This window comes from Propioniciclava sp. (genome assembly GCF_036744435.1).
GTDB lineage: Bacteria > Actinomycetota > Actinomycetes > Propionibacteriales > Propionibacteriaceae > Propioniciclava.
Window position 1 is genome coordinate 1 of record NZ_DAIOIA010000002.1, and the last position, 57,671, is coordinate 57,671.

Annotated in this window: 50 protein-coding genes, 1 tRNA gene and 2 pseudogenes (1 of these 53 running past the window's edge); 14 read left to right on the forward strand and 39 right to left on the reverse strand. The window is 70.2% G+C overall.

Going from position 1 to position 57,671, the window contains the following annotated elements:
* The 4 genes from whiA to uvrC form a co-directional block, all read right to left on the reverse strand.
* Positions 1-287 (reverse strand): DNA-binding protein WhiA (gene whiA / locus V7E09_RS00425; protein WP_324522901.1); only part of this gene is annotated, 287 nt, incomplete at its 3' end.
* A gap of 10 nt (positions 288-297) precedes the next feature.
* Entirely contained in the window at positions 298-1,251 is a 954-nt protein-coding gene (locus tag V7E09_RS00430) for a gluconeogenesis factor YvcK family protein (RefSeq protein ID WP_324522902.1), read from the reverse strand.
* Complete coding sequence (gene rapZ / locus V7E09_RS00435) at positions 1,248-2,111, reverse strand: RNase adapter RapZ (protein ID WP_324512091.1); 864 nt, start codon at positions 2,109-2,111, stop codon at positions 1,248-1,250. The genes V7E09_RS00430 and rapZ overlap by 4 nt, the downstream gene beginning before the upstream one ends.
* 55 nt (positions 2,112-2,166) lie before the next feature.
* The gene (gene uvrC / locus V7E09_RS00440; RefSeq protein WP_324512092.1) at positions 2,167-4,125 is read right to left on the reverse strand and encodes an excinuclease ABC subunit UvrC; all 1,959 of its coding nucleotides are present in this window, start codon (positions 4,123-4,125) and stop codon (positions 2,167-2,169) included.
* 32 nt (positions 4,126-4,157) lie between these two features.
* Here uvrC and V7E09_RS00445 point away from each other — a divergent pair, with 32 nt between their 5' ends.
* Positions 4,158-4,577, forward strand: a complete 420-nt coding sequence (locus V7E09_RS00445) for a Rieske (2Fe-2S) protein (RefSeq protein ID WP_324512093.1) — start codon at positions 4,158-4,160, stop codon at positions 4,575-4,577.
* 111 nt (positions 4,578-4,688) lie between these two features.
* Here V7E09_RS00445 and uvrA read toward each other — a convergent pair.
* Positions 4,689-7,520, reverse strand: a pseudogene (gene uvrA / locus V7E09_RS00450) (excinuclease ABC subunit UvrA); the annotation flags it as partial.
* Positions 7,521-7,601: 81 nt separating this feature from the next.
* Here uvrA and V7E09_RS00455 point away from each other — a divergent pair.
* From V7E09_RS00455 to V7E09_RS00470, 4 genes are all read left to right on the forward strand, one after another.
* On the forward strand, positions 7,602-8,342 hold the full coding sequence (locus tag V7E09_RS00455) for a maleylpyruvate isomerase family mycothiol-dependent enzyme (RefSeq protein ID WP_324512094.1): 741 nt from the start codon (positions 7,602-7,604) through the stop codon (positions 8,340-8,342).
* 43 nt (positions 8,343-8,385) lie between these two features.
* On the forward strand, positions 8,386-8,985 hold the full coding sequence (locus V7E09_RS00460; protein WP_324522903.1) for an MBL fold metallo-hydrolase: 600 nt from the start codon (positions 8,386-8,388) through the stop codon (positions 8,983-8,985).
* The gene (locus V7E09_RS00465; protein ID WP_324522904.1) at positions 8,982-9,338 is read left to right on the forward strand and encodes a hypothetical protein; all 357 of its coding nucleotides are present in this window, start codon (positions 8,982-8,984) and stop codon (positions 9,336-9,338) included. Before V7E09_RS00460 ends, V7E09_RS00465 begins: the two co-directional genes overlap by 4 nt.
* Before the next feature lie 150 nt (positions 9,339-9,488).
* Positions 9,489-9,809 (forward strand): hypothetical protein, encoded by a 321-nt coding sequence (locus V7E09_RS00470; protein WP_324512097.1) that lies wholly within the window; start codon positions 9,489-9,491, stop codon positions 9,807-9,809.
* A 67-nt stretch (positions 9,810-9,876) separates the two neighbouring features.
* Here the strand turns inward: V7E09_RS00470 and uvrB are convergent, their stop codons facing one another.
* Positions 9,877-11,949, reverse strand: a complete 2,073-nt coding sequence (uvrB, locus tag V7E09_RS00475; RefSeq protein WP_324512098.1) for an excinuclease ABC subunit UvrB — start codon at positions 11,947-11,949, stop codon at positions 9,877-9,879.
* Between the two features lie 58 nt (positions 11,950-12,007).
* Complete coding sequence (gene coaE / locus V7E09_RS00480; RefSeq protein ID WP_324512099.1) at positions 12,008-12,607, reverse strand: dephospho-CoA kinase; 600 nt, start codon at positions 12,605-12,607, stop codon at positions 12,008-12,010.
* A gap of 65 nt (positions 12,608-12,672) precedes the next feature.
* Here coaE and V7E09_RS00485 point away from each other — a divergent pair, with 65 nt between their 5' ends.
* The gene (locus tag V7E09_RS00485) at positions 12,673-13,932 is read left to right on the forward strand and encodes a hypothetical protein (RefSeq protein WP_324512100.1); all 1,260 of its coding nucleotides are present in this window, start codon (positions 12,673-12,675) and stop codon (positions 13,930-13,932) included.
* 78 nt (positions 13,933-14,010) lie between these two features.
* Here V7E09_RS00485 and rpsA read toward each other — a convergent pair whose 3' ends face one another.
* Positions 14,011-15,468, reverse strand: a complete 1,458-nt coding sequence (rpsA, locus tag V7E09_RS00490) for a 30S ribosomal protein S1 (protein ID WP_129458615.1) — start codon at positions 15,466-15,468, stop codon at positions 14,011-14,013.
* Between the two features lie 157 nt (positions 15,469-15,625).
* Positions 15,626-16,975, reverse strand: a complete 1,350-nt coding sequence (locus V7E09_RS00495) for a dicarboxylate/amino acid:cation symporter (protein ID WP_324510546.1) — start codon at positions 16,973-16,975, stop codon at positions 15,626-15,628.
* A 339-nt stretch (positions 16,976-17,314) separates the two neighbouring features.
* On the opposite strand from V7E09_RS00495, the gene V7E09_RS00500 reads away from it, so the two are divergent.
* Entirely contained in the window at positions 17,315-17,893 is a 579-nt protein-coding gene (locus V7E09_RS00500) for a maltokinase N-terminal cap-like domain-containing protein (RefSeq protein WP_324510547.1), read from the forward strand.
* Between the two features lie 15 nt (positions 17,894-17,908).
* Here the strand turns inward: V7E09_RS00500 and V7E09_RS00505 are convergent, their stop codons facing one another.
* Positions 17,909-18,469 (reverse strand): 4-amino-4-deoxy-L-arabinose transferase, encoded by a 561-nt coding sequence (locus V7E09_RS00505; RefSeq protein ID WP_324510548.1) that lies wholly within the window; start codon positions 18,467-18,469, stop codon positions 17,909-17,911.
* A 58-nt stretch (positions 18,470-18,527) separates the two neighbouring features.
* Positions 18,528-21,215, reverse strand: a complete 2,688-nt coding sequence (gene polA / locus V7E09_RS00510) for a DNA polymerase I (protein ID WP_324522905.1) — start codon at positions 21,213-21,215, stop codon at positions 18,528-18,530.
* A gap of 72 nt (positions 21,216-21,287) precedes the next feature.
* On the opposite strand from polA, the gene V7E09_RS00515 reads away from it, so the two are divergent.
* Entirely contained in the window at positions 21,288-21,722 is a 435-nt protein-coding gene (locus V7E09_RS00515) for a PaaI family thioesterase (protein ID WP_324510550.1), read from the forward strand.
* On the opposite strand, the gene V7E09_RS00520 is transcribed toward V7E09_RS00515, so the two are convergent.
* Positions 21,719-22,360, reverse strand: coding sequence for an ANTAR domain-containing response regulator (locus V7E09_RS00520; RefSeq protein WP_324510551.1), 642 nt, complete (start codon positions 22,358-22,360; stop codon positions 21,719-21,721). The genes V7E09_RS00515 and V7E09_RS00520 overlap by 4 nt on opposite strands.
* Before the next feature lie 107 nt (positions 22,361-22,467).
* On the opposite strand from V7E09_RS00520, the gene V7E09_RS00525 reads away from it, so the two are divergent.
* Positions 22,468-22,550: transfer RNA gene (locus tag V7E09_RS00525), tRNA-Leu, on the forward strand.
* A gap of 9 nt (positions 22,551-22,559) precedes the next feature.
* Here V7E09_RS00525 and pyk read toward each other — a convergent pair.
* The 20 genes and pseudogenes from pyk to mraZ all read right to left on the reverse strand — a co-directional run bounded on the left by pyk (position 22,560) and on the right by mraZ (position 44,180).
* Positions 22,560-23,999 (reverse strand): pyruvate kinase, encoded by a 1,440-nt coding sequence (gene pyk / locus V7E09_RS00530; RefSeq protein ID WP_324510552.1) that lies wholly within the window; start codon positions 23,997-23,999, stop codon positions 22,560-22,562.
* 99 nt (positions 24,000-24,098) lie between these two features.
* Entirely contained in the window at positions 24,099-25,013 is a 915-nt protein-coding gene (locus V7E09_RS00535) for an RluA family pseudouridine synthase (RefSeq protein WP_324510553.1), read from the reverse strand.
* Positions 25,010-25,552 (reverse strand): signal peptidase II, encoded by a 543-nt coding sequence (locus tag V7E09_RS00540; protein ID WP_324510601.1) that lies wholly within the window; start codon positions 25,550-25,552, stop codon positions 25,010-25,012. Before V7E09_RS00540 ends, V7E09_RS00535 begins: the two co-directional genes overlap by 4 nt.
* Positions 25,549-25,968: a TraR/DksA family transcriptional regulator gene (locus V7E09_RS00545; RefSeq protein WP_324510554.1), complete on the reverse strand. Its 420-nt coding sequence runs from the start codon at positions 25,966-25,968 to the stop codon at positions 25,549-25,551. The genes V7E09_RS00540 and V7E09_RS00545 overlap by 4 nt, the downstream gene beginning before the upstream one ends.
* Before the next feature lie 144 nt (positions 25,969-26,112).
* On the reverse strand, positions 26,113-27,414 hold the full coding sequence (locus tag V7E09_RS00550; RefSeq protein WP_324510555.1) for a DivIVA domain-containing protein: 1,302 nt from the start codon (positions 27,412-27,414) through the stop codon (positions 26,113-26,115).
* A gap of 117 nt (positions 27,415-27,531) precedes the next feature.
* The gene (locus tag V7E09_RS00555; protein WP_324510556.1) at positions 27,532-28,032 is read right to left on the reverse strand and encodes a cell division protein SepF; all 501 of its coding nucleotides are present in this window, start codon (positions 28,030-28,032) and stop codon (positions 27,532-27,534) included.
* A gap of 79 nt (positions 28,033-28,111) precedes the next feature.
* The gene (locus V7E09_RS00560; RefSeq protein WP_324510557.1) at positions 28,112-28,816 is read right to left on the reverse strand and encodes a polyphenol oxidase family protein; all 705 of its coding nucleotides are present in this window, start codon (positions 28,814-28,816) and stop codon (positions 28,112-28,114) included.
* Positions 28,817-29,040: 224 nt separating this feature from the next.
* A pseudogene (gene ftsZ, locus V7E09_RS00565) lies at positions 29,041-29,988 on the reverse strand (cell division protein FtsZ); the annotation flags it as partial.
* Between the two features lie 171 nt (positions 29,989-30,159).
* Positions 30,160-30,882 (reverse strand): cell division protein FtsQ/DivIB, encoded by a 723-nt coding sequence (locus tag V7E09_RS00570; RefSeq protein WP_324510559.1) that lies wholly within the window; start codon positions 30,880-30,882, stop codon positions 30,160-30,162.
* Positions 30,879-32,294 carry a UDP-N-acetylmuramate--L-alanine ligase gene (murC, locus tag V7E09_RS00575; protein WP_324510560.1) on the reverse strand — a complete coding sequence of 472 codons (1,416 nt, stop codon included), beginning with the start codon at positions 32,292-32,294 and terminating at the stop codon, positions 30,879-30,881. The genes V7E09_RS00570 and murC overlap by 4 nt, the downstream gene beginning before the upstream one ends.
* A gap of 2 nt (positions 32,295-32,296) precedes the next feature.
* Complete coding sequence (gene murG / locus V7E09_RS00580; protein ID WP_324510561.1) at positions 32,297-33,394, reverse strand: undecaprenyldiphospho-muramoylpentapeptide beta-N-acetylglucosaminyltransferase; 1,098 nt, start codon at positions 33,392-33,394, stop codon at positions 32,297-32,299.
* Between the two features lie 12 nt (positions 33,395-33,406).
* Positions 33,407-34,702 carry a putative lipid II flippase FtsW gene (ftsW, locus tag V7E09_RS00585; protein WP_324510562.1) on the reverse strand — a complete coding sequence of 432 codons (1,296 nt, stop codon included), beginning with the start codon at positions 34,700-34,702 and terminating at the stop codon, positions 33,407-33,409.
* Positions 34,703-34,724: 22 nt separating this feature from the next.
* Positions 34,725-36,197 (reverse strand): UDP-N-acetylmuramoyl-L-alanine--D-glutamate ligase, encoded by a 1,473-nt coding sequence (gene murD / locus V7E09_RS00590; protein WP_324510563.1) that lies wholly within the window; start codon positions 36,195-36,197, stop codon positions 34,725-34,727.
* Complete coding sequence (mraY, locus tag V7E09_RS00595) at positions 36,179-37,249, reverse strand: phospho-N-acetylmuramoyl-pentapeptide-transferase (protein ID WP_324510564.1); 1,071 nt, start codon at positions 37,247-37,249, stop codon at positions 36,179-36,181. The genes murD and mraY overlap by 19 nt, the downstream gene beginning before the upstream one ends.
* Positions 37,246-38,679, reverse strand: coding sequence for a UDP-N-acetylmuramoyl-tripeptide--D-alanyl-D-alanine ligase (locus V7E09_RS00600; protein ID WP_324510565.1), 1,434 nt, complete (start codon positions 38,677-38,679; stop codon positions 37,246-37,248). Before V7E09_RS00600 ends, mraY begins: the two co-directional genes overlap by 4 nt.
* Positions 38,680-38,681: 2 nt before the next feature.
* Entirely contained in the window at positions 38,682-40,124 is a 1,443-nt protein-coding gene (locus V7E09_RS00605; protein ID WP_442956812.1) for a UDP-N-acetylmuramoyl-L-alanyl-D-glutamate--2,6-diaminopimelate ligase, read from the reverse strand.
* Between the two features lie 38 nt (positions 40,125-40,162).
* Positions 40,163-41,938: a peptidoglycan D,D-transpeptidase FtsI family protein gene (locus tag V7E09_RS00610; RefSeq protein WP_324510567.1), complete on the reverse strand. Its 1,776-nt coding sequence runs from the start codon at positions 41,936-41,938 to the stop codon at positions 40,163-40,165.
* A gap of 128 nt (positions 41,939-42,066) precedes the next feature.
* A complete protein-coding gene (locus V7E09_RS00615; RefSeq protein WP_324510568.1) occupies positions 42,067-42,663 on the reverse strand; it encodes a hypothetical protein in 597 nt (198 codons plus the stop codon).
* Positions 42,660-43,619, reverse strand: a complete 960-nt coding sequence (rsmH, locus tag V7E09_RS00620; protein ID WP_324510569.1) for a 16S rRNA (cytosine(1402)-N(4))-methyltransferase RsmH — start codon at positions 43,617-43,619, stop codon at positions 42,660-42,662. The genes V7E09_RS00615 and rsmH overlap by 4 nt, the downstream gene beginning before the upstream one ends.
* A 123-nt stretch (positions 43,620-43,742) precedes the next feature.
* Positions 43,743-44,180 (reverse strand): division/cell wall cluster transcriptional repressor MraZ, encoded by a 438-nt coding sequence (gene mraZ, locus V7E09_RS00625; protein ID WP_324510570.1) that lies wholly within the window; start codon positions 44,178-44,180, stop codon positions 43,743-43,745.
* 228 nt (positions 44,181-44,408) lie between these two features.
* On the opposite strand from mraZ, the gene V7E09_RS00630 reads away from it, so the two are divergent.
* The 3 genes from V7E09_RS00630 to V7E09_RS00640 are packed head-to-tail and all read left to right on the forward strand — an operon-like array spanning position 44,409 to position 48,710.
* Complete coding sequence (locus V7E09_RS00630; protein WP_324510571.1) at positions 44,409-45,374, forward strand: AAA family ATPase; 966 nt, start codon at positions 44,409-44,411, stop codon at positions 45,372-45,374.
* A 7-nt stretch (positions 45,375-45,381) separates the two neighbouring features.
* Positions 45,382-46,602 carry a DUF58 domain-containing protein gene (locus V7E09_RS00635; protein ID WP_324510572.1) on the forward strand — a complete coding sequence of 407 codons (1,221 nt, stop codon included), beginning with the start codon at positions 45,382-45,384 and terminating at the stop codon, positions 46,600-46,602.
* Complete coding sequence (locus V7E09_RS00640) at positions 46,599-48,710, forward strand: transglutaminase family protein (protein ID WP_324510573.1); 2,112 nt, start codon at positions 46,599-46,601, stop codon at positions 48,708-48,710. Before V7E09_RS00635 ends, V7E09_RS00640 begins: the two co-directional genes overlap by 4 nt.
* Positions 48,711-48,791: 81 nt before the next feature.
* On the opposite strand, the gene V7E09_RS00645 is transcribed toward V7E09_RS00640, so the two are convergent.
* The 7 genes from V7E09_RS00645 to V7E09_RS00675 all read right to left on the reverse strand — a co-directional run bounded on the left by V7E09_RS00645 (position 48,792) and on the right by V7E09_RS00675 (position 56,767).
* On the reverse strand, positions 48,792-49,142 hold the full coding sequence (locus V7E09_RS00645) for a DUF3040 domain-containing protein (RefSeq protein WP_324510574.1): 351 nt from the start codon (positions 49,140-49,142) through the stop codon (positions 48,792-48,794).
* An 85-nt stretch (positions 49,143-49,227) separates the two neighbouring features.
* Positions 49,228-50,400 carry a DNA polymerase IV gene (gene dinB, locus V7E09_RS00650; RefSeq protein WP_324510575.1) on the reverse strand — a complete coding sequence of 391 codons (1,173 nt, stop codon included), beginning with the start codon at positions 50,398-50,400 and terminating at the stop codon, positions 49,228-49,230.
* 3 nt (positions 50,401-50,403) lie between these two features.
* Positions 50,404-54,111 (reverse strand): DNA polymerase III subunit alpha, encoded by a 3,708-nt coding sequence (locus V7E09_RS00655; RefSeq protein WP_324510576.1) that lies wholly within the window; start codon positions 54,109-54,111, stop codon positions 50,404-50,406.
* The gene (locus tag V7E09_RS00660; RefSeq protein ID WP_324510577.1) at positions 54,104-54,487 is read right to left on the reverse strand and encodes an SAV_6107 family HEPN domain-containing protein; all 384 of its coding nucleotides are present in this window, start codon (positions 54,485-54,487) and stop codon (positions 54,104-54,106) included. Before V7E09_RS00660 ends, V7E09_RS00655 begins: the two co-directional genes overlap by 8 nt.
* A complete protein-coding gene (locus V7E09_RS00665) occupies positions 54,487-54,771 on the reverse strand; it encodes a DUF6504 family protein (protein ID WP_324510602.1) in 285 nt (94 codons plus the stop codon). Before V7E09_RS00665 ends, V7E09_RS00660 begins: the two co-directional genes overlap by 1 nt.
* Positions 54,772-54,881: 110 nt before the next feature.
* Positions 54,882-55,763, reverse strand: coding sequence for a hypothetical protein (locus tag V7E09_RS00670; RefSeq protein ID WP_324510578.1), 882 nt, complete (start codon positions 55,761-55,763; stop codon positions 54,882-54,884).
* On the reverse strand, positions 55,760-56,767 hold the full coding sequence (locus V7E09_RS00675) for an SPFH domain-containing protein (RefSeq protein WP_324510579.1): 1,008 nt from the start codon (positions 56,765-56,767) through the stop codon (positions 55,760-55,762). The genes V7E09_RS00670 and V7E09_RS00675 overlap by 4 nt, the downstream gene beginning before the upstream one ends.
* 90 nt (positions 56,768-56,857) lie before the next feature.
* Between V7E09_RS00675 and V7E09_RS00680 the strand changes: the two genes are divergently transcribed.
* Positions 56,858-57,556: an NUDIX hydrolase gene (locus tag V7E09_RS00680; protein WP_324510580.1), complete on the forward strand. Its 699-nt coding sequence runs from the start codon at positions 56,858-56,860 to the stop codon at positions 57,554-57,556.
* Positions 57,557-57,667: 111 nt separating this feature from the next.
* On the forward strand, positions 57,668-57,671 hold the 5' end (the start) of the coding sequence (locus tag V7E09_RS00685) for a GNAT family N-acetyltransferase (RefSeq protein ID WP_324510581.1). 1,082 nt of this gene lie beyond the right edge of the window; 4 of the gene's 1,086 nt are visible here — the first part of the coding sequence; it begins with the start codon at positions 57,668-57,670; its stop codon lies off the right edge, out of view.

The window sequence follows — 57,671 nt, forward strand, 5'->3', positions numbered from 1 at the left end:
GAGTCACCATCACGGATGAGGCGAACCACGTAGCGGGTGCTGCGCCGCAGCCCGGTGGGGGTCACGACGACGAACTCGCATGTGAGGCCGAACAGGTCCGCGATCGCGGTGCGCAGTCGCCGGGCCGCGGCCCCCGTGTCGAGATCCACCTCGACCATGATCTTGCCGCCCGCGATGTGCAGGCTCCCGGCGAACCGCAGCAGGGCGGCCACCTCGGCTTTGCGGCACGCGGGCTTCGTCACGGGAACGGCCGCGAGCTCCGCCTTCACCTCGGGTGTCAACGCCATGGCCCGGAGTTTAGTGGCCGATGACGTCGGAGTAGACCGACGCGAGCCGGTTCACGTCGTGACTGGGGCTTCCGTCCAGGACGCGCAGCGGCGCCGACACCACCTCCGCGCCCAGGGAGGCGGCCCGGCGCCGAAACTGCGGATCCTGGTCGACGTAGGCCGCGTCGCACACGATGGTGTCCAACCGCAGTCCGGGCGCATGGTCGGCGAGGACCTCCAGGTGGTGCGACGGCGAGAACCCCTGCGTCTCATCGGCCGGGGCCACGTTCATGGTGAGGATGCGGCGCGCCGGCGTGGTGAGGATCGCCTCGGCCATCTCGGGAACCAGCAGATGGACCAGGACCGAGGTGAACCAGGATCCCGGCCCCAGCACGATGTGATCGGCGTGCCGGACCGCCTCCACGGACTCGGGACAGGCGGGCGGCGCCGCGGGCACCAGCCGCACCTCCTGCACGCCGGGTGTCTTGGCGACGTTCGCCTGGCCCCGGACGACGCTCACCCCGTCAGGGTGGGCAGGATCGAGACCGATCACGTCCGCCTCGATCAGCAACGGCACCGACGCCATCGGCAGGACGCGGCCCTGCACGTCGAGCAGGCGGGCGACCATGTCCAGCCCGGACACCGCATCCCCGAGCCGCTGCCAGATCCCGGCGATGAGGAGATTGCCGATCGCGTGTCCGGCCAGCGGCCCGTCCCCGCCGAACCGGGACTGCAGCACGTCGGCCCACAGTCGGCCGTCTCGGTCGTCCCCGCACAACGCCGCCAGCGCCATCCGCAGGTCGCCGGGCGGGAGGATGTCGAACTGCTCGCGGAGCCGGCCCGAGGACCCCCCGTCGTCGGCCACCGTCACGATGGCGGTCAGGTCGCCGGTGACGCGACGCAGCGCGCGCAGCGATGCGGCCAGCCCGTGACCGCCGCCGAGGGCGACGACCGCGGGGAACCGTTCCGCGAGCGGCCCGCTCACTCCAGCCCCAGGTCGCGATGGTCGACGTGCACCGACAGGCCTTCCTCCCGGAGCCGTCGCGCGAGTTCCTCCGTCATGGCGGTGGACCGGTGCTTGCCGCCCGTGCAGCCGATGGCCACCGTGGCCACCCTCTTGCCCTCCCGCTGATACCCCGGAAGAACGGTGTCCAGGACCCCGCCGACGCCCTCCAGCCACGCCTGCGCCGCGTCCTGTCCCAGCACATAGGAGGACACCGCGTGCGACAACCCCGTCTGCGGGCGGAGCTCGGGCACCCAGTGCGGGTTCGGCAGGAAGCGCACATCGAGCACCATGTCGGCGTCGATCGGGATGCCGTTCTTGAACCCGAACGACATCAGCGTCAGTTTGAAGGCCCGGTCATCGGAGCTGCTGAACGCGTAGGCGACACGGTCGGAGAGTTGATGGACGTTGATGTCGGAGGTGTCGATGACGATGTCGGCGGCAGCCCGCAAGGTGGCCAGCATGGCGCGCTCGCGCCGGATGCCATCCAGCAGCGCTCCGTCACCCTGCAGCGGATGCGGACGACGGACGGATTCTTGCCGCCGCACGATCACGGCGTCGGACGCCTCGACGAAGATGATCTGCGGAAGGATGCCCTTCTCCTGCAGCGCCTCGAAGGCGGCCGGGATGTCGTCGAACTCGATCCGGGTGCGGACGTCCAGCACGACGGCCACCCGGTCGTAGCCGGCCGCGGCGGCCACATCCACGAAGGTGGGCAGCATCGTGGGCGGGAGGTTGTCGGCGACGTACCAGCCAAGATCCTCCAACGTGTGGGCGACGCTACGGCGGCCCGCACCCGACATTCCGGTGATGGCGAGGAACCTGATGGCTGGCTCGGTCATGGCGCCATTATGGCGGCTGCGCGCAACGCGGTGGTGGTGGCGCTCCGGCTACGGCTCAGCCGGGCAGCACCTCGCCGGTCGCCGTGTTGATGGCCTCGCCTGCGGGCTCTGCGTCCAACGCCAGCTTGATCGCCAGCGCCGTCTTCGGACCGATGCCCGGCACGGCCGCGATGTCGTCGAGGTGGGCGGCCCGCAGCTTGCGCAGGGAACCGAAGTGCTTGAGCACCGCTTTGCGCCGCAGTTCCCCCAACCCGGGCACCTGGTCCAGCAGCGAGTCGACCATGGACTTGCTCCGGCGTCCCCGGTGGTGGGTGATGGCGAACCGGTGGGCCTCATCACGGGCCCGCTGCAGCAGATAGAGGCCCTCGGAGGTGCGGGGCAGGATCAGAGGGAACTCCTCCTGCGGGATCCACACCTCCTCCAGACGCTTGGCCAGCCCCACCACGGGCACATCGGTGATGCCGAGCTCACTCATGGCCGCCTGCGCCGCAGCGACCTGCGGGGCGCCGCCGTCGACGATCAGCAGGGAGGGCTTGTAGGCGAACTTGCGCGCCACGCCGGTGGTGGCGTCTTTGAGCACGGCGTCCTCCCCGGTCAGGGACGCTTGGTCCTCCAGGTAGCGACGGAACCGGCGCGTGATGACCTCGTGCATGGCACCGACGTCGTTGCTGCCCTCCACGGTCTTGATGACGAACCGGCGGTACTCGGATTTGCGCGGCAGCCCGTCCTCGAAGACGACCATCGAGGCGACGACCTCGGTTCCCTGCAGGTGGGAGATGTCGTAGCACTCGATGCGCAGGGGTGGGGTGTCGAGGCCCAGCGCCTCGCCGATCTCCTCCAGGGCCCGGTTCCGGGTGGACAGGTCGGACGCGCGCCGGGTCTTGTGCAGCATCAGCGCCTCGGCGGCGTTGCGGGCCACCGTGTCCAGCAGCACGCGCTTGTCACCCCGCTGCGGCACGTGAACGCGGACGCGGGAGCCCCGCGCCTCGCTGAGAAGGTCCTCCAACGCTACCCCGGACGCGGGCGCGACGGGCAGCAGGACTTCGCGTGGAACCGCACCGGACGTGACCGACCCATCGGGGCCGGCGTACAGCTGCAGGCAGAACGTCTCGATGAGCTCCTCCAGGCTGGAGTCGTCGGAGCGGTCCGCGACCCAGCCGCGCTCCCCCCGCACCCGCCCTCCCCGGACGTGGAACACCTGGATCGCCACCTCGAGATCGTCGCAGGACACGGCGATGACGTCGGCGTCGGTGCCGTCCGGCAGCACGATGGCGTTCTTCTCGGTGGCCGATTCCAGTGCACCGAGCTGGTCGCGCAGCATCGCCGCCCTCTCGAACTCCAAGTTGTCGGAGGCCACCTCCATGGCGCGGCGCATCCGCCGGACGATGCGGTTGGTGTTGCCGGCGAGGAAGTCGCTCATCTCCTCCACGATCGCCCGGTGGGCGTCGGCGTCGATGCGGCCCACGCAGGGGGCGGAGCACTTGCCGATGTAGCCGAGCAGGCAGGGCCGTCCGCTGGATGCGGCGCTGCGGAAGACGCCGTTGGTGCAGGACCGCATCGGGAAGATCCGCAGGAGCGAGTCGACGGTGTCGCGGATCGCCCACGCCTGGGCATAGGGCCCGAAGTAGCGGTAGCCCTTCTTGTGCGCGCCGCGTCCCACGAACACGCGCGGGAACTCGTCGGAGGCGGTGATGCACACCCACGGATAGGTCTTGTCGTCGCGGTACTTGATGTTGAACCGCGGGTCGTACTGCTTGATCCACGTGTATTCGAGTTGCAGCGACTCGAGCTCGTTCTGCACCACCGTCCACTCAACCTTGGCTGCGGTGCGGACCATGGTCTGGGTGCGGAAGTGCAGGTTAGCGGGGTCGGCGAAGTACGAGTTCAGCCGCTGCCGGAGGTTCTTCGCCTTGCCGACGTAGATGACAGTCCCGGCAGGGTCGCTGAAGCGGTAGACACCAGGCTGCGTGGGGATCGTCCCGGGTGCGGGACGGTAGCTCGCCGGGTCAGCCATGGGGCCAGTTTAGGCGGGCTAGGGTGGGGTCCATGACTCCGGACCGGCGTACCTTTCTCACCTCCGCGGGCCTGGCGGCGCTCGCCGTCGGCACCGCAGCCGTGACGTCGGGGTGCACCAGTTCGGGTTCGGGTGGTTCCGCCGCGCCGGGCACGTCGGCGTCGCTGTCGGTGCCGGTCGACTCGATCCCCGTGGGCGGTGGCGTCATCCTCGACAACGCGTCATTCGTCGTCACGCAGCCCACCGCGGGCGAGTTCAGGGCCTTCAACAAGATGTGCACCCACCAGGGCTGCCCGGTCTCCTCCATCGAGGGCGCCACCATCGTGTGCCGCTGCCACGGCGCCCACTTCTCCATCACGGACGGGTCGGTCACCCAGGGCCCCGCCACCAAACCGCTGCGGGCCGCCACAGCAGTCCTGGACGGCGCCGAGGTCAGGGTGTCCGCGACGTAGTCGACCGAGCCGCCCCACCACGGCGGCGATCAACGTGCCGACGCCGTCGTTTCCACGCCACAGCGCTACCCTTACCAACCTCGCGACAGCCGGTCAGGCGGGCACCAGATTCAGCAGCGGAGCCAGGAAGGCGCCGGTGTGGCTGGCGGGGTTCGCCGCCACCGCCTCGGGGGTCCCGACGGCCACGACCTCACCGCCCCGGGAACCGCCTTCGGGCCCCATGTCGATGACCCAGTCGGCCGACTTGATCACGTCGAGGTTGTGCTCGATCACCAGGACGGTGTTGCCCTGGTCGGCCAAGCGGTTCAAGACCCCGAGCAGCTTGTTGATGTCCTCGAAGTGGAGGCCGGTGGTGGGCTCGTCGAGGATGTAGATGGTGCGCCCGGTGGAGCGCCGCTGCAGTTCCGTGGCGAGCTTGACGCGCTGCGCCTCACCGCCCGACAGCGTGGTCGCCGGCTGCCCGAGCCGGACGTAGCCCAGCCCGACGTCGACCAGCGTCGCCAGGTAGCGCTTGATGGCGTTGATGGGGGCGAAGAACTCCACCGCCTCCTCGATCGGCATGTCGAGCACCTCGGCGATGGTCTTGGCCTTGTAGCGGATCTCGAGGGTTTCCCGGTTGTAGCGGGCCCCGTGGCACACCTCGCACGGCACGTACACGTCGGGGAGGAAGTTCATCTCGATCTTGATCGTGCCGTCCCCCGAGCAGTTCTCGCAGCGACCGCCCTTGACGTTGAAGCTGAACCGTCCGGGCTGATAGCCGCGGGCCTTCGCCTCGGGTGTCTCGGCGAACAGCTTGCGGATCCGGTCGAACACTCCGGTGTAGGTGGCCGGGTTGGACCGCGGCGTCCGGCCGATCGGCGACTGATCCACATGGATGGCCTTGTCGATCTCGTCCAGGCCGATGATCCGCTTGTGCCTGCCGGGCACGTCCTTGGCGTTGTACAGGTGCCGGGCCAGGGCCTTGGAGAGGATCTGGTTGATGAGCGAGGACTTCCCCGAGCCGGAGACCCCGGTCACGGCGACCAGTTGCTGCAAGGGGATGTCCACGGTGACGTCACGCAGGTTGTTCTCGGTGGCTCCGACGATCGTGATCTTCTTACCGGACCCGGGACGCCGCACCGCAGGTACGGCGATGACGCGGCGGCCGGACAGGTAGGCGCCGGTGAGGGATTCCGGGCTGGCCAGCAGGTCGTCCACCGAGCCCGCCACCACGACCTTGCCGCCGTGCTCACCCGCGCCCGGGCCGATGTCGACCACGTAGTCGGCCGTGCGGATGGTGTCCTCGTCGTGCTCGACGACGATGAGGGTGTTGCCGAGGTTCCGCAACCGGACCAGCGTCTCGATGAGTCGCCGGTTGTCGCGCTGGTGCAGTCCGATGGACGGCTCGTCGAGGACGTACAGGACGCCGACCAGGCCGGACCCGATCTGGGTGGCGAGCCGGATGCGCTGCGCCTCCCCGCCGGACAGGGTCGCCGCCGGGCGGGACAGCGACAGATAGTCCAAGCCCACGTCGAGCAGGAACCTCAGCCGCTCGTTGATCTCCTTGACGACCCGGTGGGCGATGGACGCCTCCCGCTCGGTGAGCTGCAGCCCGCGCATGAAGTCCTGGGCTTTATCGATGGAGAGCCGGGACACCTCGGCGATGTTGAGATCCCCGATGGTGACCGCAAGCGAGGTGGGTTTGAGCCGGGCGCCCCCGCAGGCCTCGCAGGGAACCTCGCGCATGTATCCGGCGAACCGCTCACGGCTGTTGTCGGTCTCCGCTTCGGCGAACCGTCGCCGCACGTACGGGACCGCTCCCTCGAACGAGGCGTTGTAGGTCGTGGAACGCCCGTGACGGTTGACGTGGGTGACCTTGATCTTGCCCTTGATCCCGTTGAGGATCAGGTTCTTGACCGCCGGGGTGAGTTCCTCCCAGGGGGTGTTGACGCTGAAGCCGCGCTCGGCCGCCAGGGTCGCGAAGATGGTCTGGAAGTAGCCGGATACGTACACGGTGCTCCACGGCGAGATCGCGTTCTCGGCCAGGCTGCGGGAGGTGTCGGGGACGATGAGGTCGGCGTCCACCTCCATCTTGGTGCCGAGCCCAGAACACACGGGGCACGCGCCCCAGGGGGCGTTGAACGAGAACTGCCGCGGCTCCAACTCCTCCAGCGAGATGTCGTGCCCGTTGGGGCAGGCCAGCTTCTCGGAGTAGCGCCGGACGCGTTGCGGATCCTCGGCGGGCAGGTCGACGAACTCGACCTCGATGACGCCCTCCGCGAGGCCGAGCGCCGTCTCCACCGAGTCGGTCAGGCGCTGCTTGATCGTCGGCTTCACCGCCAGGCGGTCGACGACCACCTCGATGTTGTGACGCTTCTGCTTGTCGAGTTCGGGGAGCGCGGAGAGCTGATGGATCTCACCGTCGATCTGCACGCGGGTGAAACCCTGAGTCACGTAGGAGCGCAGCAGTTCGGTGTGCTCGCCCTTGCGCCCGCGCACCACCGGAGCAAGGACCATGAAGCGGGTCCCCTCGGGCAGTTCCAGCAAACGATCCACGATCTGCTGGGGCGACTGCCGGGCGATCGTCGCCCCGCAGATCGGGCAGTGCGGATGCCCGATCCGGGCATAAAGCAGGCGCAGGTAGTCGTAGATCTCGGTGATCGTCCCGACCGTGGAGCGCGGGTTCTTGCTGGTGGACTTCTGGTCGATCGCCACGGCCGGGGAGAGCCCCTCGATGAAGTCGACGTCGGGCTTGTCCATCTGGCCCAGGAACTGCCGGGCGTAGGCCGACAGGGATTCCACGTAGCGGCGCTGACCTTCAGCGAAGATCGTGTCGAAGGCCAACGAGGACTTCCCGGATCCGGACAGACCCGTGAACACGATCAGGGCGTCTCGGGGGAGCTCCAAGCTGACGTTGCGCAGGTTGTGTTCGCGCGCGCCGGCCACGATCAGTCGTTCAGTCACCCGGCCATCGTAGGTGTTCCCTCAGACAATTCTTGGGACGGCTTCACCCGGGTGGACCACCCTCCCCGCTAGGGTGACACCATGCTCGCGATCCTCAACCGGGGCCAGGTGGATCCGGCCCTCAAGCGGATCGCCCTCGCCACACAGTCGCTGCTGCGCGACACCATCGACCTCGACGAGGAGCAGTGGCACGCGCCCTCCCTGCTGCCGGGCTGGAGTCGCGCCCACGTCGCCACGCACATCGCCCGCAACGCCGACGCGCTGCGCCGAGTGCTGTCGGCGACGCTGATGGGCGATCCGGCACCGCTGTACCCCTCCGAGTTGTTGAAGTTCAACGACATCGAGCGGGGGGCCGAGCGGACCGGCCTCGAACTCCACGTCGACCTGGACACCGCGGCCGGCGAGTTGGCCCGGCTCATGGAACGCGTCGACGACTGGCAGGTCCCGGTCCGGCTGCCGGCCGGGGAGTTCCCGCTCTCGGTCATCACCTTGATCCGGCTGCAGGAACTCACCCTCCACCACCTCGACCTGGATGCGGGCTTCCGCTGGCAGGAGGTGGATCCGATCCCCGGCGGATGGCTGCTGCAGTGGACGCTGCTGCTGATGCGCGATGATCCTATGTTGCCCGCCGTCGACGTCACCTCCGACAGTGGCGTAACCGCATCCCTGGGCGGTTTCGGCGAACGGGTGACGTTCTCCGGCCCGGATCCTGCGCTGTGGGCCTGGCTGACGGGTCGCACCGCCGGGGACGGCCTGGCGTGGACGCCCGCCACCCACGCCGACGACTCCCGCGCCCCGGTGGTCTTCCCGCTAGCGGGCTGATGCCCGTGCCCCCGGCGGTGAGCGGCGGTGGCACCATGGGGACATGGACATCGTCAGCATCCTGGTGGGCAGCATGGCCAACAACTCCTACCTCCTCACCGATGACGGGGCCGGCCTGCTGATCGACGCCGCGGCCGAGCCGGACACCCTCGCCGCCCTCATCGGCGACACTCCCCTGCGCGCGATCGTCACCACGCATCGGCACCCGGATCACATCGAGGCGCTCGCCGCGCTCGCCGCCACCACAGGCGCACGACTGATCGCCGGAACCCCCGACGCCGACGCCATCGAAACCGAGACCGGTGTCACGATCGACGAACGGGTCTGGGACGGCGACACGATTCGCGTCGGCGGGGCGACGCTGGAGGTGATCGGCCTGGTGGGCCACACCCCCGGCTCCCTCGCGCTGGCCTATGCCCCCGGCGAGGCTGCGGTGCAGTTGTTCACCGGGGACTCGCTGTTCCCCGGCGGGCCGGGAAGGACGACCAACCCGGTCGACTTCGGCTCCCTGATGGACGACCTGGAAGCCAAGGTGTTCGCCCGCTTCGGCGACGACACGGTCGTGTGGCCAGGCCACGGCGCACCCACGACGCTGGGCGCCGAGCGTGAGCACCTGGGCGAGTGGCGCGCCCGGGGTTGGTGAGCGACAGCCCCGATTCGCTGCCCGTCGAGCAGGTGCTGAGGGCTCGACGCGCACGCCAGCTTCTCCTGGCCGGCCATGCGACGTGGGTAGGCGCCATCACGGCGATCCTTCGGGCTTACGATCCCGCAGGCGTCGGCCTGAGCCGCGACCCCCATGAATACGCCCCCGAAGCAGAGTCCATCGCCGAGAGGCTGGGCGATGCGGCGTCCGCGGGGGACGCCGAGCGCATCTGCGTCAATGTGTTCCGCTTCTGGTTCGGACCTGTCACCGGCCGGATGCACGCCCGCCTCACCCGGGCATCCCAGGCGATCTGGGCCACCGCGACCGCCGACGACAAGACCATTCCTCGGTGATCCGCCCAACGACCGTGGCGGCAGAACACCAGCACCGTGCGTTCATGTTGCTGTCCTAGAGTCCGCGTCAGGACAGGACAGACGCGCCCCGGGAGCGTCGGCGACTCACCGGTTCGCACCACGTCTTCGGGGCCGAGCAGGGGAGTCGCAGTGATCAAAGCCAGCACCGGGTGGATCATCGGGGGAGTCACGTCGCTGTCGGTGCTCATCGGTGCGGGCGCCTATCTGTGGTCCGTGCGACCTCTGCCCGACGGCTCCTACACCTGTACCTACCATGGAGTCCGCCTCCCCTACCCGCCCGACGTGGCCGTGGTGGGTGGAGTCGTGGTGGTCACCCCGAACCCCCACCCGGAGGGTGCCTTCACCGACGCTGCGGGCATCGAGCGCACCGACACCGACGTGTTCAAGGCCACCTTCCGCACCGACACCTCGATCCGCGGGACGCAGCTGACCTGCACCCTCGCGCGCTGAGACGCGCCGCCACGCGGGACCCACCCGTGGGGATCCTGGACCGGTTCACACCGCGTCCAGAAGACCCCTACTTGGTGGCCTCGACCACCTGGCGGATGGTCTTCTTCAGGTCGGCCACCTCGTCGCGCAGCCGTGCGGCCGTCTCGAACTGCAACTCTCGCGCAGCCGCGTGCATCTGATCGGTGAGTTCGTGCACCAGCGAGGCCAACTCGGAGGTCGGCAACGCCGACAGGTCGCGATCCCCCTTCGCGGGCACCGGCGAGGTCGGCTTATCGCCGAAGGTTCCCACCACCGACCGGGTGTCCGCGTCCTCACGGGCCAACATCTCGGTGATGTCGGCGATCTTCTTGCGCAGCGGCTGCGGATCGATCCCATGTGCGGTGTTGTAGGCGACCTGCTTGTCGCGCCGCCGGTTCGTCTCGTCGATCGCCGCCTCCATCGACGGCGTCATCTTGTCGGCGTACATGTGCACCTGCCCGCCGACGTTACGGGCGGCGCGCCCGATGGTCTGGATCAACGACCGCTCCGAACGCAGGAATCCCTCCTTGTCGGCGTCCAGGATCGCCACCAGCGACACTTCTGGCAGGTCGAGCCCCTCCCGGAGCAGGTTGATGCCGACCAGGACGTCGTAGCTACCCAGGCGCAGATCCCGCAGCAGTTCGATGCGCTTGAGCGTGTCCACCTCGGAGTGGAGGTACCGCGTCCGGATGCCGTTCTCGACGAGATAGTCGGTCAGATCTTCGGCCATCTTCTTGGTCAACGTCGTGACGAGGACACGCTCGTTGCGCTCCACCCGCGGCCGGATCTCCGCCATGAGGTCGTCGATCTGGCCCTTCGTGGGCTTGACGATGATCTCCGGGTCGATCAGCCCCGTGGGGCGAATGACCTGCTCGACGTAGCCGTCGCCCTTGGCCAGTTCGTAAGGCCCGGGCGTGGCCGACAGGTAGACGGCCTGCCCGATCCGCTCGGTGAACTCCTCGAACCGTAGCGGCCGGTTGTCCATCGCGCTGGGCAGCCGGAAGCCGAAGTCGACGAGGGTGCGCTTGCGCGACATGTCCCCCTCGTACATGCCGCCGATCTGCGGAATGGTGACGTGGGACTCATCCACCACGAGAACGAAGTCCTCGGGGAAGTAATCCAGCAGACAGTTCGGCGGGGTCCCCGGGCCACGGCCGTCGATATGGCGGGAGTAGTTCTCAATGCCCGAGCACGTGCCGATCTGGCGCATCATCTCGATGTCGTAGCCGGTGCGCATCCGCAGCCGCTGGGCCTCCAGCAGTTTGCTCTCACCCTCCAGCGTGGTCAGGCGCTCCCCCAGTTCCGCCTCGATGCCGGTGAGGGCGCGCTCCATCCGCTCCGGGCCGGCCACATAGTGCGAGGCCGGGAACACATAGACCTCTTCGTCCTCGCTGAGCACCTCCCCGGTCAGCGGATGCAGCGTCGAGAGGGCCTCGATCTCGTCGCCGAAGAACTCCACCCGGACGGCGTTCTCCTCATACATCGGGAAGATCTCCATCGTGTCGCCCCGCACCCGGAAGGTGCCGCGCGTTGCCGCGAGATCGTTGCGGACGTACTGGTTCGTCACCAGCGAGCGCGCCAGCGACTCCATGTCGTGCTCCTCGCCGACCCGCAACCGCAGCATGCGGTCGACGTACTCCTGCGGTGTGCCCAGGCCGTAGATCGCCGAGACCGTCGCCACGACGATGACATCACGCCGGGTCAGCAGCGAGTTCGTCGCCGAGTGACGCAGCCGCTCGACCTCCTCGTTCAGCGAGGAGTCCTTCTCGATGTAGGTGTCCGACTGTGGGACGTACGCCTCGGGCTGGTAGTAGTCGTAGTAACTGACGAAGTACTCCACCGCATTGTCGGGGAAGAACTGCCGCAACTCGGTCGCGAACTGCGCCGCGAGCGTCTTGTTGGGCTGCATGACCAGCATCGGACGCTGCAACCGCTCGGCCAGCCAGGCGATGGTCGCCGTTTTGCCGGTGCCCGTCGCACCCAGCAGCACCACATCCTGCTCGCCGGCCCTGACCCGGCGCTCGAGTTCCGCGATGGCGGCCGGCTGATCGCCCCCGGGCTCGAAGTCGGCGTGCACCTCGAACGGTGCCACGCGACGCTTGATGTCGGTGGTGGGACGCATGGCCCCAGCGTAGGCGGGCCCACCGACAGAACAGGGGGCTGTTCGCCCAGGGCGTGGCTCAGGCTTCCCGAGCCCTCAGACGCTGCCACAGGGCGTCCACACGGGCCTCCAGCTCTGCCCGATCACCGTCGTTCACGACGACCTCGTCCGCCACCGTGCGCCGCCGCCGACGCGAGGCCTGCGCGGCGATGCGGAGTTCGGCCTCCTCCCGGGTGAGCCCGCTGCGCGCCATCAGACGCCGCAACTGCGTGTCCTCATCGGCGTCCACCACGATCACCGTGTCGTATCGCTCGGCCAGCCCGGCCTCCACGAGCAACGGAATCACGTCGATGACGATCGCACCCTCGGGAGCATGTTCACGCAGCCACTCGGATCGTTCCCGGATCGCCGGATGGGTGATCCCCTCCAGCGCGGTGCGCGCCTCGGGGTCGGCGAATACGATCCGGCCCAGCGCCGCACGGTCCAGACTTCCGTCCGCTGCCAACACGCCCGGCCCGAACCGTTCCGCGATGGCATCCAGCCCCGGCGTCCCCAGGGCGACCACCTCCCGGGCCAAGACGTCGGAATCGATGATGACGGCGCCGTGCCGGGCCAGCAGGTCCGCCACGGCCGACTTACCCGAGGCGATGCCTCCGGTCAATGCGATGCGCGTTGCCACAGGCGCCATCCTGCCACCGGCACGGGGCCGTCAACGTGTCGTCCGCGCTGGATAGAGTGCGGCCCGTGACCGCACCCATCGACCCTGCGCCCGCCGATGCCGTCCTCCTTGCGTTAGGACGCGTCGGATCGGCCATCACGTCCACTATCGGACGCGGCGTCGCCTGGTTCCTCCGCCTCCCCTGGTGGGTTCAGGTGCTGTGCGTCTGGGCCGTCGGTCGCGCCTACTCGGCCTTCTTCGTCGTGACGATGGCCGCCCACCAAGGGCCTAATCCTTGGTCCCCGGAGACCCCCTCGTACCTGGAGTACATCAACGGGTGGGACGCCGGGTGGTTCCAGGAGATCCTGAAGTCGGGCTACCCGGAGGTTCTCCCCCGCGACGCTCAGGGAACGCTCGTGAACAACACGTGGGCGTTCCTGCCCGGCTACCCCTACCTCGTGCGGGCGGTGATGGCGCTGACCGGCGGGTCGTGGCTCGTCGTCGCGCCTGCGGTGTCGATGATCTCCTCGGCGATCTTCTTCCTGATGGCCTACCGGCTGTTCCGGCAGCGGGCCGAGCACGAGACGACGATCGCGGCCCTCCTGCTGATCACGTTCAGCACGGCGGCCCCGGTCCTGCAGTTTCCCTACTCGGAGTCGACCACGCTCGTGCTGCTGACCGGATGGCTCCTGCTGATGAGCCGCGGCCGCTACCTGTGGGCGGCGCTGCTGCTCCCCGTGATCGCGCTGTTTCGCCCCCTCTCGGCTCCGCTGGCCTGCGCCACCGTGATCATCGTGGTCACCACCGCCCTGGCGCACCGGAGAGGGGGGCAGCCGCTCCGCTGGACCACGCTGGCCTCGATGGCCGTCGCGGCCGTGACCTCCATCGCCTGCGTCGGGTTGTGGCCCGGGATCGTGGCCTGGCGCACCGGCATCCCGAACGCCTACCTGCTCACCGAGGCCACCTGGCAGCAGGGCAAACACCTGTCCGTGCTCGCGTTGTTCTTCGGCTCCTTCGAACGCTACTTCGGCGCCGACGGGATCCTCGTGGCGCTGATCGCCCTGGCCCTGATCGCCTGGGCCATGCTGAGCGCCCCCACCCTGCGTCTCGGCCTGGTGTCGTGGGCATGGGTCGGCGCGACGCTGGGGTATCTAGCTCTGATCGCGCCCTTCGACACGACCACCATCCGGCTGGGACTATTCGCGTTCCCGCTGGCCTTGGCCGCCATGTGGGCCTCGCCGAACCGCGCGTATCGGACGCTCCTGATCGTCATGGCTGCTGCCTCACAGATCCTCTGGTTCACCTACGCCTGGTACTGGTCAGGCAAGGGGTACCCCACCCCCTGATCTGGGCCGCTCACACGACGCCGACGCCCCCGCTCCCTGGTCAGGGAGCGGGGGCGTCGGCGTCGATCAGCGTGCGGCTCAGTTGCCGCCGGTGAGCTTCTCGCGAAGGGCCTGCAGAGCCTCATCCGAGGCGAGCGAGCCCTCCTGGTTGCTGACAGGCGCGCTGCCGGCGGAGTAGGACGCGGAGTTGCTGGCGTCCAGCGCCGCGGCGCTCTCGGCCGCCTCGGCGTCTTCGACCTGCTTCTTGTGAGCGATCCAGCGAGCCTGGGCCTCAGCGTACTGCTGCTCCCATGCGCGCTGCTGCTCCTCGTAACCGGGCTTCCACTCCTGGGTCTCCGGATCGAAGCCCTCGGGGTAGATGTAGTTGCCCTGGTCGTCGTAGCTGGCGGTCATGCCGTACAGCGACGGATCGAAGTCATCAGCCGCAACGTCGATGCCCTCGTTGGCCTGCTTGAGGCTCAGCGAGATGCGACGACGCTCCAGGTCGATGTCGATGATCTTGACCATGACCTCGTCGCCGACCGACACGACCTGCTCGGGGATCTCGACGTGGCGCTCGGCCAGTTCGGACACGTGGACCAGGCCCTCGATGCCGTCGCCCACGCGGACGAACGCACCGAACGGAACCAGCTTGGTGACCTTGCCGGGCACGATGTGACCGATCTGGTGCGTCCGGGCGAAGGTCTGCCACGGATCTTCCTGGGTCGCCTTCAGCGACAGCGAGACACGCTCGCGGTCCATGTCGACGTCCAGCACCTCGACGGTGACGTCCTGGCCGACCTCGACGACCTCGGACGGGTGGTCGATGTGCTTCCAGGACAGCTCGGAGACGTGCACCAGGCCGTCGACGCCGCCCAGATCGACGAAGGCGCCGAAGTTGACGATCGAGGACACGACACCCTTGCGGATCTGGCCCTTGGAGAGCTGGTTGAGGAAGCTGTGACGCACCTCGGACTGGGTCTGCTCGAGCCACGCGCGACGCGACAGCACCACGTTGTTGCGGTTCTTGTCCAGTTCGATGATCTTGGCCTCGATCTCCTGGCCCACGTAGGGCTGCAGATCGCGGACGCGACGCATCTCGACCAGGGAGGCGGGCAGGAAGCCACGCAGACCGATGTCGACGATGAGGCCACCCTTGACCACCTCGATGACGCGGCCGGTGACGACGCCGTCCTCTTCCTTGATCTTCTCGATCGTGCCCCAGGCGCGCTCGTACTGAGCACGCTTCTTGGACAGGATCAGACGGCCTTCCTTGTCCTCTTTCTGCTGAACGAGGGCCTCGACCTCATCACCGACGGCGACGACCTCGAAGGGGTCGACGTCGTGCTTGATGGAGAGTTCCTTGGAGGGGATGACCCCTTCGGTCTTGTAACCGATGTCGAGCAGGACCTCGTCCCGGTCGACCTTGACGACGGTACCGGTGACGATGTCGCCGTCGTTGAAGTACTTGATAGTGGCGTCGACGGCGCTGGCGAACTCGTCGTCCGTGGCGAAGTCGTCGACTGCGACCTGAGCGGCCTCAGGAGTGGAGGTCATGTAGTAGGGCTCCGATAACTGGAAGTTGTGATGGTGGTGCGGTGCGGCCCGTCGCGTCCACCACACTCGGTCCGGTGATGGACAGACCACGCCGATCCACCAGCCTACGCGTCGGCCCGGCCTGACGCAAAGCTGGTGGACACGGCTCCTCCCCTCGTCAGACGAGGGCGGGTTCGGTGGCGGATCCGGTGCTGACCCGGCCGTTGTAGACGTCCTCATCGAGGATGCCGTTGCGCTTGGCCACGATGGTGGGGACCAGCGCCTGGCCCGCCACGTTGGTGGCGGTGCGTGCCATGTCGAGGATGGGGTCGATGGCCAACAGCAGGCCGACCCCTTCCAGCGGCAGGCCGAGCGTGGACAACGTGAGCGTCAGCATGACGATCGCCCCGGTCAACCCGGCGGTGGCGGCCGACCCGACGACCGCCACGAACGCGATCAGCACGTAGTGCTGGAGGGTCAGGGGAACGCCGAAGAGCTGAGCCACCGTGATCGCGGCCAGTGCCGGGTAGATCGCTGCGCAACCGTCCATCTTGGTCGTCGCCCCGAGCGGGACGGCGAAGCTGGCGTACGTGCGCGGGACCCCCAGCTTGTCGATGGTGTTCGCCTGGGTGACGGGGAGCGTCCCCAGGGAGGAGCGCGAGACGAACGCGAAGGTGATCGCCTCCCAGGCGCCCGCGAAGAATCGGCGCACCGACAACCCGTGCAGTTTCAGCAGGAGCGGGTAGAGCCCGAACAGGACCAGGGCGCAGCCGAGATAGACGTCAAGGGCGAACACCCCCAGCGGGGCGAGGAGGTTCCAGCCGTAGGTGGCGATGGCCTTGCCGATCAGCGCGGCGGTGCCGATCGGGGCGAGCAGGATGATCCACCACACCAGCTTCTGGAAGATCTCGAGCGTCGACTGGGCGAGCTTGACGAAGGGCTCCGCCTTGGCGCCGACCGCGAGTGCGGCGGCCCCCAGCGCAATGCCGATCACGACGAGTTGCAAGACGTTGAAGTTCAGGCTGGTGGCCACCGACACCGTGTCGGCGGCCGGAGTGACGCGCGAGGAGACCTCGAGACCGAGGAAGTTGGCGGGGACCAGGGACTTCAAGAAGTCCAGCCAACTGCCCTGGGTGCTGGAGGCGCGTGCGCCGTCGAGGCTGATGGTGGCCGAGGCGCCTGGATTGGTGAGCACGCCGATGCCGATGCCGATGACGACGGAGACCAGCGCGGTGATGGCGAACCAGACCAGCGTCTGCACCGCGAGCCGGGCCGCGTTGGTGACGTGCCGCAGCTGGGTGATGGACACGATGAGCGCGGTCAGCACGAGCGGGACGACGATCACCCGGAGGAGCTGCACGAAAATCGTGCCGACCGTGTTGAGCGTTTCGGTGAGCCAGTCGAGGGCGAAGGCGCGAGCCAGGAAGCCGAGGACGATGCCGACGGCGAGACCGATCAGGACCTGAGCCCAGAACGGGAGGCGCCTGCGAACCCTGGTATCGGGGCTCGCGGTGGCGGAGGCGGACATAGTGGTGCCTTTCGGGGGAGAGTGAGCGGGCGCAGGGACGCTGCTGGCGAACGGACGCCCCAGGAGTGAGGTGTGACGCGGGGAGGGGTGACTCAGACCCGACAACCAGAGGTGCTGCGCAGACACAGGTCGACGGTCAGTCGACGCCAGAGCTCCGGCATGCAGCACCTCCTCAAACTTGGTTGACGCTTCGACCTTACGCCGCATCGGCGCTCCTGGCCAGCGGCGTCCATGCCATCGCGCCGGTGAGACGGGGCGTCGTCGCGATGGAATCACACGTGAGCGGCCACCCGCGACGGCTAGCGTTGTCCCTGTACCGAAACCCGAGGAGAACCAGCCATGAGCGGCACCGCCGAGGTCTACACGACCGCCACCCTGTCCCCGAGCAAGCTCGACCTGCTCGCCACCTGGCTGCCGCAGCAGCCGTGGTTCGACGGCGATGTGGCCCACCTGACCCGCGTGGCGCATTACCGCCTGGTCGACCCGGATGGCGAGGTGGGCCTGGACGGCATGCTGATCGCCTCGAGCGGTGCCGTCTACCACGTGCCGGTGAGCTGGCGTGCGGAGCCGCTGGCCGAGGGCACCCTCATCGGCACCGCTGAGCACAGCGCTCTGGGGACCCGCTACGGCTATGACGCCACCACCGACCCCGTCTTCGTCGCCGAGCTCCTTCGCGTGATCCGTGAGGGCGACTCGGGGGCCACCTTCGAGGCCGTGGAGACCGGCGAGGCCGTGCCGCAGACCATGCAGGTGGCCGGCACCGGCCTCCCGCCGACCGTCGACGCCCTGGGACAGGTTCGGCTCATCCGCGTCCTGGATGCCGAGCACGAGGACACCCGTGCGGCACGCGGTCTGTTCACCGCGACCTGGAACCTCGACGGCGCTCCGCGTGAGGACGTGCTCGCCGTTCTGCGCTGACGCGGCGGCGCGCGCTCAGGTCTCCACCATCAGGTCGGCCCGGGCGCGCGTGCCGTCGGCGGCGAACAGGGCATCCTCCTGCGCCGCCCAGCGCTCCCAGTGGGGCCTGAACGTCTCACCGTCGCGCGCGAGGCCCCGGGCCCGGCGCACCTCGCGTGGCGCATCCACCCAGACCCGCAGCGACACGTACGCCGACGCCTCACCGACGCTGGCGCCGCATCCCTCCACGACAAGCAGCGGAGAGGGCGCCACGATGCGTACCCGGCCTCGGGTGCTGGCGGCCCAGTCCCACACCCGGGGGCGGGCGGGCCGCCCGGCGGCCAGCGGACGCAGCACCTGATCCACCAGATAGTCGACCCCCGCGGCCAGGCCGTCCCAGCCGGGGTACAGCTCGTCCATGTGCACCGTGACGGCACCCACGCGCGCGGACAGCGCGTCCGCGAGAGTCGTCTTGCCCGACCCGGAGGGCCCATCGATCGCCACCACCACGGTGGCACCGCATCGGGGAACCGCATCCGGCAGGAGCGCGACGATCCGGGCCGTCGCAGCATCGAGGCTGCTGGACGCGATGCTCATCGCGCGGCCCTGCCTGGGCGGTGACCGCCGGCTACCGCGCTGCGGGCTGACATCGTGCTCAGTGGGCGGCGTCGTGCCAGCTACGCCCCGACCCGACGCTGACGTCCAACGGCACCGCCAGATCGAAGGCGTGCCCCATCCGCTCCCGCACCAAGGACTCCAGCACGTCCGCCTCTCCCGGTGCCACCTCGAAGACGAGTTCGTCGTGTACCTGCAGCAGCATGCGCGAGGAGAGACCTTCGCGGGCGAGGCCGGCCTCGACGTCCAGCATCGCCAGCTTGATGATGTCGGCGGCCGATCCCTGGATGGGGGCGTTCAGCGCCATCCGCTCGGCCATCTCCCGGCGCTGACGATTCGAGGAGTTGAGGTCGGGCAGGTACCGCCGACGCCCCAGGATCGTCTCGGTGAAACCGGTGCGCCGCGCCTGCGCGACGATTCCGCTCAGGTAGTCGCGGACATGCCCGAACCGTTCGAAGTACTCCTCCATCAGGCCCCGGGCCTCGCTGACGGAGATCTTGAGCTGACCCGACAGGCCGAATGCGGACAGACCGTAGGCGAGCCCGTAGTTCATCGCCTTGATCTTGGCACGCATCGCGCCGCTGACCGCATCAGGAGCAACCCCGAACACGCGTGCGGCCATGGCCGAGTGGAAGTCCGCCCCGGAGGTGAACGCCTCGATCAGGCCGACATCACCCGACGCGTGGGCCATGATCCGCATCTCGATCTGGCTGTAGTCGGCCGTGAGCAGGGTCTCGTACCCCGTGCCCACGACGAACGCGTCACGGATCCGGCGCCCGGCCTCGGTCCGGATGGGAATGTTCTGCAGGTTCGGGTCGGTGGAGCTCAGCCGACCGGTCGCCGCGACGGTCTGCAGGTAGGTCGTGTGCACGCGGCCATCGTCGGAGATCGACTTCTGCAGCCCCTCCACCGTCTGTCGGAGCCGGATCTGATCACGATGCCGCAGGAGAGCCGCCAGGAACGGGTGCTCGGTCTTGGCGTATAGCCCCTCCAACGCGTCCGCGTCGGTGGTGTAGCCCGTCCGCGTCCGGCGGGTCTTGGGCATGTCGAGCTCGTCGAAGAGCACCGTCTGCAACTGCTTGGGTGAGCCCAGGTTGATCGGCTTGCCGATGGCGTCGTAGGCCTCCTGCTCGGCGCGACGCACTTCGGTATCGAAGTCGGCCCACAGTCTTTCCAGGGCGTCGGAGTCGAGGGCGATCCCGACCTGCTCCATCCGGGCGAGCGTCCGTTGCAGCGGCAGCTCGACCTCCCCCAGCAGAGAAGCCCCTCCCGCCTCGCCCAGTTCCGCGTCGAGGACCCCGGCGAGCTCGGCGACGGCCCGCGCCCGCAGCATCGCGTCCCGGCCCGCCTCCGGATCGGCGAAGTCGAGGGTCAGCTGGCCGTCGTCGACGGCGGCGGCTCCCTCGACCGTGAGTTCGCGGCGCAGATGGCGTGCCGTGAGATCGGCCAGATCGTAGGTGCGCTGGTCGGGACGCAGCAGGTAGGCGGCCAGATGGGTATCGGATGTCAGCCCGCCCAGCTCCCAGCCGCGGGCCCAGATCGCCTCCAGCGGCCCTTTCGCGTCATGCATCGCCTTGGGGGACGTCTCCGAGGCCAGCCAGGATGCGAACACCGCATCGTCTTCCGGCGTGATGGTGGCGACGTCGAGCCAGGCCGCGGCGCCATCGAGCGAGGCAAGTGCCACGCCCGACAGGTCGCCCGCTCCCGCGCCCCACCGGCCCTCGGGCTGAAGGCCGACCAGCCCGCCGCCGTGCTCGTCCAGCCAGCCGGGCAGGTCGCCGCCCGCCAGGGCGACCCCCGTCACCTCGAAGCCCCCCTCGGGCTCGGTCTCCTGGGCGGGCAAGGTCTCCAGCAGCCGTTCCCGCAGGACGCGGAACTCCAGCGCGTCGAACAGCGTGTGAACCGCCTCCCGATCCCAGTCGACGCGGGCGAAGTCGGCGGGCCCCTGCGGCAGCTCCAGCGTGCGGACCAGCGCATTGAGCTCGCGGTTACGCGTGACGTCGTCCAGGTGGGCGCGGAAGGACTCCCCTGCCTTCCCGCGCACCGCGTCGGCGTGGGCGAGCAGGTTCTCCAGCCCGTCGTACTCCGTCAGCCACTTGGCCGCAGTCTTCGGGCCGACGCCCGGGACCCCCGGCAGATTGTCGGACGTCTCCCCCACCAACGCGGCAAGCTCGGGATAGCGCGTGGGCGGCACAAGGTAGCGCTCCTCCACCAGCGCCGGATCCAGACGCAGCAGGTCAGAGACCCCCTTGCGGGGGTACAGCACCGTCGTGTGCGCGTCTACCAGTTGCATGGCGTCGCGATCGCCGGTGACGATCAGCGTGTCGAAGCCCTGCTGCCCCGCCTGCAGGGACAGCGTGGCAATGATGTCGTCGGCCTCGAAGCCCTCCTTGTCGAGGTGAGGGATGCGCAACGCGTCCAGGACCTCACGGATGAGGGCCACTTGCCCCGTGAACTCCTCCGGCGAGGCGGAACGATTCGCCTTGTAGTCGGAGTAGCGCTCGGAACGGAAGGTCTGGCGGCTCAGGTCGAAGGCGACGGCCACGTGGGTCGGCTGTTCGTCGCGCAACACGTTGATCAGCATGGACGTGAACCCGTAGACGGCGTTGGTGTGCTGCCCCGTGCTGGTGGAGAAGTTCTCCACCGGCAACGCGAAGAAGGCCCGGTAGGCGACCGAATGCCCATCGATCAGGAGCAGGCGCGGGGCGGAGGGAACGGTCTGGGTCACGGGCGGAAGCCTATCCGGTACCCCCGACAGCCTGGCGCCGGGGATCGTGCCGGATCCTGACAGGATGGGCGCATGGACATCGCGCAGTGGCCGACGCTCAGCGCCGGCGGTCTCGACGAGAAGATGGGGTTTGAGTTGCTGCAACTCAGTGCGGAGGTGACCCGCGGCCGCATGCCCGTCGCGGGAAACACGCAACCCTTTGGGCTGTGGCACGGCGGGGCGTCCTGCGTGCTGGCGGAAAGCCTCGCCTCCCTGGCCGCCTACGAGGCGGCCGGTCCGGGCGGTGCCGCGTTCGGGGTGGACCTCAATGCGACCCATCACGCCCCCGCACGCAGCGGGTGGGTCATCGGGGAGGCGCGTGCGCTGCGGATCGGCGGGACGCTGGGCACCTGGGAGGTCGTCCTGACCGACGACGCCGGTCAGCGGCTGTGCACCGCCCGCGTCACCTGCGCCATCCGGCGCGCGCGGCCCCGCCCGGACGCGGGGACCGACGCGCAGCAGGACTAGTCGTCCAGGACGGGCGCGGCCTTCGCCTTGCCCTTGCCCTTCGGCTTGCCCGTGGAGTTGTGGTCGATGACGCCCTCGGCGACCTCACGCATCGACTTGCGCAGGTCCATGGCCGTCTTCTGGATCCAGCGGAACGCCTCGGCCTCGGACAGACCCAGGCCCTCCTGCAGCATTCCCTTGGCCTGGTCGACGGCCTTACGGGACGCCAGGCGCTCCTCCAGATCGGCGACCTCGTCGTCCAAGGCGCGGATCTCGGCGAACCGCGCCATCGCCAATTCGATGGCAGGGACGACGTCGGAGGCGTCGAACGGCTTCACCACGTAAGCCATGGCCCCCGCCTCACGGGCACGGTCCACCAGTTCGCGCTGGCTGAACGCCGTCAGCATCACGACGGGCGCGATCCGGTCCTCGGCGATCGCCGTGGCCGCGGTGATGCCGTCCATGACGGGCATCTTGACGTCCATCACGACCAGGTCGGGCTCCAGCTCGCGGGCGAGCTTGAGCGCCTCCTCGCCGTTCCCGGCCTCGCCGACGACCTCGTAGCCCTCACCGGTGAGAAGTTCCACCAGATCGAGCCGGATGAGCGCTTCGTCTTCGGCGACGACCACCCGGGGCTGCTTGGGGGGCGTGTCACTCACGAGATCACCTTCCTTGGTTCACTGTCCGCACTGTCATGCAGATAGTCCATGACGCGCGGCCGATGCGGCGCGTCCGCCACCAGTGTGGCACTATGTACGTCGCACCCGCCGGGGTGGCGGAATGGTATACGCGGACGGCTCAAACCCGTCTGGGCGCAAGCCCGTAGGGGTTCGAATCCCCTTCCCGGTACTGCCGAGATCACGCGATCTCGGCCACCCGCAACGAATTCGTCTTCCCGGCCGTGTGCTTCGGGTTGCCTGCGACGATGACGAGCCGGTCCCCCGACTGGACCATCCCCGAGCCCTTGAGCCGGTTCTGCACGGCATCGACCATGGCGTCCATCGAGTAGAACTCCGGCGTGGTGAAGGACTTGATGCCCCACGCCAGGGTCATCTTCTGCGCCGTCTCCAGATAGGGGCTGAAGGAGCACACCTGGATCGGGGAACGCAGCCGGGCCAGCCGCAGCGCGGTGTCGCCGGTCTTGGTGAAGGCCACCAGGTACTTCGCGCCGATCCGCTCGGCGACCTCCACGGCCGCCTTGGCGATGATGCCCGAGGTCGTGTGCGGGTCCCAGTCGATGCTGAAGATCTGATCCAGGCCCAGGGATTCGGTCTTGCGGATGATGCGCCCCATGGTGTCGACCGTCTGGATGGGCCACTGGCCCACCGCCGTCTCACCGGAGAGCATGACCGCGTCGGCGCCGTCCAGGATCGCGTTCGCGACGTCGGACGCCTCGGCGCGCGTCGGACGCGGCGCGCTGATCATCGACTCGAGCATCTGCGTGGCCACGATGACGGGCTTGGCGGCCTGCCGGGCGGCGGTCACGATCTGCTTCTGGACGCCGGGAACGTCTTCCAGCGGAAGCTCCACCCCCAGGTCGCCCCGGGCCACCATGATGGCGTCGAACGCGATGACGATGTCTTCCAGCGCGGCCACGGCCTGCGGCTTTTCGATCTTGGCGATCACCGGGACCCGGCGACCGAACTCGTCCATGATCGCGTGCACGTCGTCGATGTCGCTGGCCGAGCGCACGAAGGACAGCGCCACCATGTCGACGCCGTTCTCCAGCGCCCACCGGAGGTCGGCGGCGTCCTTCTCGCTCAGCGCGGGAACGCTCACCGCGACACCGGGCAGGTTGATGCCCTTGTGGTCGCTCACCCGGCCGCCGATGATGACCTCGGTGACCACGTCGTCCTCGGTCACTTCGAGCGCCTTGAGTTCGATGGCGCCATCGTTGATCAGGATCTGATCGCCGGGCTTCACGTCGTGGGTGAGGGTGTGCAGGGTGGTTCCGGCGCGCTCCTTGGTGCCGGCCACGCCCTCCTCGGTGGTGATCGTGAACCGATCACCGGCCGTGAGGATCTCCTCGCCGTTGGCGAAGGTGTCCAAGCGGATCTTGGGGCCCTGCAGGTCGGCGAAGATGCCGATCGGGCGTCCGGCGGCCTCAGCCGCCTCCCGCACAGCGTTCAACCGGCGCAGGTGCGTCTCATGGTCGCCATGGCTCATGTTCAACCGGGCCACATTCATGCCCGCATCGATCAGCTCGCGTACCTTGCCGGGGGCATCGGTCGCCGGGCCGAGGGTGCACACCGTCTTGGCTCGTCGGTTGGGAAGTCCATCGTTTTTCAGGTTCGCCACGCCGTGAAGATTACCGCAGGGCGCCCCGCGATCCTCATCGCGGGCCGATTTGGTCATCCTGACCATTTCGTGACAACGAGGTGACGCAATGCCCGGGCGTCAGGCCTGCGACACCACGTCCAAGGCGTGCTTCAGGTCGGCCGGATAGGAGGAGGAGAACGTCACCCACTCCCCCGATCCGGGATGCTCGAAGCCGAGTTCGACGGCGTGCAGCCACTGCCGCTCCAGACCCAGCCGGGCGGCCAGCGTCGGATCCGAACCATAGAGCGGGTCACCGACGCAAGGATGCTTGACGGCCGCCATATGCACCCGGATCTGGTGGGTGCGCCCGGTCTCCAGATGGATCTCCAGCAAGGTCGCCGACCGGAACGCCTCCAGTGTCTCGTAGTGGGTCACGCTGTGGCGCCCGCCATCGACGATCGCCATCTTCCAGTCATGGCCGGGATGCCGGCCGATGGGAGCGTCGATCGTGCCCGTGAACGGGTCGGGATGCCCCTGCACCAAGGCGTGATAGATCTTGCTGACGGTCCGCTCCCGGAAGGCCCGCTTGAGCGCCGTGTAGGCCAGCTCGCTCTTGGCGACGACCATCAGCCCGGACGTCCCCACGTCGAGGCGCTGCACGATGCCCTGGCGCTCGGCGGCGCCAGAGGTGGAGATCCGGAACCCTGCCGCCGCCAGATGGGAGACGACGTCGGGACCGTCCCAGCCGAGCGACGGGTGGGCGGCCACGCCCGCGGGCTTGTCGATCACGACGATGTCGGCGTCGTCATGGACGATGCCGATGCCGTCGACCAGCGTCGGGGTCACCTGAGCCATGCGCGGCTCGGAGAGTTCCAACTCCAGCAGATCGCCGCCGGACACCCGGGTCGACTTCGTCACGACCTCGCCGTTGAGCAGGACACTCCCCGCCGCGATGAGCTCGGCCACCCGCGAGCGGCTCACCCCCGTCATCCGCGAGGCCGCGGCGTCGACGCGCTCACCGGCCAGCCCGTCGGGGACCAGGTGGATGCTCACTCCTTCGCCTTGCCAGCGGCCTTCGTGGAGGTGCCTGCGAGGTCGACCTGGGTGATCACCACGAGCCACACGATGGTGACGGCCGCGAACGTGATGCACATGTCGGCGACGTTGAAGATGGCGAAGTTCGGCAACTGCAGGAAGTCCACCACGTGCCCGTGCAGGAAACCCGGAGGACGGAAGAGCCGATCCGTCAGGTTGCCCAGGATGCCTGCGATCACCAGGCCCAGGGCGACGACCCAGCCCACGTGTCGGGCTCGGGGCACCAGCCGCCACAGCACGAACACGAGCGCCGCGACGGAGATGGCGGTGAAGACGGGGGTCACCCCTTCGCCCATGCTGAACGCTGCGCCCGGGTTGAAGATCAGCTGCAGCGTCAGGAGGCCGCCGAGAAGTTCGATGGGTCGCTGCGGATCGAGGAAGGCCAACGCGAGGGTCTTGGTGGCCAGGTCGAGCAGGTAGCCCACCAGACCGACACCGAGCGCCACCACCCAGGCGGCGCGCGGAGAGAGCAGCGTGCGAGACTCGGTGCCGGCTATCGCCGTTCCTCCCGCTGCTTGCACGCCAGGCACAAGGTGGCCCGCGGGAACGCGATCAGGCGGTCCTTGCCGATCGGCTGGCCGCACACCTCGCACCAGCCGTACTGGCCCGAGTCCAGACGTCGCAGGGCGTTCTGTGCCTGATCGAGCATGTCGCGGGCGTTCTGCACCAGCGACATTTCCTGGTCGCGCTCGAAGTTCGTGGAACCGACGTCAGCCGGATCGCGACCAGCACCCTCGGTGCCGTCGTCGAAGAGCCGCTCGAGCCCCTTCTCCGCCGTTCGGATGGCGCGCTCCATGCGCTGGACGTCGAACAGAAGGTCCTCACGGACCTCGTCCAGTTCGTCCTGAGTCCAGGGATCCTCCCCGTCCAGAACCGGAACGACGATCTCGTTCCCCTTGGCCGGCTTGGGCATCTATCTCCCCCTGAATCTGGTCCGATGGCTAACGCTGAGCGCAGACAGTACCACCCTTTGATCCCCTCTCGCGGCATTTCCGCACGACCCGGACGCGCGCGGGCCCCGGACGGTTTGTCCGGGGCCCTCGCGTGTCACACAGGGTCAGCGCTCGTCGTTCAGGAGCGCGTCCAGCCGAGGCGTGGCCGACGTCCCGCGAATGCCGTCGCGCAGCAGGTCCGGCGTGGCCTCCGGCGCCAGCCGGTTCTCCCGCAGCGCGGTGATCTGCTTCTCCAGGTGCGTGGTGAAGGAGCTGCGGAACTGCTGCTCGTAGGCCCGCAGGTGGTCGACGCGGGTCGTCAGTTCGTCCCGCTCCGCCTCCAGCGTGGTGAACAGCGAATCCCGGCGGGAAGCCGCGTCCTTGTCGACCTGCGCGGCACGCTCGGCCGCCTCGACGGTCACCTTCTCCGCCGCGGCCCGGGCCCGCTCCTCGATGTTGCGCGCCAGGTCGCGCGCATCCATGGTCGCCTTCTCCGCCGACGCCTGGGCCTCCGACGTGACCCGCTCCGCGGTGTGGTGGGCGTCCGAGGTCAGGGCATCGGCCGTGCTGCGCGCATCGCTGGTGAGCTTCTGCGCCAGGGAACGGGCCTCGGTGGTGGTCCGGTCGGCCTCGCTCTTGGCCTCGCCCACGAGGGCCTCGGCCTGCTCGGTCGCCATCTGCACCAGCCGGGTCACCGCCGGAGAGGCATCGCTGGCGGCCCGGACGACGAGCTGCTGGAGCCCGGCACCGGCCACGAAGCCCGCCACCGGAGCGCCGACGCCCGAGGAGGACGGCGGAGCCTGCTTGAGCTGCTGCACCTGCCCGCGCAGGGTGAGCAGTTCGGCCTCGCGGGAGGAGACCTCGCCGCGCAGCTCCTGCACCTGCACGCGCAACTGCGCGATCTGCTGGTCGCGACCGGTCAGCTCGCTCTCCAGGTGGGCGGCCTTGTCGCCGCCACCGGCCAGGGAGTTGTGCAGGTTCGCGATCTCGTCCTGCCTGCGGGCGATCTCCTCGTCCTTGCTCTGCAGTGCCGCGGCGTGGTGGGCGAGATCCTCGTCCTTGGCGCGCAACTGGGCGACGAAATCTCGTTCCCGGGCCTGCAACTGCTCGCGGGCCTCGTCGACCTGACGCTGCAGAATGCCTGCGTCGTTGGACTGGCCCGAACGCGCCGCGTTGAGCTCTTGGCGTAGCCGCTCGATCTCGGCGTCCTTGGCCTCGACCGCTTGCCGCCACTCACCGCCGTCGGCACCACCGCCGGACGCGGAGAGCGTCGAAACCTGCTGCTGCAGGGTGGCGTTCTCCTCGCCGAGCGCGACGAGCGTGGTCTCAACCTTGTCGACGAAGGTGTCGACGTCAGCCGGGTCGTAGCCGTTCCGGCGGGCCAAGTGGAAACGCGTGTCGCGCACCTGCTCGATGGTCAGGGTCATCGTTCACCTCACGTGATGGACAATTGTTTCGGGTCGCGGTCAGGCGCCCCTAGTCACAGGGTACTGTAGCGATATTTCGTCGGCCAAGCGGCTGACCCCGCCCAGCCAGGAGCGGCCTCAACTCTGGTTGAAGAAGCCACCCGCGATCCTTTCCTTGTCCTCGGCCGTCACGACAACGTCGGACGGAGACAGAAGAAAGACCTTGCTGGTCACCCGCTCGATTGCCCCGCGCAATCCGAAGATCAAACCGGCGGCGAAATCGACCAGACGTTTTGCATCCGAGTCCTCCATATCGGAGAGATTCATGATGACGGGAATACCGTCACGGAAATGCTCCCCAATGGTGCGGGCCTCGTTATAGGTGCGGGGGTGAACCGTGACGATCCGGGTGAGATCGGCGGTGCGCGGCACCCCGGTCGGGCGGCGGACCTCCAACGGAGTGATGCTTGCGTCGGAGGCCTCGGCGTAGCGCTCCACCGTCCCGCTGGACTCGGCGTCGCGCTCACGATCCCGTGCGAGAACGGCTTCGGTCATCTCGTCGTCGCGCGCATCCTCGGGGTAGGGCGTGTCCGACATCAGACCGAGCCACACGGCAGCCTTCTTCAAACCATCAGCCACGAGGTTCCTCCGTTCCAGGTCCCCATCACACTAGCGCGGACGCTTCCCGCGCCCACGTGCCACGCCGCAGGCCGCCCGATCATGGCCGCCCCCGCCACACGGCGCCCACGAGGCGTCCCGAGGAGGATCCGTCGCGTCGATACGAGTGCAGGTCGGCCTCCTCGCGGGTGCAACCACCCACGAACTCGGCGGGGACCGCCGCCTCGGCGAGTTGGCGCGCGGCGGCCGCCGTCAGGTCCAGCGAAGGCGTCCCCCACCGCGTCACGGTCGGCTCGACCCCCAGGGCCGCAGCGGCCTCGTCGGCCATCTCCGCGGGGACCTCGTAGCACTCCGAACAGACGTGCGGGCCCACCCAGGCACGCAACGGCACCCCACTCAGGCTCCTCAACCGCCTCACCGCGGCGCCGATCGTGCCCGCCAGCAGCCCCGGGCGACCGGCGTGCACGGCCGCGACGGCCGAACCATCCTCGGCGGCCACGAGCACGGGGACGCAGTCGGCGACCCGGACGGCCAGCGCCACTCCAGGCTCGGTCGTGACCAGCGCGTCCGCCTGCTGCGCGGTCAGATCCACCACCGTCGTGGCCTCCGTGGCGCCTACCTCGCAGACGTCGGCGCCATGCACCTGGGCGACGATCGCCACCGGCACGCCCAACGCCGCGCTCAGCCGGGCCAGGTCGGCGTCGCGGGCCTGCCGTTCACGACCGTCGCCCAGATCAAGGGCGGCGGTGGTGAAGGCAACCCCCACGCCCAGCCGGGCGTCCGGATCGCGCCGGAACCAGAACATGACTACTTCAGGAAGTCGGGGACGTCGAGTTCGTCGTCGTCGGGGGACGGCCGGGACGCGGGCTGCCGCAGTGCGGGACGCGACGCCTCCGGGGCGGGTCGGCCAGGGCTCGGCGTCGTGGTGGGACCCGACGTGGCCGGGACACCAGGGGCCGGCGGCTGAGCGGGACGCGGCTTGTTCAGGTCGGGCTGCCGAGTCACCCCGGGCTGCCGACGAGGCGGCGCCCCGCCGTCGAAACCGGCCGCGATGACCGTGACCCGCACCTCGTCGCCGAGGGCGTCGTCGATGACCGTGCCGAAGATGATGTTGGCGTCCTCGTGGGCGGCCTCTTCGATGAGGTTCGCTGCGGCGGACACCTCGAACAGACCCAGATCCGAGCCACCCGAGATGGACAACAGGATGCCGTGAGCGCCATCGATGGACGCCTCGAGCAGCGGGCTGGACACGGCCATCTCCGCGGCCGCGCGAGCTCGATCCTCGCCGCGGGCGGAACCGATGCCCATGAGCGCCGATCCGGCGTTGCTCATGACGGCCTTCACGTCGGCAAAGTCGAGGTTGATCAGGCCAGGCGTCGTGATCAGGTCGGTGATGCCCGACACCCCCTGCAGCAGTACCTGATCGGCCTGCTTGAAGGCCTCCAGAATCGCCACATGATGATCGGCCATCTCCAGCAGCTTGTCGTTGGGAATGACGATGAGGGTGTCGACCTCCTCACGCAGCGCCGTGATGCCGTTCTCGGCCTGGCTGGAGCGCCGCTTGCCCTCGAAGGAGAACGGACGGGTCACCACACCGATGGTCAACGCTCCCAGGGAACGCGCGATCCGGGCGACCACCGGGGCCCCGCCGGTACCGGTGCCACCACCTTCACCGGCCGTCACGAAGACCATGTCGGCGCCCTTGAGCACCTCCTCGATCTCCTCGGCGTGATCCTCGGCGGCCTGTCGCCCCTTGTCAGGGTCGGCTCCAGCGCCAAGGCCCCGCGTGAGATCGCGGCCGATGTCGAGCTTGACGTCGGCGTCGCTCATCAGGAGGGCCTGGGCGTCGGTGTTGACGGCGATGAATTCGACGCCGCGCAGTCCGGCCTCAATCATTCGGTTGACGGCATTAACGCCGCCGCCGCCGACGCCGACGACCTTGATGACCGCCAGGTAATTCTGGGATGCACTCGCCACGTTCGGTACCCAATCCTGTCGTCGAAACTTCGATCGCCCCCAGCACCCCGAGGTGTCTCGTGGGGGAAGACATCGACCTGGGAGGGACTGCCGAACAGATTATCCGAGGCCACCGCGCAGCGCCCAGGCAGCGCGCTGCGTCGGCGCGCCTCTCAACCTTGGGTTGAGAGTTCAGCGGGTGGTGGGGTGGGTCGGCGCCGACACATCGTACTCACGTGCCTTCACTCCCAGCAGGGGGACCACGACTCGGGCTTTGAGTTCGCTCTCGTCCGCGCTGCCCCATGTGATCTTGCGGCCATCACTCAAGGTGACGACGATCGAGTCCTGCGACGCGGCGCTCATCGTCGACGCCTGCGAGCGCACCTGCTCGGGCAAGGCGGCGGCTACCGCGGCCATCGCGCCGATGACCTGCACGTTCGCGATCCCGGAGGTGGCCGTCAGCACACCGGCCGGCGCTTCGGAGGTGCGATGGAAGATGACCCCATCCGCCGAGACCCACAAGAACTCCCGGCTCAGGGGGACGGCCAGGACCGCCTGACGCTCGGTGACCGCGATGGACACCGTGCCCGGCCACACCCGAGACACCTTGGCCGCAGCCACGGCGGGCAGCGCGTCCACGACCCGCGCCTCGATGCCGGCGGCATCGATGGCCGCCAGCGGCGTGCCGAGCGGCACCGACGCGGCATCGACGACGTCCTGCGTGGTGACCACGGCGACCCCCGTCACCTCCACCTGCCGCGCCAACAGCCAGGGCGACCCCCACACCACCCACGCGATGCCGGCTAGGAGCGCCCCGACCAGCGCCGCCAACCCGGCACGCTTCAGCCAGCGGCGGCGCTTGGCGCGCCCCCGGCGCTTGCGCGCTCCCGTGACATCGACGAGGGGTTCGCTCACGCGCCCTCCCGCAGCAAGGCGAGCAGGGCGGGGCCGACGGTGGTGACCGACCCGGCTCCGATGGTCAGCACGAGGTCACCCGGACGGACCAGCGCGGCGAGGGCGGCGGGGACCTCGCTCAGCGTCTCCACGACCAGCGGGCGGACGCCGCGATCGGCGGCGCGCGCCGCCAGGTGCTCCGCCGTGACCCCGGGGAAGTCTGCGGCGGACTCACGCGCCGGGTAGATGCCCGCGATGACGACCTCATCGGCCAGGGCGAGCGCATCGGCGAAAGCGTCCTCGAAGTCGCGGGTGCGGCTGAACAGGTGGGGCTGGAAACAGGCGACCAGACGTCCGCCGGCGGGCACCGACTCCCGCGCGGCGGTGAGGATCGCCGCGACTTCGGTCGGGTGATGGGCGTAGTCGTCGTAGACCCGCACCCCGGCAGCCTCCCCGCGCAACTCGAACCGGCGATGGGTGCCCGCGAAGGCTCCCAGCGCCGCCCGCAGTGCAGTTCCGTCGAGGCCCAGAGCCCGGCCCACGGCGTAGGCGGCCGCCGCGTTGGCCAGATTGAAGCGGCCGGGGACGGCCAGGCTGAGGGGACCGGAGTCCCCCGTCGCGTGCAGTGTCGCGGTGGTGACGCCGGGACCGAGGCGGACGTCCGTGATGCGCACCTCGGCATCGAGGCTCTCCCCCACGAGGACGACCGTCTTGCCTGCAGCCGTCAGCCGTACCGCGACCTCCCGGGATCGCGGGTCGTCGGCGTTCATGATCGCTGTCGTGACCGCCGCGGCCGAGCCGAGCGCAACGAAGCCTTCCTCGTACGCCGCCGGGGTGCCCCAGTTGTCCAGGTGGTCGGTCTCGATGTTGGTGACCACGACGATCTCTGCGGGGTACTGCAAGAAGGAGCCGTCCGACTCGTCCGCCTCGACCACGAACGGTCCGCTGCCCAGCGTGGCGCGCCGACCGGTCGCCGCCAGGGGGGAGCCGATCACATAGCCCGGGTCCACCCCCAGGCGCGTCAGCATGGTCGCGACCATCCCTGTGGTCGTCGTCTTGCCGTGCGTGCCCGACACGGCGATGCCGACCCGACCCAGCATCAACGCGGCCAGCGCCGCCGAACGATGCCACACCCGCAGGCCACGGCTCCGGGCGGCCGCCAGTTCCGGATTGTCGGCCTTGATGGCGGAGGAGACCACGACGGTCTCCGCGTCCCCGAGCTGGTCGGCGTCATGGCCCACGAACGTCCGCACCCCGGCGGCGGACAACTCCGCGAGCGTCTCGGAGTCGTCCCGGTCGCTGCCGGAGACCGGGACCCCGGCCGCGGCATACGACTCGGCGATGCCACTCATGCCCGCCCCGCCGACGGCGATGAAGTGGACGGGGCCCAGGCTGGCCAGCGGTTCCAGCGGGACCGGGCTGATCAACGGCATGGTCACTTCCCCCGGGCGAGGCCGAGCACCACGGCGGCCAGGTCGGCGGCCGCGTCGGCGGGCACCAGCCCGGCGAGCCGCTCACGCATCGCCGCGAGGCGTCCCGGCTCCTGCAACAACGGCAGCACCTCAGCGAGGAGGCGCGGGCCGTCGAACTCGGCATTCGGCACCACGATGCCCGCACCGCCCTCCACCAGGAAGGTCGCATTGCGGGCCTGTTCCCCGTTGCCGTGCGGCAGCGGCACGAACACGACCGGGAGGCCGACGGTCGCGGTCTCCATGACGGTCCCGGCCCCGGAGCGCCCCACCATCAGGTCCGCCGCCGCGTACGCCTGCTCCATGGCGTCGACGTACCCGACGGGCCGGTAGGTGGCCCCGGTCGCGGCGTCCCTGACCTCCACGTGCGCATCTGTCATGTTCTTGGGACCCAGGACGTGCAGGACGTCGACGCCCGCGGCCAGCAGCGCATCGCGCGCGGCAAGGGTGGCATCGTTGATCGCCACCGCCCCCTGAGATCCACCCGAGACCAGCAGCAGCGGACGCTCCCCGGGCAACCCGAGCGCGGCCCGGGCCCCCGCCCGATCGGCCGCGACATCGAGGTCGGAGATCGCGGCGCGCAGGGGCATGCCGACATAGCGCGCCCCGCGCAACGGGGTGCCGGGGAAGGTCACCGCCACCACCTTCGCAAACGTGGCAGCGATCTTGTTCGCCAGACCGGGCACCGCGTTCTGCTCGTGCAGGACCACCGGGACACCCCGCGTCCTGGCAGCCAGGTAGACCGGTAGCGAGACATAGCCGCCGAAGCCGACCACGGCGTCCGCCTTCACCTCATCGAGGATCCCGATGGACGTGCGGACGGCGTCCCACAGCTTGCCAGGAACCCTGGCCAGGGCCGGCGTGAGTGAGCGCGGGAGCGGGACGGGCGGGATCATGCGCAGGTCGAGGCCCGCCGCGGGGATCACCCGCGACTCGATCCCCTTGGGCGTTCCGATGGCGACCAGCGCGACGCCCGGCTCCTGCTCACGCAGCCGCTCCGCGGTGGCGATGAGGGGCGAGGTGTGGCCGGCGGTACCCCCGCCGGCGAGGACGATCGAGACCATGGGGCTCCTGGTTCAGGGACGGCGACGGCCCGGCAGGACCGTCGAGAAGCGACGTCGCGGCGACGCGGAGCGAGCGCGTTGCTGCGACCAGGCAAGGGCCTCCGGTTCGTCCCGGGCGCACGCGACGAGGACGCCGACCGCCATGACGTTGGCCAGCATCGCCGACCCGCCGTAGGAGACGAACGGCAGCGGCACGCCCAGCACGGGCGCCCACTGGAGGACGACGAGGATGTTGATGAGTGCCTGCAGGGTCAGCCACAAGGTGGCGCCCGAGGCGACCAGACGGCCGAAGAACGTCGAACTGCGCACGGCGATCCGGAAACCACCCCACGCCAGCATGATGAACAGGGCGAACACGCACAGGGTGCCGAGCAGGCCCAACTCCTCCCCGACGATCGCCAGAACGAAGTCGGTGTGCGCCTCCGACAGCGCCCCCCACTTCTGCCGGCTCGACCCGAGCCCGACGCCCAGCCAGCCCCCCGTCGCCAGACCGTAGATGGCGCGGATCGGCTGGTGGTTGATGCCCGTCGGATCGGCGGTCGGATCCAGGAAGCCCAAGATGCGAGCCATCCGGGACGGCTCGAGATAGACCAGGGCGGCGGTGCCGGCAGCGAACAAGCCGACCAGCGCGCCGATCACGCGGAAAGGAGCGCCGACGCACCACAGCATGCCCAGCATCAGGGCCGCCAAGATGATGGCCGTCCCGAGATCCTTCTGCAGCACCACCAACCCGATCAACCCGCAGGCGAACACCACGAAGGGAACCACGACGTGCTTGGCCTGGTTCAGCAGGGCTCGCTTGGTGTCGAGCACCGCAGCTCCCCACACCACCAGCGCGAGCTTGGCGAACTCGGCGGGCTGGATGCGCAGCATCGATGCGCTGCCGCCCCCCAGGTTGATCCAGTTCTTGTTGCCGCCGACGCCGTAGCCCAGCGACGTGAACGTGAGCAGCATGCCGACGACCGCCAGGAACAAGGCGGGCCAGGCGAGTTTGCGATAGGTGCTGACCTGCAGCCGGGACATCACCGCGCCGAGCACGAGCGCGAGCGCCACGAAGACGGCGTGCCGTTCGACGAAGAAGTAGGGGTCCCCGAACTGACGCTGTGCATACGGCGTGGACGCCGACCAGACCATCAGCATCCCGAGTCCCATCAGGATGAGCGCAGGCACCGACACCAGAAAGGAGTCCGCCAGCGGATGCGCGAGCCAGTGCGCGGCCGAGGCGCGCAGCCCGGCCGGCGGCGTGCCGGGCGAACGTCGCGCCGGGCGCGCCGACGGTTCGGTGCGGCTCGGAGTCAGAATCGCCACGGCCGTCCTCCCCTCACACTCGTCACTGTCCGGCGTGCCTCGCGGCCGCCGCGAAATCGTCGCCCCGGACGTCGTATCCGGTCCAGATGTCCCGGCTGGCGCACCCTGGTGCCAGCAAGACGGTGTCACCCGGCCGGGCCAGGTCGGCTGCTGCGGCGACGGCCCGCGCCATCACCCCAGTGTCTCCGCCGTCCAGGACGACCACCGGCACCTGTGGCGCGTGTCGGGCCAACGCGTCGGCGATCACCTGGCGGTCGACGCCCAGCAGAACGGCCCCCCGCAGCTTCTCGCCGTAGGTCTCCACGAGAGTGTCGAAGCTGGTGCCCTTCGCCTGTCCCCCAGCGATCCACACGATCGAGTCGAACGCACGCATCGACGAGGCGGCGGCGTGCGGGTTGGTCGCCTTGGAGTCGTCGACGTAGGTCACTCCGCCCACGTCGGCGACCGTCTGAATGCGATGATCGCCCGCGGGCAGCGCACGCAATCCCTCGGCCACCGACTGCGGCTTGACGCCAAAGCTCCGGGCCAGCGCCGCCGCCGCCAGCGCGTTCTCGAGATTGTGCGGGGCCGGCGGGTGGACGTCCGACACCGAGGCCACCGGCATCGCCGAGTCGCGGCGCTGCTCCACGAAGGCCCGGTCGACCAGCAGGTCGTCCACGACACCCAGCATGGACGGCGCGGGGATGTCGAGCCGGAAGCCGATGGCGCGCGCCCCCTCGGTGACGTCGGCCTCCGCCACCATCGCCTCCGTCGCCGGCTCGGCGACGTTGTAGACGCAGGCGTGCGTGACCCGCTCGTAGATCTTCGCCTTGTCGGCCGCGTAGGCGGCCATCGGGTCCGCCTCGGCCGTGTACCACTCAAGATGATCGGGGTGCAGGTTGAGCACGGCAGCGGAGTGCAGTCGCAGCGAATGGGCCCAGTGCAACTGGAAGCTCGACAACTCCACGGCCAAGACGTCGTAGTCGATCTCGTCCAGGAGCGCCTCGATGATCGGGCGCCCCACGTTGCCCACGGCGTCCGTGCGCAGCCCGTCAGCGCTCAGCATGGAAGCGAGCATCAAGGTGGTGGTGGTCTTGCCGTTCGTCCCGGTGACGCCCAGCCAGGGGACGACCCGGTCCGGCTGCATCATGCGCCACGCCAGTTCGACCTCACCCCAGATGGGAACCCCTCGTGCAACGGCCTGCGCGAGCAGCGGTGCCGTCGGCGGCCAGCCGGGAGAGGTGACGACCAGGTCCGCGTCAGCGGGAAGCTCCGCGCTGGCTCCCGCGCCGAGGCGGACATCCACGCCGAGATGACGCAGGAGCTCCGCCTGCGCCGTCTTCGCCGGGGTTTCCGCGTCGTCCAGCACGATGATCGTGCCCACGTTCAGCGACAACAGCCCGTCGGCCGCCGCGAAGCCGGACGCACCGAACCCGGCGACCACGACGGTCGCCTCCGGCCAGGGCGACAGCCGATCCGCGTCCGCGATCCAGGACTTCATCCGGCGACCACCCATTCCGCGTAGAAGAGACCCATGCCCGTGGCGATGAAAATGCCGCAAATGATCCAGAACCGGACCACCACCGTCTGCTCGGCCCAGCCCTTCATCTCGAAGTGGTGATGCAGCGGAGCCATCTTGAACAGGCGTTTACCGCCACTGAGCTTGAAATAGCCGACCTGCGCGACCACCGACAAGGTGATCAGCACGAACATGCCGCCCAGGACCACGACGAGCAACTCGGTGCGGGTCAGGATCGCCAGCCCGGCGACCGCCCCGCCCAGGGCCAGCGAGCCCGAGTCGCCCATGAAGATCTTCGCCGGGGAGGCGTTCCACCACAGGAAGCCGAAACACGCCCCGGCCAACGCGAGCGAGACCGCTGCCAGGTCGATGGGGTCACGAACTTCGTAGCACTGCGGGCCGGCCGTCGACAGGGACGCGCAGCTTTGCGAGCTCTGCCACAGGTTCACCACCGCGTAGGCGGCGAACACCATCGTCGTCAGGCCGGTGGCCAGCCCGTCCAGGCCGTCGGACAGGTTCACGCCGTTCGACAGCGCCGCGATGATGAAGATGATCCACAAGATGGCCACCGCCAAGGGCAGGTGGAACCACTGGAGATCGCGGAGGAAGGAGACGTACTGGCTGGCCGGGGTCACGCCGCGGCTGTTGGGGAAGGCGAAACAGCCGATCGCGAACAGCGTCGCCACCAGCGTCTGTAAGGCCAGCTTCGCCCTGCTGTTGAGGCCCAGGCTGCGGGCTCGGGAGATCTTGATCCAGTCGTCGAGGAAGCCGACGAAGCCCAGCCCGGCGAACAGCCCCAGCAGCAGCATCCCCGACGCGGTGGGCGGCGTCCAGGTGAAGAGGTGGGCCAGCGCGTAGGACAGGACCACCGAGGCGATGATCGCGATGCCGCCCATGGTGGGGGTGCCCGCCTTCTTCAAGTGCTCTTTGGGCCCGTCGTCGCGGACGTATTGCCCATAGCCCTTGAGCACCAGCACGTGGATCGCGAGCCGGGTCCCCAGGAGTGTCCCGATCAGGCCGAGCGCGCCGGCCAACAGAATCATCCTCACGCCGGGTCCCCTTCATCAGTCGTGGCGGCGAGTGCCTCCGCGACACGCTCCAGCGCGAGTCCCCGCGACGCCTTCACCAAGACCACGTCGCGTGGCCGCACCAGCGAGCGGAGACGGCCCGTGAGCGCGTCCACGTCAGCAAGATACTCGCCCGTGCCCCCGGCATCGGTCGCGCCCACGGCGATGAGCCGACCGAGGTCGCCCACGGCCAGGACCTGGATCCCCAGGCGTGCTGCCAGTTCCCCCAGCGCTCGGTGCTCCGCCTCGGCGCCCTCGCCGAGTTCCAGCATGTCCCCCAGGGCGGCCAGCAGCCGACCCGACCCGTCACGGATCCCGGCGAGGGTCGTCAGCGCGGCGCGCATCGAGTCCGGGTTCGCGTTGTAGGCGTCGTTGAGGATCGTCACTCCGTCGGGCCGGGTGACCAGTTCCATCCGCCAGCGCGAGGCAGCGGTGGCCGCCGACAGCGATCCGGCCACGGCGTCCAGCGGGACGCCCGCTGCCAGCGCGATCGCGGCCGCGGCCAGCGCGTTGGACACCTGGTGCTCCCCCAGGACCTGCAGCCGGACGCCCACGTGGCCGCGGGCCTCCCCGGCGGCGTGCAGGGTGAAGCGGTAGCGCTGCAGCACGTCGGGCTGCGCGTCTTCAGCCCACACACGCAGGGCGCCCGTCTGGGCTCCGGGATCGCCCTGGGCGGAGAACACCGCGAGGCGTGCGGTCGTGCGCCCGGCCATGCCCAGCACGCGCGGATCGTCCGCGTTCAGCACCGCCCAGCCGGTCGGTGGCAGCGCTGCGACGAGTTCGCCCTTGGCTTGCGCGATCGCCTCCACCGAACCGAACTCTCCCAGGTGGGCGTGCCCCACGTTCAGGACCGCGCCGATGGACGGGCGCGTCATCCGCGCGAGAGCCGTGATGTGGCCCTGCCCCCGGGCCCCCATCTCGCTGACCAGGAACCGGGTGGCCGAGGTGACCCGGCAGGCGGTCAGCGGGGCCCCGATCTCGTTGTTGAACGAACCGGGCGGGGCGACGGTGGGCCCCGCATCGCCGAGGATCTTCGCGACCAGATCCTTGGTGGACGTCTTGCCCGAGGACCCCGTGATGCCGACGACGGTCAGCCCGGCGACCTCGGCGCGGGTCACGACGTCGCGGGCCAGCGCTGCCATCGCAGCGACGGTGTCCGCAACGACGATCTGTGGCAGGTCGGCGTCCACCTCCCGCGTCACGAGCGCGGCGCCCGCCCCCAACTCACGCGCCTGCCCCAGGTGGGCGTGCCCGTCGGTGCGCTCACCCAGGATCGCGACGAACAGGGCTCCCGCGCTGACGTGGCGCGAATCGGTCACCACCGCGGGCCCGACGAGGTGGTCGGCGTTCGTGGCGCGTACCAGCCGCCCCGCCGTGACGTGAGCGACGTGTGCGAGCGTCACCGGATCCATGGTCAGTTGCCTTTCAGGTCGCGAACCACCGCGACATCGTCGAAGGGGGTGATGACGCCTGCGATCTCCTGGCCAGACTCGTGTCCCTTGCCCAGGACGGCGATCCAGTCACCGGGACGGCCGCGTCGCAGCGCCTCGGCGATCGCCGATCGGCGATCGCCGCCGTCAATGACCTCGACGCCGGGAACCTCACGGGCCCCGGCGAGCACCTCGGCCCGGATCGCCGCAGGGTCCTCGCTACGCGGATTGTCGTCGGTGACCACCACCACGTCCGCGCCCGAGGCGGCAGCGCGTCCCATCGGCCGCCGCTTGGAGGGGTCGCGATCTCCCCCCGCCCCCAGGACGGCGAGGTGACGCCCCGTCGCGGGCAGCGCCGCCAGGGCGGCCTGCACGGCCTGGGGGGTGTGGGCGAAGTCGACGACGACGTGCGGCGCCTCGGCGCCCAGGTCGACGCGTTGCATGCGTCCCGGCACGTGCGCCTCGGCGAGTCCCGACGCCGCCAGGGCGAGATCGCCGCCGCGCGCGCCGACCATGGCCAGCGCCGTGACGGCGTTGGCCACGTTGAAGTCGCCCAGCATGGACGTGGTGAAGTCGAGTTCGCCGCCCGGGTGGGCCAACACCACCCGCGATCCGCCGCTCGGGCGAGGCTCCGCATGGAGCACCCGGTAGTCGGCGTCGGGACCCAGGGTGGTCACCAGGTCAGAAACGCCCTCGCTGCGGACCCGGTCGGCGAGGGTGCGGCCCCACGGATCGGCGGTGTTGATGACCGCGACCCGGCAGCGGCCCCCGGTGAACAGCCGCGCCTTCGCCTCGAAGTAGGCCTCCAGCGTGTGGTGGAACTCGAGATGGTCGTGGCCCAGCATCGTGAACGCGGCGACGTCGAAGACCATGCCGTCGACGCGGTGCAGCGCCAGCGCATGGCTGCTGACCTCCATCGTGACCGCGTCGGCCCCGCCCTCCACCATGACGCTCAGCAGCGCCTGCAGGTCGGGCGCCTCGGGGGTGGTGATGGTGGAGCGGGGGGCATCCAGGGGCGCTCCGCCCAGCCGGAAGCCGATCGTGCCGATGGTCGCCACCCGCAGCCCGACGGCGGTGAGGGCGGCATCCAGCAGGAACACCGTGGACGTCTTGCCGTTGGTGCCGGTCACCCCGAACAGGTGGGTCCGCTCGGCGGGGCGGCCGTACACGTCGGCGGCGATCCGCGCCATGGCGACGCGAGGATCCTCCACGATCGCCACGGGGACGCCTGCATCCGCGGCGAGGGCGCCGCCCGCCGCGTCGGTGAGCACCGCGATCGCACCGGCCGCCACGGCGACGGCGGCGAACCGCGCCCCGTGCGTCGCGGCCCCCGGAAGACCCACGTACAGGTCGCCAGGGCGGATGCGCCGCGAGTCCAGGGACACCCCGGTGAGGACGCCCGACGCCCCCGGCACCAGGGATGCCAGGGGCAGACCGGACGTGGCTGACGGCCGAAGATCCTCGGTCATCGACGCGGTTCCTCCTCCTTGACCAGGGGCAACTGAGTCTTGTCGATCTCAGCGCTGGGCGTCACACCATAGCGGGGAAGCGCCAGGCTCATGATGTCCTTGTAGACCGGGCCCGCCATCCCGAGGCCTGCCCCCTCCGTGTCCGGCCGGGCCACGAGCACATAGACCAGGATCTGCGGATCGTCGACGGGGGCGACCCCCACGATGGAGGCCACCTGCCCCGAGTACCCGCCCGACGTGGACGCCAGCCGCGCGGAGCCGGTCTTGGCGCCGGAGGTATAGCCGGGGATGCCGATCTGCGCGTCGTTGTAGATCGTGCGCTGCTCCATCATCTTCACGACCGCGTTGGCGGCCTCCTCCGAGACGACCCGATGCGACGCGGGCGCCTCGACGGGGTTCATGGCCCCCTCGGTTCCGGTCGCCTTGACGATGCTCGGCTCCGTGTAGACACCGCCGTTAGCGACCGCGGCCACCGCGGCCGCCATCTGCACGGCGCTGACGGACACGCCGTACCCGAACGCCATGGAGTCGGCCTGGTACTGGGCCATGTCGGCCGCCGGTACGGAGCCGCTCAGCTCGCCGGGGAGACCCAGGTTGGTCTTGGTTCCCAGCCCGAACTTGACCATGTAGTCGCGCAGGGTGGCGGCGGACATCGAGCGAGCCGCGGTGATGGCGCCGACGTTGGAGGAGCGCACCAGAATGCCGCGGGTGGTGATGTCGATGTTGCCGTGGGTGAACGAGTCCTTCACCGTGTGGTCACCGACGTCGATGCTGCCGCCGATCGAATACGTGGTGTCCGGGGTCGTCAGGCCCGCGTCCAGCAGCGACGCCAGGGTCAGCACCTTCTGCACCGACCCGGGCTCGTAGACGGCGTTGACCGCCCGGTTGCCGGTGTCCTCCGCGTTGGCGTCCCCGGGGTTGTTGGAGTCGAAGGAGGGGTAGTTGGCCATGCTGAGCAGTTCGCCGGTCTCGACATCCATGACGATCGCCACGCCCCAGTTGCCGCTGACCTCCTTGACCCGTTCGGCGAGCCGCTGCTCGACCATCCATTGCAGGTCGGGGTCGAGGGTGAGCTGAACGTCGGTACCGTCGACGGCAGGGGTGAGCACCTGGTTGCCCAGCGGGATCTTGCCCATCGGGGAGGTCTCGTAGATCTCGCGGCCCGGCGTACCGGTCAGCGTGGTGTCCAGCGAGCGCTCCAGCCCGGCGGCTCCCTTGCCGTCGCTCATGAACCCGACGACGTTGCTGGCCACCGTCCCGTACGGGTAGACGCGGCTCGGGTTGGATTCGCGGGTAATGCCCAGGAAGCCACGCTCGGTCAAGGTGGCGTTGAGCGCCGACCAGGTGCTGGCTGCCACCTGCTTGGCCAGGAGTTGGTACTGACTGTCCGTCTTGCGCAGCTTGGTCTCGACTTCGGCCTTGTCCAGGCCGAGTGCCGGCGCGATGATCGCCGCCATGTCGGCCGGCGCCGACGCCGCCTTGTCGCGGTCGGCCTGCGTCATCGTGGACGCCTCTTTGCCGTTGGTGGAGATCCGCTTGGGGTCGGCCACCACGTTGACGGTCGCCTCGGTGAGTGCCAGCACCGAGCCGTCCCGGCCCGTGATGGTGCCGCGGACGGCGGGCACCGAACGTGCCACCGTCATGTCCGTGGCGGCCTGGGCGGCGACCGCTTTGCCGTTGAACACCTGGATCTGCACCGCGCGGGCGCCGACGAACGAGAACACGATCGCCACCACCACGATCAGGACGCGGAGCCGTCGTGTGGGCGACACCACAGCGGCTGTTCCGCGGCGGCGAGTGCGACGTTGGCCGGACCCGCCGCTGGTCGTCTTCTGGCTGGGACGCCGGGTGGAACTCGAGGAGGAGCCGCGGCCGGATTGGGGGGGACGCCGCGTGCCGCTCATCCGTGCGCCTGTCCGTCAACGGCCGGATCCGCCGAGGTGGACGGTGTGGGGCTCGCCTGCACCTCGGCCGTGCCGACGGGTTCCGCTGCGGCGGGCTCGGCTGCGGCGGCCGCGGACGTCTGGGTGCTGACCGCGGACGCCTGGGTGGTGCTGGCGGCAGCCGAGCCCGCGACCCGCAGGCTGGGGATCTCGTTGCCCGTGGCAGGCACCGGCGTTCCCTGAATCGAGCCGGTGCCCAGGTCGATGAACACGGGGTGGGCGTTGGGCACCATGCCGAGCGCGGTCGCCCGACGCCCGAGTTCGCGGGGCGCGTTGGCCCGGTACACCTTCGACTCCAGATCCGACACCTGGTAGGCCAGCTCGCTGGCGGTGCGCTGCTTGGCGCGCAACTCGAACTCGCGGGTCTGCAGGGCGGTGCTCAGCACGAGCACCCCGACCAGGCCGGCCACCAAGATGGCGACCATCACGACGCCGAACATCAGCGAGGACATGCGGCGCGGCGGGCTGTTGATCCCGACCAGATGCGGCCGGGCGTTCGCTGCAGCCTCCCCCAGCTTGCGGGGGGCCTGCTTGATCGCGTTCCATGCCGTCATCGCTGCCCCTCACGTCGTTCCACGGCCCGCAGCCGGGCAGACGCCGCCCGCGGGTTGACCTGCGCTTCCGCGTCGCTGGGCCGCTCGGCGCCGCGCGTGAGCGCGACGAAGCGCGCCCGGTGCTCGGGCGGCACCACCGGCAGCCCCCGCGGGGCGGTGTCGGTGGTGGCCGCGCCGAACGAGCGTTTGACCAGGCGATCCTCCAACGAGTGGTAGGCCAGCACCGCGAACCGGCCACCAGGGGCCAGGGCGTCCAAGGCGGCGGGAAGCAGGCCTTCCAGCGCGGCGAGCTCGCCGTTGACCTCGATGCGCAGCGCCTGGAACGTCCGCTTCGCCGGATGCCCGCCCGCGTGCCGGGCCGCGGCGGGGATCGCGGCATCGATGGTGGCGACCAGCCGGGCGGAGGTGACGTAGGGCTCCGCTTCGCGCTCGAGGACCACACGTCGCGCGATCCGGTCGGCGAAGCGTTCCTCGCCGTACACGCGGAGGATGCGCGTCAGTTCGGCGGCACTGGCCGTGTTCAGCACGTCGGCGGCGGTACGGCCCGCCCCCGGGGACATGCGCATGTCCAGCGGAGCGTCGGCCGCGTAGGAGAACCCGCGCTCGCGTCGGTCGATCTGCATGCTGGACAGCCCGAGGTCCGCGAGAATCGCCTGCACCTGCGGCGTGCCGTCCTCGGCCAGGACCTCGGTGATCTCGTCGTAGACCGCCTCGTACAGCGCGACGCGGTCCCCGAAGGGCGCCAGCCGCTGCCGGGCGATCGCGAGCGCATCGGGGTCACGGTCGATGCCGACCAGTCGTGCCCGCGGGCACGTCGCCAAAACAGCCTCGGCGTGTCCGCCCAGCCCGAGCGTGCAGTCGACGTAGGTGCCGCCCTCGGCCAGAGCTGGGGCAAGGAGGTCGATGGTGCGCTCGGCCATGACGGGGACATGCCCCGTGGCTGCCGGTTGCACCATGATCCCTCCTCCTTCGTTGTGGTCCGTGCGGTCGGGTTCCGGTCCGTACCGAGGTCCTGGCACCGGGGAAGTGGCGTCAGGGCGACGGTCGGACCGAAGCCTCACCGCGCGGGCGGTGTCTCATCAGCGGGCCTCCCCGCCGGGGAAGATCTCCTCATCCATGTCGGCGTACGCCTTGTCCTGCTCGGCCGAGTAGGCCTCCCATGCGGCGAGGTCCCAGACCTCGACACGGTTGAAGGCGCCGATGACGGCGATCTCCTTGTCCAGACCCGCGTAGTTCCGAAGAACAGGCGGGATGGTCACGCGTCCCTGCTTGTCCGGCGTCTCTTCCGAGGCGCCAGCCGCGAACATCCGCTGGAAGTCACGAATGCCCCTCAAGGTCGAGGGGCCGTTCATGGCTGCCTGCGCCTGCCGCTGAAACTCCTGGGGGGTGTAGAGGGTCAAGCACCGCTCCTGGCCCTTGGCGATGATCAGACCCTCGCCGAGCTCGTCGCGGAACTTCGCAGGCAGGAAGAACCGGCCCTTGTCGTCAACCTTCGGGAAGTGCGTGCCCAGGAACATGCACCCTCCCTTCGGCCACCCATGCCCTCCACTGCACTCCACATTACCCCACAATCCACCACTTCCATCAATGACTCCTCCCCTTCCGGCGCGCCCCGCTCCCAGGAGGAACCGGACACGTGCCCGCGCGGGTGACAAGCAGAAACCACGTCGCGGCAGGTGCCGTCCGGCCGCGAGCGCGCGCCTAGGGGAGGATCGTCACTTCGACAGCCCGGTAGGGTTTCGCGTGTGTCGAACACCACATCCGCCGACGTCTCCGAGGTCGCCACACTCGCCCACGACCTGCGCGCCGCCATCGGCGAAGTGATCGAGGGCAAGCCGCAAGCCGTGGACATGGCCCTGGTCGTCCTACTCGCCGGCGGACACCTCCTCATCGAGGACGTCCCCGGCGTCGGCAAGACCATGCTCGCCCGGACGCTGGCCCGATCGCTGGACTGCTCGGTGCGCCGCATCCAGTTCACCGCCGACCTGCTACCCAGCGACATCACGGGCGTATCGGTGTTCAACCCGCAGAGTCGCGCCTTCGAGTTCAAGCCCGGCGGCGTGTTCGCCAACATCGTCATCGGCGACGAGATCAACCGCGCCTCCCCCAAGACCCAGTCCGCACTCCTGGAGGCCATGGAGGAGAGGCAGGTCTCCGTCGACGGCTCCACCCACGCGCTGCCCGACCCGTTCATGGTCTTCGCCACGCAGAACCCGATCGAGATGCAGGGCACCTATCCGCTGCCGGAGGCTCAGCGCGACCGGTTCATGGCGTCCATCTCGATGGGCTACCCCACCCGATCGGCCGAGGTCGACATGCTCGACCACCATGCGGCGGCCAACCCTCTCGCCGCAGTGCGCCCTGTCACCGACGCGGCAGCCATCCTGTCCGCCCGTCAGGCCGTCGGGCGCGTCTACGTTCATCCCGCCCTGAAGGACTACGTGGTCGGAATCGTCGCGGCGACGCGCGCCAGCGACCTGCTCCGCCTCGGGGCTTCCCCCCGGGCCAGCCTCCACCTGCTGCGCGCCGCCAAGGCGCGCGCCGCGATCGCCGGCCGCGGCTACGTCATCCCCGAGGACGCCAGCACCCTGGCCGCCTCCGTGATCGCGCACCGCGTCCTGCTGAGCCACCGCGCGCAGACCACCCAGGCCAGCGCAACCGACATCATCACCGACCTGTGCGCCGGCGTCCCGACCCCACGGCGCACCTGAGGCGCCGATGAGGTCCCTTCCCCGGCCGACCGGCCGTACCGTCACCGTGTGGGTCATCGGCGTGGCCCTGCTGCTGGTCGCTTTGGGACTCGGCAACCAGGATCTGCTGTGGCCCTCGATCTTTCTCCTGGTGCTGCCCCTGATCGCCCTGGTCTCGGTGCTGGTACGCCCGCCACGGTTCGCCGTCTCCCGTACCCTCGACCCGCCCGTCGGTCAGGCCGGCGAACCCATGCAGGTCAGCGTCGACGTCACCACGCTGCGATCCAGCCCCCTCACCTCGGTGTTCGCCGAGGACGTCCCGGATCCGGAACTCGGCCGCGGCGTCCCGTTCCGGCTCGCGAGCGGCCAGTCCGGTGACATCACCCGAGCGGAGTATGACCTCCACCCGCGTCGTCGGGGCCGGTTCACGCTGACCGGGTTCGCCTACCGCTTCGCCGACTTTCTGGGGTTGTGGGTGCACACGGTCCGCGGCGGCCACGCCACCCCGGTCGTCGTCCGGCCCCAGCACACGTGGCTGCCCGGACGCACGGCCCACTCCTACGGCATCACCGGTGAGACCCCGATCCCGCAGACCGCGTTGTCCGGCCCCGACGACGTGATGGTCCGCGAGTACCAGCCCCGCGACGACGTCCGGCGCATCCACTGGCCCTCGACGGCCCGCACCGGATCCCTCATGGTGCGCCGGGAGGAGGCCGCGTGGGATCCGACCGCCTGGCTGCTGCTCGACTCCCGAGAGGCCGTCCACCCGGCGGTCGGGTCGCTCAGCCCCACCTTCGAGGCTCTCGTCTCGGCCGCGGCCTCCCTGGGCGTCCGCATGCTCGGCGACGGCTTCTCCGTGACCCTGCTGGACGCAGACAGTTCCCCGGTCACCGTCGACGCCGAGTCACCCGACGCCGTGGACCGCTGGCTGGACCTGCTGGTCGACGCCGACCTGACCGGTGAACCCGACCTCCTGGAGGCCACGGCGACGCTCGCACAGACCGGCGGGGAGAACCTGATCATCGCGCTCCTGGGCAGCCTGGACCGCAGCGTGGCCGAAGCGCTCGTCGCCGGCGCGGGGGCGCGCGAGAACCGGCTCGCCCTCGCGCTCCCCCCGACCGCGGAGGATGCGGACGCCTGGGAGGTCGGCGGAGCGATCCTCACCGACCACGGCTGGCAGGTGCGTCCACTGCCCGGCAGCGGCGAAGCCCTGGCTGGCGCCTGGACCGACGCGGGAGGTGCACGATGAGCTACCCCTGGCGCGTGACGCTGGCGCTGATCGCCTCCTTCTGGCTCCTCCTGTGGCCGTGGAACCAGCTCACCCAGGACGCCGGAACCCTGCTGGCGGCCTCCCTCACCGCGACCGCCGTCCTGCTCGTCGGCGGCGCGGCCCATCGGCTCGCCGTGCCGTGGCCGCAACTCCTCGCGCTCCTCACCGGGGGGATCGGCCTCATCGCCACGGTGACCGCCCTCGCGGGCCCGGCAGCCGTGCTGCGCCTGCCCGAGTTCTTCGTGGCCGGTCTCGGCTACATCCAGTCGGCGACGGCGCCGGTCCCCGCGAACATCGGCGTCAGCGTCATCATCGTGGGGGCGACCGTCCTGCTGGCCGTCCTCGCCTCCGCGCTCACCCTCCCCACCCGGCAACCGGCCCTCGGCATCCTTCCGCTCATCAGCCTGTACCTGGTGCCCTCGGTGATCCTGGTCACGTCGATGCTGTTCAGCGAGTTCTGCCTCCTGGCGCTGGCATGCGTCGCCCTGCTGTGGGCCGGTTCGGCGGCACCCCGCGGCTCGGGGGCCACCAAGGTCGCCGCTCTGGTCACCACGATCGCCATCGCCGCGGCGAGCGTCGGCGTCACGTACGCTGCCGCGCAACTGTTCCCGCCGCTGGAACCCCAGCGCAGCCAAGAACCGCTTCAGATGAACGACCCGAGCCTCGACCTGAAACGCAACCTCGTGGAGGGCACCGACGATGTCGTGTTGACCTACCAGACCCCCACCGGCGAGGGCGAGTACCTCAAGCTCGCGACGCTGTCGTCGTTCTCGCGCAGCGGATTCGGGCTGTCCGACGTCCGGGTCGGCACCGGCCGGTTCCCCGCCGTCCCCGGCTCGCCGCTCGGGGAGTCCCTCACCACATCCGTCCAGGTGGGTGCATTCCGCAGCGAATGGCTGCCCGTCCCCTACGCGCCCACCGCCATCAGCGCTCCCGGAGACTGGGGGTTCGCCCTCGACACCCTCGACGTCATGGCGCTCGACCGTGCCAACCGCACCGCGGCCACCGAGAACCTCAGCTATCAGGTCACCAGCCTGAAGGTGAACGCCGACCCCGAGATGATCGCGCGCGCCTCCGCCGACGAAGCCCCCCGACGCGACCTCACGACGGGGACGACGGGGTTGCCCGACAACATCGCGGCGCTGGCGCAGGAGATCACCCGGGATCAGACGACGGCGGGCGGGAAGGCGCAGGCCCTGGAGGCGTACCTGCGGTCGGACCGGTTCACCTACTCCACGGCCTCGGACGTCGGCGTCGGGGATGGGGTCGACACCATCGAGGACTTCCTGTTCCGTTCCCACCGCGGCTACTGCGAGCAGTTCGCAGGGGCCATGACGCTGATGGCGCGGACCCTGGACATTCCGGCCCGGATGGCGGTCGGCTTCGTCCCGGGCACGCGGACCGACAACGGCTGGGAGGTCACCGCACGCGATATGCACACCTGGCCCGAACTGTGGCTCGACGGGCTGGGCTGGGTCGCGTTCGAACCCACTCCCTCCCGCGGAGACACCACCGGCGGGCAGGCGTCCACCTCAACCGCAGCACCGTCCGCGACGGCGCAGCCGACCCAGGACACCACGTCCCCCGAGCCCGCCCCGGAGGAGAGCCCGTCCCAGGAGCCCACTCCCGTCGAGCCGCTTCCCGGCGAGACCGGGGTCGTCGAACTGCTGCCGTGGATCGTGGCCGGTGCCCTCGTGCTCGCCGCCGGGATCGCCGTGGTCCGCCTGTGGCCGTCGTGGGCTCGCGCGCGACGACGTGCGCGCAGGCTGGCAGGGACGGGGGACCCGCGGAGGGACACCGTGGCGGCCTGGGATGAGGTGCGGGATTCGGTGACCGACCTGAAACTCCCCTGGCCGGACGGGTCACCCCGGTTCGCCGCCGAGCGACTGCTGGGACGGCTGGGCGGTGACGCGGCCGCGGAGACGGCTCTGCGTGACCTTGCCGCCGCGTCCGAGCGCGCCCTGTTCGACCGTTCGGAGACGTACGCCCTCGCAGGTTCCTGGCGCGACGAGGTCGAGATCATCGTCGCGGCCCTGCACGCCACCGCGGCGCAACGGCGCGGTGCTGCGCCCCGCCGGGCCGTCTGACGCCGCGGACCACGCCTGCGCCGCCCACGACGACGAAACGCCCGGCATCACATGCCGGGCGTTCGTCGGTGGATCAGGGGATCAGAAGCGATCCTCGGGACGCCGCCGGGTGTCGCGTTCGGTGGGTGCGCTGTGCGGGGTGCCCGCGGCGGGCTGGGCTCCGGCATCGACGTGACGCCAGGCGCTGATCGCCAAGACGGTGGAGGCCAGCATGACCACGAAGCCGATCACGCTGATCACCCAGGTGACCTGCATGCCTGCGACGAGGGCCACCAGACCGACCACGAAACCGACGCCCGCCAGCGCGGCGTGACGGCGGTGCAGGGACCGGGAACGGCTCCCCCGCAGAGTGTTGGCGAGCTTGGGGTCATCGGCTGCGAGGGCGGCCTCCAACTGTTCGAGCAGCCGCTGTTCGTGCTCTGACAGTGCCATCGCGCCTCCCTTCATCGGTGCGCTCGTGCGAGTGTGCCCTCAGTGTAGGCGGCAGACCCACCAAACGGAACCGCGCCGAGGCCTGTCAGCCGGCCCTCCGACGCCGGGTGAGCGTCGCACGGGAGACGGCATCGGGACCGAACCGGGCGATCGCCGCGTCGGCGGCGCGCTCGGCCTCTCGCCAACCGCGCTCGGGTTCGTCCAAAGCGGGCTGGGTGGCGACCTGATCGACGTCGAGCACCTTCTCCACGCGGACGCCGACGCGCCGCAGCCGCGGCCGCTCCAGCCGGAACGCCGCCAGCAGCCGACGTGTTGCCGCGTGGATCTCGGAGGTGACGTCGGTCGGGTAGGGCAAGGTCAGCGATCGCTGCACGGTGCGGAAGTCGGCGAACCGCAGGCTGAGCGTCACGGTGCGCCCGACCACCCTGGCGAGCCGCATCCGGGAGGCGACCCGGGCGCTGATCCGCAGCAGTTCGGTGGTGATCAGATCGAGGTCGTCGGTGTCCTGGGCGAAGGTCTCCTGGCTGCCCACGCTGCGCTCCGACGCCTCGGTGGCCACCACCCGGCGGCCGTCGATGCCCCAGGCGAACTCCCATAGTTCCGCCCCGGCGCGGGCGCCGAACGCCCGCTGCAGCGTCGACTTCGGTGTGTGCGCCACCTCGCCGACGGTGTAGAGACCCAGCTTGTTGAGCGCCGCCGTGGTGGAGGGGCCGATGCCCCACACCTTCTCCACGGCGAGGGGGTGCAGGAAGGGAATCACCTCCCCGGGCTGTACCCGGAACAGCCCGTTGGGTTTGGCGTGGTTGGATGCCATCTTCGCGATCAGCTTGGTGGGGGCGATGCCCACCGAACAGGGGATGCCCTGTTCGTCGGCGACCAGCGCCCGGATGAGTTCCCCGACCTGCTCGGGCTCCCCCAGCAGCCGCCGCGTCCCGGTGATGTCGAGGAAGCCCTCATCGAGGGAGACCCGCTCGACCGAGGGGGTGATGGTGGAGAAGATCGCGAACACCCCCTCCGAGGCCGCCTCGTAGGCGTCGTAGTCGGGGGCGATCGCGACGGCGTCGGGGCACAGCCGCCGCGCCCGCGTCGAGGACATGCCGCCCTCGACGCCATAGGCGCGAGCCTCGTAGGAGGCCGACAGCACGACACCGCGGGTCGCTCCCCCGACCCACACCGGCTGACCGCGCAGTTCGGGGCGACGGCGCAACTCGACGGCGACGTAGAAGGCGTCCATGTCGACGTGGCAGATGACGGGCATCGTTCACCGCCCCGAGGAGCCGGGGCTGGAATGCCACAGCTTGCGACCGGGATCGGCGTAGCGCTGCGGGATGGACCGCGGCGACTCGCCCGCCGGGGCGATGTCGGTGTAGGGCGACTGCACGAACCCGCTGGGGTGGACCAGCACCCGGCGTTGCCCCATGCCGCCCGCCGCCGCCGCGTGCTCGGTGTCGGCGCGACCCTCGTCCGCGCCGGGATACTGCTCGTCCTCAGGGCGGTCCTCGGACTTGGCGTTCCAGTCGGCCCACCGTGTGCGCTGACCCTCCCGGGCCTGCTCGGCCTGGGCTGCCAGATCGGCGTCGATGACGGCGTGGACGGCGGCGATCGCCGCCTGCGCGTCGCCGGTGGATTCCAGCGTGGAGGTCCACAGCGCTTCCAGGTGCAGCAGATCCCAGGCGCCCAGGGCGCGCAACGACACCCCGCGGGCGCCGGTGCGACGCACCTCCCCTACCCCGATGAGCAGCCAGGCGTTGAACACGGTGGTCGCCGAACCGCCTTGGGCGTCCTCGAAGAAGGTGAGGTCGACCGGGCCGGTGCCGTCGTCGAGGGTGAGGAAGATGACGCGACGCCCGGACTTCACCGGCGGGGTCTGGGTGGCGACCTTCACCCCGCCCACCAGCAGCCGGGAACCGCTGCGTCGGGTGAGTTGGTCGGCCGCGTCGGTGGCGCCGAGCGCCCGCAGGAAGGGCCGATGCTCGTCCATGACGTGCTGGGTGGCATCCAGCCCGAGCACCGACAGTTCGGCGGCCATCCGTTCCTGTTCGGTCATCTCGGGCAGCCCGGACACGACGATGTCGGTGCCGGGGGCCACGTCGCCCTCGCCGAGGACGGTTCCCAGGTCGAGGGCGAGTTGGACGGCTTGCCGCCCGGACGCACCGTCGCCGGTCAGCCCGCGGGCGCGGGCGTGCTGCCGGGCCTGGACCCGATCCGCACGCGCCAGGTCGGTGACGGTGAGCAGCAGGTCGCGGCGGGTCACGCGCCCGTGCGCGCCGATCGGACGCGGCGCGCCGATGCCGTAGAGGGCGTCGAAGCCGCCGGCGAGCACGAGGTGTTCGGCCACATCGATGCCGGGCTGGGCGCGGTGCCAGAAATCCAGCAATCCGGCGTAGGGCTGCGCGGCCTCGATGCGTTCGATCTGCGCGGCGGAGATGTTCTTCACGTCGGTCAGGGCCAGCCGGATGCCGTGCACCTCGCCGTCGGGAGTGGCGACGGGTTCGATCCGGTAGTCGGCCCGGCTGGTGTTGACGTCCAGCCCCAGCACGGGGACGCCGAGGCGGCGGGCCTCGGCCAGGATCAGCCGCTTGGGGTACATGCCGGGGTCGTGGGTCAGCAGCCCGGCCAGGAAGGCGGCCGGGTGGTGGTGTTTGAGCCAGGCCGACTGGTAGGTGGGCAGCGCGAACGCGGCCGCGTGCGCCTTGCAGAACCCGAAGGAGGCGAACGAGACGAGGATGCCCCACACCTGGACGATGAGCGGTTCGGGGTAGCCGCGCTCGCGGGCTGCCGGGAAGAACCAACGCTTGACCTCCTGCTGCCCGGCGGGCGAGCCGAGCGCCCGGCGGGCCTCGTCGCCGTAGGCCAGCGAGCAGCCGGTCATGGCGGCGACCACCTTGATCACCTGTTCGTGGAACACGATGACGCCGCGGGTCTCGGCCAGGGCGGGGATCAGGTCGGGGTGCGGGTAGGAGGCCTCAGCCCAGCCGTTGCGGGCCCGCAGGAACGGCACCACCATGTCGGATTTGACCGGGCCGGGCCGGAACAGGCTGATGTCGATGATGAGGTCGTTGAACTCGTCGGGACTGAACTTGCCGACGAGTTCGCGCTGGCCGGGGGACTCGATCTGGAAGCAGCCGAGGGTCTCGGCGCGGGAGATCATGGCGTAGACGTCGGCGTCGTCGTACGGGTCGAGGGTGTCGATGTCGACGCGGCCGCCGCCGACCCGTTCGATCTCGTTCAGCGCGTGCGCCATGGAGGACTGCATGCGGATGCCGAGGATGTCGAGCTTGAGCAGACCCAGATCCTCCACGTCGTCTTTGTCGAACTGGCTCATCGGGTAGCCGCCCAGGGAGCGTTCGGTGGGCGTCCGGTCGCCGAGGGTGGCATCGGAGAGGATGACTCCGCACGGGTGCAGGGAGACGTGGCGGGGCAGCCCGTCGAGGCCCTCCACGAGGGTGAACAGCACCTGCAGTTGGGCGTCGTTCAGGTTGGCGCGGCGCAGTTCGGGCAGTTCGCGCAGGGCGTGGCGGACGTCACGGGCGCGGATGTGAGGGAAGGCCTTGGCGATGGCGTCGATGTCGCCGGGCGGCAGGCTCATGGCGGCGCCGACGTCGCGGATGGCGTGCCGGACGCGGTAGGTGTCGAGCATGGCGACGGCGGCGACCCGCTCCTGCCCGAAGTCGGCGAACACCTGGTCGTAGACCTCGAGGCGGCGGGCGGACTCCACGTCGATGTCGATGTCGGGCAGGGCCCGGCGCAGCGGGGAGAGGAACCGCTCCATGATGAGGTCGTAGCGGATCGGGTCGACCCCCGAGATGCCCAGGCAGTAGTTGACCAGGCTGCCGGCCCCCGAGCCGCGGGCGGCGACCCGGATGCCCAGGTCTTTCACCCGTGCGACCACGTGGGCGACGGTGAGGAAGTAGGACGCGAACCCCATCTGGGAGATGACGGCCAGTTCGTCGGCCAGCCGATCGGACGCCTCGCGGCTCGGCGTGCCGTAGCGGGCGTTCAGTCCGGCCTCGCAGCGGGCGCGGAGCGCGGCGAGCGCGTCGCCGACGCCGCCGAGCACGGCGAACTCGGGCAGGTGGATCTCGCCCAGGCCGATGTCGGCATGCGGGTCGAGGCGGCACCGCAAGGCCAGCGCACGGGTGTCACCCAGCAGCCGGGTCGCGTCGCGGCGTCCGGCGAGCCGGGCCACGTCTGCGGCGCGCGCCGCCATCTCGGCCCCGGAGGTGAGGTAGCCCTCGGCGTTGCGGCGGTCGACGTTGCGGGCATCCAGCGGCACCAGCCTGCGGGCGGCGTCCAGCACGTCGGCGATCGGCGCATCCGTTTTGCGGGCCATGCGCACCGCGTTGGTGAGGACGCCGGGAAGGCGGTGCGCGTCGGCGAAGGCGAGCATGCGACCGGCCAGCCGCGCCGACCCCGGACCGGCCCCGGGGAGCCTGTGGTCGGTGACGCCGACGACGAACTGGTCGGCGTCGACGCGTTCGCGCCAGGACGCCAGCACCCGCGCTGCGCGGGCCTCGTCGCGGGCGGCGATCGCCTCCCCCAGGTCTGAATCGGGGCCGAGCATCACGACGGTGTCGGTGGCGTGGGCGCCGATCAGCTCGCGCGTCGCGACGGGGGCACCGCGCTCCCCGCCCGCGTGGGCGGCGGTGACCAGGCGACACAGCGCTCCCCACCCGGCCCGCGAGGAGGCCAGCACCACCGCCCGCTGCCGCGGCTGCCCGACGCCACGCCGCCCTGGGTGCGCGTCGGCGTCGGCGACCGCGAGATCGACGCCGACGACGGGGGCGATCCCCGAGGCCAGGCAGGCCTTGGCGAACCGCACCGCCCCGTAGAGGCCGTCGCGGTCGGTGAGCGCCAGGGTGTCCATGTCGTACCCGGCCGCGGCGCCGACCAGCACGCTGGGGTGGCTGGCGCCGTACTGCAGCGAGTACCCGGAGGCGACCCGCAGGTGCGTGAACGGCTCAGCCATGCGCACCCACCTTGACCCCGGCCGCCTGAGCGAAGGAGCGCACCTCGCGGATCAGATCGTCGGCCTCGCGGCTGGTAACCAGCCCGACCGCGCCCGCCTCGACGGCGCGGCGCTTGAGGTGCAGCGCGTCGAAGAACTCCGCCCATTCGGCCAACTCGGGCGCGACCCGGGCCAGGACACCCCACACGGGAGGTCGGCCGACCACTCGGGCACGGCGACGCACCAGCACCCAGGCTGCGACCTGGAGCGCTGCGGTGTGGGCGATCACGAACCGTTGCGCAGGCATGAGGGCCACCTCGGCCTGGGTGAGGGTCGCATCCACATCTCCGGCAGCACCCGCGGCGACCGTGCGGGCGTCGTGCACCTGGACGGCCATCAGTCGACCACCGCGCGCAGGAACCAGTCCTCGCCGCCGAGCGGATGCGCCAGCTCGTAGACCCCCGGAACCGCCGCCCGCCCGGACGCCGCGATCACCCGCCAGATCTCCGATTCGGCCAGCAGATCCTCCCCCGGCTTCGACCACCAGTCGGACGTCTCGCGCCAGCGCGTCTCGACATCGAGCACCCGCCACAGCCGACGCCGCCACAGGAACTCGACGGGATTCCCCGCCCCTTCGCCCTCACCCGACCGCACCGCGATCGGCTCGTCGTAGCGCCGCATACCCACCCCCGAACCTCCACCATTCGAACACTTGTTCGATGGGAGTTTCACTATAAGCGGGGGCTCCGACAGCCCGTCAAGACGCCCGCCGGACCCGCACGACAGCCCGGTCAGAGCACCAAGCAGAGGCGTCGCTCGGCGATGCCTATGCTGACGCGCTGGCCCCAGGCGAGGGTGAGGCGGTCACCTTCCATGCCGTCGCCGAACGCGACCAGGCCGTCGGTCTCCACGGCCACGTCGAGCCGGTCGCCGGGACCCAGCAGCCCCTGGACGCGGTCGGTGCCGGTGGCGGGCGAGGGCCAGGCCTCGCGGACGAACCAGGCCAGCTCGGAGGCGGTCGGGGCGGGCAGCACGGGGGCGCCCGCCCGAGAACGGGCCACCGAGGCGCACCAGCCGGTGGCGCCGGTCCCGGTGCCGACGATCAGCCCCGAGGACGCCTGCCGCTCGACGCCGCCGTCGACGTGCAGCGTCCACCGGGAGGTCTGGTGGCTGGGGTGGCCCAGGTAGATCTCGTTGAGCGCCAGCAGGGACTGCCCATCGTCGGCGACCGCCTCGACCATCGTCAGCGGGGCCACGGACGCCTCCCCCGCGAGCAGCCGGGCGACGTCGGCGGGGCGGTGCGGCACCAGGACGCCCGGGTTGGCGTCCGGGTCGGCGTTGACGCCGATGACGGGCTGATCTGCGAGGTACTTGGCCACGTTGGCGACCAGCCCGTCCTGGCCGACGACGACGATCCGGTCCTCGGGAGCGAACAGGAACCGGTCCAGGTCGGCGCGCTCGACGCGTCCCACCCGCCAGTCGGCCGGGAGGGCGGCGCTGACCTGCGCCAGCGCCGCCTCCACCCGATCGTGTCGCGCCTCCACCTCGGCCAGATCCCGGCCCCGGGAGGCGAGGAAGAAGGCAGCCTGACCCCGCGTCCCGTGCCGGGCCAGCAGTGCGGTGAACTCGGTGCGGCGGTGGACGATCACCACCCGAGGGGGCAGCCCGCTCATGCCGCGTCCTTGCCCAGGCCGAGCCGGGTGAGCACCGGGGCGAGCAGGTCGGGGGTGAGCACCAGGTTCTCGATGCGGGGCAGGTTGGCCGCCAACTCCTGGACGGCCAGCGCGAGCAGGACGCCTTCGGGGGTGTCGGCGTAGGCCTCCAGCTTGGCGCGTTGCGCGTCGGCGTCGGCGAGCCCGGTGGCGCGGGTGGCGTCGGCGGTCGCCTCGGCGAGCGTCCGGGAGCGAGCCGCTTCGGCCTGGGCGGCGATCTGGGAGGCGGCCGCCAACTCTTCGGCCTTGCGTCGGTCGTTGAGGCCGCGCTGGGCGACCAGCGCCTCCTCGCGGGTGGCGAGTTCGATCTGGGTCTGCAGCTCGTTCTCTCCGATGGCCCGTTCGCGTTCGACGGCCAGCGCGCGGCGCTCGTAGGTGGCGCGGTCGGCGTCTTGCTGGACGCGTTCCCGGGTCGGCGTCTGGAGCGCCTTCTCCACGTCGGGTTCGGGCCGCAGCGCCATGACGCGCACCCCGACGATGCCCACACCGGTCTCGGCCAGGCGTGCGTCGGCACTCAGCCCTTCGGCGAGCGCGTCGCGGACGGGGGCGACGCCACGGGCCAGGGCGGTGGTCAGGTCGAGGCCGGCCAGGGTGGCGAGCCCGTGCTGCTGGGCGGTGTCGGCGAGCAGCCCGGCGACCTGGTCCAGCGGGGAGCCCCGCCACTGCCCGCTCTCGGGGTCGAGGGAGAAGTCGATGCGGCGGGCCGCGGTGGCCGGGTCGACGATCCGGTAGGTGATCGCCGCCTGGACGGCCAGATCCTGGAAGTCGGCGGTGCGGGCGTGGAACAGCAGCGGCAGTTCACGGTCGTCGACGGGGAGCTCGCTGAGGACCGCTCCGAGCGGGCGGAACCAGAACGCGAGCCCGACGCCGTCGCGCACCACCGTGCCGTTGCGGAGCTGGGAGACGTAGGCGGTGGGGTTGCCGCGCAGGTGGCGGAAGAACGGGTAGCGGCTGATGTCGGCCATGACGTGCTCCTTCAGTAGTTGTCGTCGGCAAGACGATAACCCCTCTCCACATTTGTCGTCAACCTGACGATTACACGCTAGGCTGGGGTCATGACCTCGGATTTTCCCCCGTTCGCCGTCACCGTCGACCTGGTCGTCCTCACGCTGCGCGAGGAGCGACTGCACGCCCTGGTGGTCGACCGCGGCATCGCGCCGTTCGCGGGCGCTCCCGCTCTGCCCGGCGGGTTCGTCCACGCGGACGAGGGACTCGCCGACGCCGCGCGCCGCGAACTCGCCGAGGAGACCGGCCTGCGCCTGGGCGGCGTCCACCTGGAGCAACTGGGCAGCTATGGCGAGCCCGGGCGCGACCCCCGGATGCGCGTCGTCACGGTGGCCTACCTCGCGCTGGCCCCCGACCTTCCCCTCCCCGTCGCGGGCACGGACGCCGCGGGCTCACGCTGGCTCCCCACCGATGCCCTGCTGCGCGGCGAACCGGCCCTGGCCTTCGACCACGCGACGATCCTGCGCGACGGCGTCGAACGGGCCCGTGCCAAGCTCGAATACAGCCCGCTGGCCACCGCCTTCTGCCCTTCCGCGTTCACCGTCGCCGAACTGCGCCGCGTCTACGAGGCGGTGTGGGGGGCGCCGGTGGATCCGCGCAACTTCCACCGCAAGGTCACCGGCGCCGATGGCTTCCTGCTCCCCACCGGCGCCACCACCACCCGAGACGGCGGTCGCCCAGCGCAACTGTTCCGGCCCGGCCCGGCGACCACGCTCACCCCACCCCTCACCCGGCCAGAGACCTCCTGACCAGCCCCGAGACGCGACCGGCCCCCGCCCGCGGCGGCGCCGGAGATTGACGCCGCCACGGCATCCGCGTAATCTCGCGCGGCTGTCCGTTCACGCCTCGCAGGAGCCACCATGA

Coding starts and splice junctions, on each gene's coding strand:
- V7E09_RS00545 (WP_324510554.1), bottom strand. CDS start 25,968: ATGCCCAAGCCGGCCAAGGGGAACGAGATCGTCGTTCCGGTTCTGGAC.
- rapZ (WP_324512091.1), bottom strand. CDS start 2,111: ATGACCGAGCCAGCCATCAGGTTCCTCGCCATCACCGGAATGTCGGGT.
- V7E09_RS00675 (WP_324510579.1), bottom strand. CDS start 56,767: ATGGCCGACATCAGCCGCTACCCGTTCTTCCGCCACCTGCGCGGCAAC.
- V7E09_RS00635 (WP_324510572.1), top strand. CDS start 45,382: ATGAGGTCCCTTCCCCGGCCGACCGGCCGTACCGTCACCGTGTGGGTC.
- rpsA (WP_129458615.1), bottom strand. CDS start 15,468: ATGACCTCCACTCCTGAGGCCGCTCAGGTCGCAGTCGACGACTTCGCC.
- V7E09_RS00655 (WP_324510576.1), bottom strand. CDS start 54,111: ATGGCTGAGCCGTTCACGCACCTGCGGGTCGCCTCCGGGTACTCGCTG.
- murG (WP_324510561.1), bottom strand. CDS start 33,394: ATGGTCTCGATCGTCCTCGCCGGCGGGGGTACCGCCGGCCACACCTCG.
- V7E09_RS00455 (WP_324512094.1), top strand. CDS start 7,602: ATGCTCGCGATCCTCAACCGGGGCCAGGTGGATCCGGCCCTCAAGCGG.
- V7E09_RS00600 (WP_324510565.1), bottom strand. CDS start 38,679: ATGGATCCGGTGACGCTCGCACACGTCGCTCACGTCACGGCGGGGCGG.
- V7E09_RS00445 (WP_324512093.1), top strand. CDS start 4,158: ATGACTCCGGACCGGCGTACCTTTCTCACCTCCGCGGGCCTGGCGGCG.
- V7E09_RS00665 (WP_324510602.1), bottom strand. CDS start 54,771: ATGCGGCGCTACGACGAGCCGATCGCGGTGCGGTCGGGTGAGGGCGAA.
- murC (WP_324510560.1), bottom strand. CDS start 32,294: ATGCCGTTGATCAGCCCGGTCCCGCTGGAACCGCTGGCCAGCCTGGGC.
- V7E09_RS00515 (WP_324510550.1), top strand. CDS start 21,288: ATGGACATCGCGCAGTGGCCGACGCTCAGCGCCGGCGGTCTCGACGAG.
- uvrB (WP_324512098.1), bottom strand. CDS start 11,949: ATGCGTCCCACCACCGACATCAAGCGTCGCGTGGCACCGTTCGAGGTG.
- uvrC (WP_324512092.1), bottom strand. CDS start 4,125: ATGGCTGACCCGGCGAGCTACCGTCCCGCACCCGGGACGATCCCCACG.
- V7E09_RS00680 (WP_324510580.1), top strand. CDS start 56,858: ATGACCTCGGATTTTCCCCCGTTCGCCGTCACCGTCGACCTGGTCGTC.
- dinB (WP_324510575.1), bottom strand. CDS start 50,400: ATGCCCGTCATCTGCCACGTCGACATGGACGCCTTCTACGTCGCCGTC.
- V7E09_RS00615 (WP_324510568.1), bottom strand. CDS start 42,663: ATGACGGCATGGAACGCGATCAAGCAGGCCCCCCGCAAGCTGGGGGAG.
- V7E09_RS00660 (WP_324510577.1), bottom strand. CDS start 54,487: ATGGCCGTCCAGGTGCACGACGCCCGCACGGTCGCCGCGGGTGCTGCC.
- V7E09_RS00645 (WP_324510574.1), bottom strand. CDS start 49,142: ATGGCACTGTCAGAGCACGAACAGCGGCTGCTCGAACAGTTGGAGGCC.
- V7E09_RS00670 (WP_324510578.1), bottom strand. CDS start 55,763: ATGAGCGGGCTGCCCCCTCGGGTGGTGATCGTCCACCGCCGCACCGAG.
- V7E09_RS00550 (WP_324510555.1), bottom strand. CDS start 27,414: ATGACCCTGACCATCGAGCAGGTGCGCGACACGCGTTTCCACTTGGCC.
- V7E09_RS00500 (WP_324510547.1), top strand. CDS start 17,315: ATGAGCGGCACCGCCGAGGTCTACACGACCGCCACCCTGTCCCCGAGC.
- rsmH (WP_324510569.1), bottom strand. CDS start 43,619: ATGGTGCAACCGGCAGCCACGGGGCATGTCCCCGTCATGGCCGAGCGC.
- V7E09_RS00505 (WP_324510548.1), bottom strand. CDS start 18,469: ATGAGCATCGCGTCCAGCAGCCTCGATGCTGCGACGGCCCGGATCGTC.
- murD (WP_324510563.1), bottom strand. CDS start 36,197: ATGGGTGGTCGCCGGATGAAGTCCTGGATCGCGGACGCGGATCGGCTG.
- V7E09_RS00460 (WP_324522903.1), top strand. CDS start 8,386: ATGGACATCGTCAGCATCCTGGTGGGCAGCATGGCCAACAACTCCTAC.
- mraZ (WP_324510570.1), bottom strand. CDS start 44,180: ATGTTCCTGGGCACGCACTTCCCGAAGGTTGACGACAAGGGCCGGTTC.
- V7E09_RS00560 (WP_324510557.1), bottom strand. CDS start 28,816: ATGTTCTGGTTCCGGCGCGATCCGGACGCCCGGCTGGGCGTGGGGGTT.
- V7E09_RS00640 (WP_324510573.1), top strand. CDS start 46,599: ATGAGCTACCCCTGGCGCGTGACGCTGGCGCTGATCGCCTCCTTCTGG.
- V7E09_RS00495 (WP_324510546.1), bottom strand. CDS start 16,975: ATGTCCGCCTCCGCCACCGCGAGCCCCGATACCAGGGTTCGCAGGCGC.